Origin of the sequence: Bradyrhizobium tropiciagri, from assembly GCF_018130505.1 — a bacterium.
Lineage (GTDB): Bacteria > Pseudomonadota > Alphaproteobacteria > Rhizobiales > Xanthobacteraceae > Bradyrhizobium > Bradyrhizobium tropiciagri_B.
Map to the genome: position 1 here is coordinate 287206 of NZ_JAFCKH010000006.1, position 56863 is coordinate 344068.

52 protein-coding genes (2 of these 52 running past the window's edge) are annotated in these 56863 nt (G+C 65.6%); 32 read left to right on the forward strand and 20 right to left on the reverse strand.

What is annotated here, in order from left to right; genetic code table 11:
* Positions 1–209 carry the 5' end (the start) of a nitronate monooxygenase gene (locus tag JQ633_RS17580; protein WP_211986310.1) on the reverse strand. Its footprint begins 925 nt before the window's first position, so only the first 209 of its 1134 coding nucleotides appear in the window; the start codon lies at positions 207–209; its stop codon lies beyond the left edge, outside the window.
* Positions 210–518: 309 nt separating this feature from the next.
* Here JQ633_RS17580 and yghU point away from each other — a divergent pair, with 309 nt between their 5' ends.
* Both yghU and JQ633_RS17590 read left to right on the forward strand, forming a co-directional pair.
* A complete protein-coding gene (yghU, locus tag JQ633_RS17585) occupies positions 519–1397 on the forward strand; it encodes a glutathione-dependent disulfide-bond oxidoreductase (protein ID WP_211986311.1) in 879 nt (292 codons plus the stop codon).
* A gap of 45 nt (positions 1398–1442) precedes the next feature.
* Positions 1443–2201, forward strand: a complete 759-nt coding sequence (locus JQ633_RS17590) for an alpha/beta fold hydrolase (protein ID WP_211986312.1) — start codon at positions 1443–1445, stop codon at positions 2199–2201.
* A 51-nt stretch (positions 2202–2252) separates the two neighbouring features.
* On the opposite strand, the gene JQ633_RS17595 is transcribed toward JQ633_RS17590, so the two are convergent.
* The 5 genes from JQ633_RS17595 to JQ633_RS17615 form a co-directional block, all read right to left on the reverse strand.
* Positions 2253–2528: a GNAT family N-acetyltransferase gene (locus tag JQ633_RS17595; RefSeq protein WP_211986313.1), complete on the reverse strand. Its 276-nt coding sequence runs from the start codon at positions 2526–2528 to the stop codon at positions 2253–2255.
* A gap of 14 nt (positions 2529–2542) precedes the next feature.
* Entirely contained in the window at positions 2543–3160 is a 618-nt protein-coding gene (locus tag JQ633_RS17600; RefSeq protein WP_211986314.1) for a flavin reductase family protein, read from the reverse strand.
* Positions 3161–3447: 287 nt separating this feature from the next.
* Complete coding sequence (locus tag JQ633_RS17605) at positions 3448–4722, reverse strand: acyl-CoA dehydrogenase family protein (RefSeq protein WP_211986315.1); 1275 nt, start codon at positions 4720–4722, stop codon at positions 3448–3450.
* A 173-nt stretch (positions 4723–4895) separates the two neighbouring features.
* Positions 4896–5273 (reverse strand): VOC family protein, encoded by a 378-nt coding sequence (locus JQ633_RS17610; RefSeq protein ID WP_211986316.1) that lies wholly within the window; start codon positions 5271–5273, stop codon positions 4896–4898.
* A 313-nt stretch (positions 5274–5586) separates the two neighbouring features.
* Positions 5587–6369: an SDR family NAD(P)-dependent oxidoreductase gene (locus JQ633_RS17615; protein ID WP_211986317.1), complete on the reverse strand. Its 783-nt coding sequence runs from the start codon at positions 6367–6369 to the stop codon at positions 5587–5589.
* 155 nt (positions 6370–6524) lie between these two features.
* Between JQ633_RS17615 and JQ633_RS17620 the strand changes: the two genes are divergently transcribed.
* Genes JQ633_RS17620 through JQ633_RS17630 form a run of 3 tightly spaced genes read left to right on the forward strand, consistent with a single transcriptional unit; the run spans position 6525 to position 8669 of the window.
* The gene (locus tag JQ633_RS17620) at positions 6525–7319 is read left to right on the forward strand and encodes an enoyl-CoA hydratase/isomerase (RefSeq protein WP_211986318.1); all 795 of its coding nucleotides are present in this window, start codon (positions 6525–6527) and stop codon (positions 7317–7319) included.
* Positions 7316–8299 carry a phosphotransferase family protein gene (locus JQ633_RS17625; protein WP_211986319.1) on the forward strand — a complete coding sequence of 328 codons (984 nt, stop codon included), beginning with the start codon at positions 7316–7318 and terminating at the stop codon, positions 8297–8299. The genes JQ633_RS17620 and JQ633_RS17625 overlap by 4 nt, the downstream gene beginning before the upstream one ends.
* A 1-nt stretch (position 8300) precedes the next feature.
* Positions 8301–8669 carry a DUF6285 domain-containing protein gene (locus JQ633_RS17630; protein ID WP_211986320.1) on the forward strand — a complete coding sequence of 123 codons (369 nt, stop codon included), beginning with the start codon at positions 8301–8303 and terminating at the stop codon, positions 8667–8669.
* A gap of 142 nt (positions 8670–8811) precedes the next feature.
* On the opposite strand, the gene JQ633_RS17635 is transcribed toward JQ633_RS17630, so the two are convergent.
* Complete coding sequence (locus JQ633_RS17635; protein ID WP_211986321.1) at positions 8812–9591, reverse strand: enoyl-CoA hydratase-related protein; 780 nt, start codon at positions 9589–9591, stop codon at positions 8812–8814.
* Positions 9592–9811: 220 nt separating this feature from the next.
* Here JQ633_RS17635 and JQ633_RS17640 point away from each other — a divergent pair, with 220 nt between their 5' ends.
* Both JQ633_RS17640 and JQ633_RS17645 read left to right on the forward strand, forming a co-directional pair.
* The gene (locus tag JQ633_RS17640; protein WP_211986322.1) at positions 9812–11086 is read left to right on the forward strand and encodes an acyl-CoA dehydrogenase family protein; all 1275 of its coding nucleotides are present in this window, start codon (positions 9812–9814) and stop codon (positions 11084–11086) included.
* Positions 11087–11105: 19 nt separating this feature from the next.
* A complete protein-coding gene (locus JQ633_RS17645) occupies positions 11106–11585 on the forward strand; it encodes a GFA family protein (protein ID WP_211986323.1) in 480 nt (159 codons plus the stop codon).
* A 44-nt stretch (positions 11586–11629) separates the two neighbouring features.
* On the opposite strand, the gene JQ633_RS17650 is transcribed toward JQ633_RS17645, so the two are convergent.
* Both JQ633_RS17650 and JQ633_RS17655 read right to left on the reverse strand, forming a co-directional pair.
* The gene (locus JQ633_RS17650; RefSeq protein WP_211986324.1) at positions 11630–13210 is read right to left on the reverse strand and encodes a fatty acid--CoA ligase; all 1581 of its coding nucleotides are present in this window, start codon (positions 13208–13210) and stop codon (positions 11630–11632) included.
* Between the two features lie 243 nt (positions 13211–13453).
* Positions 13454–14329, reverse strand: a complete 876-nt coding sequence (locus JQ633_RS17655; RefSeq protein WP_211986325.1) for an SDR family oxidoreductase — start codon at positions 14327–14329, stop codon at positions 13454–13456.
* A gap of 100 nt (positions 14330–14429) precedes the next feature.
* On the opposite strand from JQ633_RS17655, the gene JQ633_RS17660 reads away from it, so the two are divergent.
* From JQ633_RS17660 to ppc, 3 genes are all read left to right on the forward strand, one after another.
* Positions 14430–15245 (forward strand): crotonase/enoyl-CoA hydratase family protein, encoded by an 816-nt coding sequence (locus JQ633_RS17660; protein WP_211986326.1) that lies wholly within the window; start codon positions 14430–14432, stop codon positions 15243–15245.
* Positions 15246–15368: 123 nt separating this feature from the next.
* Positions 15369–16913, forward strand: a complete 1545-nt coding sequence (locus tag JQ633_RS17665; RefSeq protein WP_211986327.1) for an acyl-CoA synthetase — start codon at positions 15369–15371, stop codon at positions 16911–16913.
* Between the two features lie 102 nt (positions 16914–17015).
* Positions 17016–19823 carry a phosphoenolpyruvate carboxylase gene (ppc, locus tag JQ633_RS17670; protein ID WP_211986328.1) on the forward strand — a complete coding sequence of 936 codons (2808 nt, stop codon included), beginning with the start codon at positions 17016–17018 and terminating at the stop codon, positions 19821–19823.
* A gap of 58 nt (positions 19824–19881) precedes the next feature.
* Here ppc and JQ633_RS17675 read toward each other — a convergent pair whose 3' ends face one another.
* From JQ633_RS17675 to JQ633_RS17690, 4 genes are all read right to left on the reverse strand, one after another.
* Entirely contained in the window at positions 19882–20994 is a 1113-nt protein-coding gene (locus JQ633_RS17675) for an SMP-30/gluconolactonase/LRE family protein (protein ID WP_211986329.1), read from the reverse strand.
* Positions 20995–21133: 139 nt separating this feature from the next.
* On the reverse strand, positions 21134–22048 hold the full coding sequence (locus JQ633_RS17680; protein ID WP_211986330.1) for an SDR family oxidoreductase: 915 nt from the start codon (positions 22046–22048) through the stop codon (positions 21134–21136).
* A gap of 121 nt (positions 22049–22169) precedes the next feature.
* Positions 22170–23309, reverse strand: a complete 1140-nt coding sequence (locus tag JQ633_RS17685) for a thiolase C-terminal domain-containing protein (RefSeq protein ID WP_211986331.1) — start codon at positions 23307–23309, stop codon at positions 22170–22172.
* A gap of 4 nt (positions 23310–23313) precedes the next feature.
* Positions 23314–23727: a Zn-ribbon domain-containing OB-fold protein gene (locus tag JQ633_RS17690; RefSeq protein ID WP_211986332.1), complete on the reverse strand. Its 414-nt coding sequence runs from the start codon at positions 23725–23727 to the stop codon at positions 23314–23316.
* 212 nt (positions 23728–23939) lie between these two features.
* On the opposite strand from JQ633_RS17690, the gene JQ633_RS17695 reads away from it, so the two are divergent.
* From JQ633_RS17695 to alkB, 11 genes are all read left to right on the forward strand, one after another.
* The gene (locus JQ633_RS17695) at positions 23940–25187 is read left to right on the forward strand and encodes an amino acid ABC transporter substrate-binding protein (protein WP_211986333.1); all 1248 of its coding nucleotides are present in this window, start codon (positions 23940–23942) and stop codon (positions 25185–25187) included.
* A gap of 43 nt (positions 25188–25230) precedes the next feature.
* Positions 25231–26154: a branched-chain amino acid ABC transporter permease gene (locus tag JQ633_RS17700; RefSeq protein ID WP_211986334.1), complete on the forward strand. Its 924-nt coding sequence runs from the start codon at positions 25231–25233 to the stop codon at positions 26152–26154.
* Positions 26147–27070, forward strand: a complete 924-nt coding sequence (locus tag JQ633_RS17705) for a branched-chain amino acid ABC transporter permease (protein ID WP_211986335.1) — start codon at positions 26147–26149, stop codon at positions 27068–27070. Before JQ633_RS17700 ends, JQ633_RS17705 begins: the two co-directional genes overlap by 8 nt.
* Positions 27060–27791 carry an ABC transporter ATP-binding protein gene (locus JQ633_RS17710; protein ID WP_211986336.1) on the forward strand — a complete coding sequence of 244 codons (732 nt, stop codon included), beginning with the start codon at positions 27060–27062 and terminating at the stop codon, positions 27789–27791. Before JQ633_RS17705 ends, JQ633_RS17710 begins: the two co-directional genes overlap by 11 nt.
* On the forward strand, positions 27781–28500 hold the full coding sequence (locus tag JQ633_RS17715; RefSeq protein WP_211986337.1) for an ABC transporter ATP-binding protein: 720 nt from the start codon (positions 27781–27783) through the stop codon (positions 28498–28500). Before JQ633_RS17710 ends, JQ633_RS17715 begins: the two co-directional genes overlap by 11 nt.
* Positions 28500–29840 carry an acyclic terpene utilization AtuA family protein gene (locus JQ633_RS17720; RefSeq protein ID WP_211986338.1) on the forward strand — a complete coding sequence of 447 codons (1341 nt, stop codon included), beginning with the start codon at positions 28500–28502 and terminating at the stop codon, positions 29838–29840. Before JQ633_RS17715 ends, JQ633_RS17720 begins: the two co-directional genes overlap by 1 nt.
* 1 nt (position 29841) lies before the next feature.
* Positions 29842–30168 (forward strand): AtuA-related protein, encoded by a 327-nt coding sequence (locus JQ633_RS17725; protein ID WP_211986339.1) that lies wholly within the window; start codon positions 29842–29844, stop codon positions 30166–30168.
* Between the two features lie 17 nt (positions 30169–30185).
* Complete coding sequence (locus JQ633_RS17730; protein ID WP_211986340.1) at positions 30186–31532, forward strand: amidase; 1347 nt, start codon at positions 30186–30188, stop codon at positions 31530–31532.
* Positions 31525–32211 carry a DUF2848 domain-containing protein gene (locus JQ633_RS17735; protein ID WP_211986341.1) on the forward strand — a complete coding sequence of 229 codons (687 nt, stop codon included), beginning with the start codon at positions 31525–31527 and terminating at the stop codon, positions 32209–32211. The genes JQ633_RS17730 and JQ633_RS17735 overlap by 8 nt, the downstream gene beginning before the upstream one ends.
* A gap of 158 nt (positions 32212–32369) precedes the next feature.
* Positions 32370–33113, forward strand: coding sequence for a 2OG-Fe(II) oxygenase (locus JQ633_RS17740; RefSeq protein WP_211986342.1), 744 nt, complete (start codon positions 32370–32372; stop codon positions 33111–33113).
* A 12-nt stretch (positions 33114–33125) separates the two neighbouring features.
* Positions 33126–33779 (forward strand): DNA oxidative demethylase AlkB, encoded by a 654-nt coding sequence (alkB, locus tag JQ633_RS17745; RefSeq protein WP_211986343.1) that lies wholly within the window; start codon positions 33126–33128, stop codon positions 33777–33779.
* Between the two features lie 6 nt (positions 33780–33785).
* On the opposite strand, the gene JQ633_RS17750 is transcribed toward alkB, so the two are convergent.
* From JQ633_RS17750 to hpaH, 6 genes are all read right to left on the reverse strand, one after another.
* The gene (locus JQ633_RS17750) at positions 33786–35417 is read right to left on the reverse strand and encodes a thiamine pyrophosphate-dependent enzyme (protein WP_211986344.1); all 1632 of its coding nucleotides are present in this window, start codon (positions 35415–35417) and stop codon (positions 33786–33788) included.
* Positions 35418–35440: 23 nt separating this feature from the next.
* Positions 35441–36313 (reverse strand): fumarylacetoacetate hydrolase family protein, encoded by an 873-nt coding sequence (locus JQ633_RS17755; RefSeq protein ID WP_211986345.1) that lies wholly within the window; start codon positions 36311–36313, stop codon positions 35441–35443.
* Between the two features lie 63 nt (positions 36314–36376).
* A complete protein-coding gene (hpaD, locus tag JQ633_RS17760) occupies positions 36377–37360 on the reverse strand; it encodes a 3,4-dihydroxyphenylacetate 2,3-dioxygenase (RefSeq protein WP_211986346.1) in 984 nt (327 codons plus the stop codon).
* 127 nt (positions 37361–37487) lie between these two features.
* Positions 37488–39029, reverse strand: a complete 1542-nt coding sequence (gene hpaE, locus JQ633_RS17765; RefSeq protein WP_211986347.1) for a 5-carboxymethyl-2-hydroxymuconate semialdehyde dehydrogenase — start codon at positions 39027–39029, stop codon at positions 37488–37490.
* Positions 39022–39420, reverse strand: a complete 399-nt coding sequence (locus JQ633_RS17770; RefSeq protein WP_211986348.1) for a 5-carboxymethyl-2-hydroxymuconate Delta-isomerase — start codon at positions 39418–39420, stop codon at positions 39022–39024. Before JQ633_RS17770 ends, hpaE begins: the two co-directional genes overlap by 8 nt.
* Positions 39421–39446: 26 nt before the next feature.
* On the reverse strand, positions 39447–40253 hold the full coding sequence (gene hpaH / locus JQ633_RS17775; protein WP_211986349.1) for a 2-oxo-hept-4-ene-1,7-dioate hydratase: 807 nt from the start codon (positions 40251–40253) through the stop codon (positions 39447–39449).
* 111 nt (positions 40254–40364) lie between these two features.
* Between hpaH and hpaR the strand changes: the two genes are divergently transcribed.
* Complete coding sequence (hpaR, locus tag JQ633_RS17780) at positions 40365–40895, forward strand: homoprotocatechuate degradation operon regulator HpaR (RefSeq protein ID WP_211986350.1); 531 nt, start codon at positions 40365–40367, stop codon at positions 40893–40895.
* A gap of 31 nt (positions 40896–40926) precedes the next feature.
* On the opposite strand, the gene JQ633_RS17785 is transcribed toward hpaR, so the two are convergent.
* Positions 40927–41922 (reverse strand): GntR family transcriptional regulator, encoded by a 996-nt coding sequence (locus tag JQ633_RS17785; RefSeq protein ID WP_211986351.1) that lies wholly within the window; start codon positions 41920–41922, stop codon positions 40927–40929.
* 244 nt (positions 41923–42166) lie between these two features.
* Here JQ633_RS17785 and JQ633_RS17790 point away from each other — a divergent pair, with 244 nt between their 5' ends.
* The 10 genes from JQ633_RS17790 to JQ633_RS17835 all read left to right on the forward strand — a co-directional run.
* Positions 42167–43312 (forward strand): ABC transporter substrate-binding protein, encoded by a 1146-nt coding sequence (locus JQ633_RS17790; protein WP_211986352.1) that lies wholly within the window; start codon positions 42167–42169, stop codon positions 43310–43312.
* An 89-nt stretch (positions 43313–43401) separates the two neighbouring features.
* A complete protein-coding gene (locus JQ633_RS17795) occupies positions 43402–44277 on the forward strand; it encodes a branched-chain amino acid ABC transporter permease (RefSeq protein WP_211986353.1) in 876 nt (291 codons plus the stop codon).
* Positions 44274–46046 carry a branched-chain amino acid ABC transporter ATP-binding protein/permease gene (locus tag JQ633_RS17800; protein WP_211986354.1) on the forward strand — a complete coding sequence of 591 codons (1773 nt, stop codon included), beginning with the start codon at positions 44274–44276 and terminating at the stop codon, positions 46044–46046. Before JQ633_RS17795 ends, JQ633_RS17800 begins: the two co-directional genes overlap by 4 nt.
* Positions 46046–46774, forward strand: coding sequence for an ABC transporter ATP-binding protein (locus JQ633_RS17805; RefSeq protein ID WP_211986452.1), 729 nt, complete (start codon positions 46046–46048; stop codon positions 46772–46774). The genes JQ633_RS17800 and JQ633_RS17805 overlap by 1 nt, the downstream gene beginning before the upstream one ends.
* Positions 46775–46809: 35 nt before the next feature.
* A complete protein-coding gene (locus JQ633_RS17810) occupies positions 46810–47895 on the forward strand; it encodes a malate/lactate/ureidoglycolate dehydrogenase (protein WP_211986355.1) in 1086 nt (361 codons plus the stop codon).
* Between the two features lie 50 nt (positions 47896–47945).
* Positions 47946–48722, forward strand: coding sequence for an HpcH/HpaI aldolase family protein (locus JQ633_RS17815; protein ID WP_139481981.1), 777 nt, complete (start codon positions 47946–47948; stop codon positions 48720–48722).
* Positions 48723–48920: 198 nt separating this feature from the next.
* Positions 48921–50444 carry a UxaA family hydrolase gene (locus JQ633_RS17820; RefSeq protein ID WP_211986356.1) on the forward strand — a complete coding sequence of 508 codons (1524 nt, stop codon included), beginning with the start codon at positions 48921–48923 and terminating at the stop codon, positions 50442–50444.
* Positions 50445–50644: 200 nt separating this feature from the next.
* Positions 50645–53905 (forward strand): DUF2126 domain-containing protein, encoded by a 3261-nt coding sequence (locus JQ633_RS17825; protein ID WP_211986357.1) that lies wholly within the window; start codon positions 50645–50647, stop codon positions 53903–53905.
* An 18-nt stretch (positions 53906–53923) separates the two neighbouring features.
* Complete coding sequence (locus JQ633_RS17830) at positions 53924–56455, forward strand: circularly permuted type 2 ATP-grasp protein (protein WP_211986358.1); 2532 nt, start codon at positions 53924–53926, stop codon at positions 56453–56455.
* Positions 56452–56863, forward strand: partial view of a transglutaminase family protein gene (locus JQ633_RS17835; protein ID WP_211986359.1) — the 5' end (the start) only. It continues 467 nt past the right edge of the window; only the first 412 of its 879 coding nucleotides appear in the window; its start codon is at positions 56452–56454; its stop codon lies off the right edge, out of view. The genes JQ633_RS17830 and JQ633_RS17835 overlap by 4 nt, the downstream gene beginning before the upstream one ends.

Genomic DNA, 56863 nt, shown 5'->3' on the forward strand with positions numbered 1-56863 from the left:
GGGATCAGCACGTCGACGCCATAGGGCTTGCCGTCGACATGGGCGTCGATCCATTTCAACTCCTGCTCCAGCGTCTCCGGCGTGTGCGCGGTGGCGCCGAGCACGCCGAAGCCGCCCGCGCGGCTGACAGCGGCGACCACATCGCGGCAATGGCTGAAGGCGAGCAGGGGGAATTCGATTCCCAGCATGTCGCAGATCGGTGATTTCATGGATTCGTTTTCTCCCGGCGGCCGCGTCTTGTGCGTCTCGGCATCTGCCTGTTCGCGACGCTAGCCCATCAGATGCGGCCAAGCCAAGCGGGTTTCGGCCGCGCCGATCTTGCGTGCAGGCGCTGCCGCGTGGCGGCATTCCGCTCGGTAGAAAATAAGCCGCGATGTCATTCCGGGGCGCCCGACGGGCGAACGAGTTCGATGCTTCGCATAGCCCCGGAATGACGATGGGCCGGTCGCCTGCACCCTTGCCAACGATTATTTGAACGCTAGCTAACCCTCACGCATTTCCGCACCGGAGCCAATTGCATGACCGATGACCCCGTCTACGAGCCGCCGAAAGTCTGGACCTGGAACAAGGAGAGTGGCGGGCGCTTCGCCAGCATCAACCGGCCGGTCGCCGGCGCCACCCATGACAAGGAACTGCCGGTCGGCCGCCATCCGATGCAGCTCTACTCCCTGGCGACGCCGAACGGTGTCAAGGTCACCGTGATGCTGGAAGAGCTGCTGGCGGCGGGCCACAAGGGGGCGGAATACGACGCCTGGCTGATCAAGATCGACGGCAACCAGTTCGGCAGCGGCTTCGTCGCCGTCAATCCGAACTCGAAGATCCCGGCGCTGATGGACCGCAGCGGGCCGGAGCCGATCCGGGTGTTCGAGTCGGGCGCGATCCTGATGCATCTCGCCGAGAAATTCGGCGCCTTCCTGCCGACCGACGTCAAGACCCGTGCGGAAACCTTGTCCTGGCTGTTCTGGCAGATGGGCTCGGCGCCGTTCCTCGGCGGCGGCTTCGGCCACTTCTACGCCTACGCGCCGAGCAAGATCGAATACGCGATCGACCGCTACGCGATGGAGGTGAAGCGTCAGCTCGACGTGCTCGACCGCCGCCTCGCCGACAACGAATTTCTCGCCGGCAGCGTCTACACCATCGCCGACATGGCGGTGTGGCCGTGGTACGGCGGCCTCGCCAAGGGCCTGCTCTACGGCGCCGGCGAATTCCTCTCGGTGCAGGACTACAAGAACGTGCAGCGCTGGACCGACGCGATCGCGTCAAGGCCGGCCGTGAAGCGCGGCCGCATGGTCAACCGCACCTGGGGCGAGCCGTCGAGCCAGCTCCACGAACGGCACGAGGCCAGCGATTTCGACACCGGGACGCAAGACAAGATCGGCGAGGGCGGGGCGTCGTAACGCGCCGCAAGAGCGATAGGCCAAACGCAATCGGGGAGGTCAGCCGTGAGCTACTACGAGAAAGGCGCCGTGCGCATCCATTTCGAGGAGGCGGGCTCCGGCTTTCCGCTTCTCTTGATCGCCGGCGGCGGGTTGAACTCGACCATCGCGGGCCTCACCGGCAGCTACCCGCCCTTCAACGCGATCGAGGAGTTCAAGGGCGAGTATCGCTGCGTCGCGGCCGATCTGCGTAACGCCAACGCCGGGCAATCATCGGGGCCGCTCGAGATTGACCGGCCCTGGGATTCCCATACCGACGATCATCTCGGACTGATGGATCATCTCGGCATCGGCAAGTTCATGGTGCTGGGCTTCTGCATCGGTGGCCCCTTGATATGGAATTTGCTGAAGCGGGCGCCCGACCGCATCGTGGCGGCCGTGCTGGTGCAGCCCAGCGGATCGCGCCCCGAGATGCGCGATCTGTTCTACGACAACAACATGAAGGGTTGGATGCCCGAGCTCGTCAGGCGCCGGCCCGAGATCAGCGCCGCGCAGGCCGAACAATTCCTGACGCGGATGTATCGCACCGACCCCGACTTCGTGTTCACCGTCACGCGCGACTTCGTGCGTCAGTGCAAGACCCCATTGCTGGTCCTGCCCGACGATATTCCGGCGCATCCCTATGCGGTGGCGATGGAGACAGCGATGCTGGCGCCGAACGCCGAAGTGAGTATGTTTCCGTGGAAGGAGCCCAAGGAGCGGATTCCTCTGGCTGTACGCCAGATTCGTTCCTTCCTGCGCGCACATCGGCCGGGCGTGGCCTAGATCGCGGCATCGCCAAAATGGCGCGGGCCGATCGGCTCCATTCTCCGAGCGCTATCCGAGCAGATCGTCATACTCCGGGTGCTTCTTCATGAAGCCCTGGAGGAATTCGCATTTTACGACGAGCTTGATGCCGAGCGCTCGCACCGCATCCAGCGTGGCACGCGCCAGCTTCGAGCCGACGCCGCGGCCGCCGAGCTCCGGCGGCACCTCGGTGTGAACCAGCGTGATCGTGTCGGGCGTCTTGCGGTAGACTACGAAGGCGGTTGCGCCCTCGATATCGAGCTCGAACCGGCTCTGCGCTTCGTTGTTGCGGAAAGTTTCGCTCATCGTCTCGTCCTCGGCTATTTCGCCTGCGCGCCCTCGGCCGGCGGAAAAACCACGCGGTCGTCGGTGCGGCAATAGCGATCGGCGAACATGCGGCCGATCGGGTGATAGCGCTCCATGTGCACGCGCATCGTCTCGCGATCCCACAGTTCGTCGCGGATGTGAAAGTGGATGCCTTCGCCCATGATCAGCTGGCGGTCGCCGTTGACGTCGATCAGCTTCCAGGTCTTGCACTCCATCGCGAAGGGCGCGTCCGCGAGGCGCGGCACCGCGATCTTGCGCGACGGCGCGAGCTTCAGCCCGAGATAATCGGGCTCGCCGATCTCGGGCGGGAAATCGCCGCTCGAGTCATGCATCGCGCGCGCGAGCGGCTCGTCGGTGAGGTGGACCACGAACTCGGGCGTGGCGCGGATGTTGACCAGCGTGTCCTTCTCGCGGCCGTCAGGGCGCCGGTTGGCTGCGAACATGCAGAGCGGCGGATCCTCGCAGAACACGTTGAAGAACGAGAACGGCGCCGCATTGACCACGCCGTCGGCGCCGATGCTTGTCACCCAGGCGATCGGCCGCGGCAGCACGAAGGAGGTCAGCACCTTGTAGCGTTCGCGCTGGCTGAGGTCGCTGGGAGCGTATTCCATGGGGATCCTGATCGCCTGCCGTAGGGTGGGCAAAGCGTAGCGTGCCCACCATCACAAGCAAAGCGCTTGATGGTGGGCACGCGCACGCGCGCCTTTACCCACCCTACGAAGCGACGAACTGGCTTATCTTCGCCTCGCCCCGCTTGCGGGGAGAGGCCGGAACGCATCGAAGATGCGATCCGGGTGAGGGGGAGTCTCCGCAAATTCGATTCTCACCGTCCTCGCGGAAGCAGCCCCTCACCCCGACCCTCTTCCCGCGAAGAGCGGGGAGAGGGGGAGGAGAGATCTTACGGCATGCTCAGTTCGTGGCGGCCGACCACCATCCAGTGCACCTCGTCCGGACCGTCGGCGAAGCGGAGGTGGCGGACGTCCTGGTACATTTCGGCGAGCGGGGTCCAGTGCGAGATGCCGGTGGCGCCGTGCATCTGGATCGCCTGGTCGATCACCTTGCAGGCGCGCTCGGGCACCATCGCCTTGACCATCGAGACCCAGACGCGCGCTTCCTTGTTGCCGAGCACGTCCATCGCCTTGGCGGCCTTCAGCACCATCAGCCGCATCGCCTCGATCTCGCAACGCGCCTGCGCGATAATCTGGGTGTTGCCGCCGAGATGGGCGATCTTCTTGCCGAACGCTTCGCGGGTCAGGCCGCGCTGCACCATCATGTCGAGCGCCTTTTCGGCCTTGCCGATGGTGCGCATGCAGTGATGGATGCGGCCCGGGCCGAGGCGGACCTGCGAGATCTCGAAGCCGCGGCCTTCGCCGAGCAGCATGTTCTCCTTCGGCACCCGGCAATTGTTGAAGCGCAGATGCATGTGGCCGCGCGGCGCGTGGTCATGGCCGAACACGTGCATCGGCCCCAGGATCTCCACGCCGGGCGTGTCGATCGGCACCAGGATCTGCGACTGCTGCTTGCTCGGGGGCGCATCGGGATTGGTCTTCACCATCACGATCATGATCTTGCAGCGCGGATCGCCGGCGCCCGAGATGTAGTACTTCTCGCCGTTGATTACCCACTCGTCGCCAACCAGCTTTGCGGTGGTCGAGATGTTCTTGGCATCCGACGAAGCGACATTCGGCTCGGTCATCGCATAGGCCGAGCGGATCTCGCCGTTGAGCAGCGGCTTCAGCCACTTCTCCTTCTGCTCCTTGGTGCCGACGCGCTCCAGCACTTCCATGTTGCCGGTGTCGGGCGCCGAGCAGTTCATCGTCTCGGAGGCCAGCGGGCTCTTGCCGAGTTCGGCGGCGATATAGGCGTAGTCGAGGTTCTTCAGGCCTTCGCCGGTCTCGGCGTCGGGCAGGAAGAAGTTCCAAAGGCCGACCTCCTTGGCCTTGTCCTTGGCCTTCTGCAGGATCGCCAGCTGTTCGTCGGTGAAGCTCCAGCGGTTGGTCTTCTTCTCGCCGGCGCGATAGAACTCGATCGACATCGGCTCGACCGTGTCGCGGATGAACTGCTTCACATGATCGTAGAGCGGCCGCACGTTATCCGCCATGCGCAGGTCGTTGAGCTCGTCGCCCGGGCTGAGCGTGTAGTTGGTGGTGCGCGGCACGTAGGCGTGTTTCATTGTCGTTTCTCCCATCGGCGAAGGCCTTTGTTGCGGCGGACAATAGACGGGGCAGACGCCGAGCGCGAGCGCCGATTTCGCGACGCTGCGTACCGCATCGCGGAATTTCGCGGCGGCGTTTCAAACGTTGTTTGAACGCCGCCGCTGACCGCGTGGAAGAGAACGCGAGGGCGTCAGGCCAGCCGGTGCATCGCGCAGAGCTTGTTGCCGTCGAGGTCACGCAGATAGGCGAGATAGAGCTTGCCGGCCGAGCCTTCGCGGATGCCGGGCGGGTTCTCGCACGGCTTGCCGCCATTGGCGACGCCGGCCGCATGCCAGGCCTCGACCTGCTCCGGAGAGTCACAGGCAAAGCCGATCGTGCCGCCATTGGCGTGCGTCGCCGGTTCGCCGTTGATCGGGGCGCCCACCCCGAACACTCCGGTCTTGGTGATGTAGAACATGCGGTGACCGTCGACCCGCGCCGGCCGGACGTTGAGGGTGGCCAGCAGCGCGTCATAGAACGCCTTGGCCTTGTCGAGGTCGTTGGTGCCGATCATCACGTGCGAGAACATCGCAAATCCCCCTGTTTTGTTTTGAGTAGATGCAAACGGTAGCAGCAGTTCCCGCGCAACGGAAGCGAGGCGGTCCCTCTCGGAGTGGAGCAACGGCGGAAGGAGTGCAAGACTCGGACAAATCACCCCGCGAGAGCAGCAAAGCTGCGTCCCCACCCACCGCTGTCATCGCCCGGCTTGACCGGGCGATCCAGTACGCCGGGGCCTATCGTTCAACCACTGCTGTCTCTGGAATACTGGATCACGGTCCCTGCCTAGTGCGCAATTGCGCACTAGGCAGGGACGACAGCGGCAGGTGTGAGAGTGCAGCGCGCTAAAACGCCGTATACCCGCCGTCGATCACGAAGCAATCGGCCGTGTGATACGACGACGCCTTGCTCATGATGTAGACGGCGATGCCGCCGAAATCGCTTGGCTCGCCGAAGCGGCGGACCGGGATGCGGGGCATCACGTTGGCGACGAACTTGTCGTTGGCCATGATGCCGGCGGTCATGTCGCTCTTGATCCAGCCGGGCAGGATCGCATTGGCGGTGACGCCGTGGCGGGCGAGCTCGACGCCGAGTGCGCGGCACAGCGCGTTCAGCGCCGCCTTGGTGCCGGCATAATGCTCGTTGCGCGCGGTGCCGAACAGCGAGGCGAGGCTTGATGTCGCAACCAGCCGGCCGAACTTGTCGCCGCCCTCGGCGCGCTCGGTCATGTGGCGCGCCGCGACCTGGAAGACGTGGAAGACGCCGTCGAGATTAGTCGCGAACATTCGTCGCCACTCCTCCTCGGTGCGGTCGATGAAGGCGCGCCGTCCGCCGCCGCCGATGCCGGCATTGGCGAAGCAGCCGTCGACGCGGCCGAACCTGTCGAGCGTCGCCTTCATCGCGGTCTTGACCGAGCCGGGATCGCTGACGTCGCAGAATTGCGTGTCGACCTTGCCGGGACCGGCCGCCATCGAGGCCGCGGCGTTCGCGTTCTTCTCCGCGTTGCGGCCCCAGATCGAGACGTTGCAGCCGGCGGCGTTGAGCGCCTGCGCGATGCCGAGGCCGATGCCGCCATTGCCGCCGGTGATGACGGCGACGCGGCCGGTGAGATCGAAGATGCCACTCATTGGGGTTTCCATTTGCTGTGGCGCGCGCTAATCACGCGTCCGAGGGATGGGCCTGGGCCAACCATGGACAAGCCCGCTGCAAAAATCAAATATGGGTCGACACATCGAATTCGACCTACCGCGGTATCCGCCGCCGCAACGACAGAGAGGAAACCATGCAGTTCAAGCACGTCACGCTCGACTTCGACGGATCGGTTGCGATCCTCAAGCTCGACCATCAGGAGGTCATGAACGCGGTCTCGATGGACATGCTGGGCGGCCTCGCCGAGGCGCTCGATGCGATCGAGGACAAGCGCGACGAGGTGCGGTGCCTGGTCATCACCGGCGCCGGCCGCGCCTTCTGCACCGGCGCCAATCTGCAGGGCCGCAACGCGCAGGCGAAGCCGGGCCGCAGCAATGCGGGTGCCTCGCTCGAGATCGGCTTTCACCCCTTCCTGCGCCGTTTGCGTAAGCTGCACTGTCCGATCGTAACAGCGGTGAACGGCCCGGCGGCTGGCGCCGGGATGAGCTTCGCCCTCATGGGCGACATGATCCTGTGCGCGCGCTCGTCCTATTTCCTGCAGGCGTTCCGCCGCATCGGCCTGGTGCCGGATTGCGGCTCCACCTGGCTGCTGCCGCGGCTGATCGGCAAGGTGCGTTCGGTCGAGCTGTCGCTGCTCGGCGAAAAGCTGCCGGCCGAGAAGGCGCTGGAATGGGGCCTCGTCAACCGCGTCCACGACGACGGCGTGCTGATGGAGGAGGCGATGAAACTCGCGCATGACCTCGCCAGCGGCCCGACGGTCGCGCTGTCGCTGATCCGCAAGATGTATTGGGACAGCCCGGAAAACTCCTTCGAAGAGCAGCTCAACCTCGAATTCGAGTCGCAGCGCATCGCGGGGAGCACGGCCGATTTCAAGGAAGGCGTCACCGCGTTCCTCGAGAAGCGCCCGGCGCAGTTCAAGGGCAAATGATCGAAGCCGAGCTCGGGCGCTGCGTCGCCTCGTTTTATCCAGGCGCAAACAGCGTCACCGGCGCCGCAAAGCTCTCCGGTGGCGCCAGCCAGGAGACCTGGACGTTCGACATCGTGCATCCGGACGGCAATGTCGGTGCGATCCTGCGCCGCGCGCCGCCCGGCTATGGTGCCGCACCAGGCCGCGCCGCGGGCCTCGACGCCGAGGCCACCTTGATGCAGCTCGCGCACGATGCGGGGCTGCCGTCGCCGAAGGTGATGCACGTGCTGACGCCGGACGACGGCCTCGGCCGCGGCTTCATCATGGCGCGGATCGAGGGCGAAACCATCGCGCGCAAGATTTTGCGCGACGAGGAATTTGCTACCGCGCGGCCGCTGCTCGCCCGCCAACTCGGCCGCGTCATCGCCGGCATTCACGGCCTCCCGCGGGACAAGCTGCCGCAGCTACGCAGCATGACGGCGACCAAGGAGATCGAGGATCTCGCCCGCGAGTATCACAGCTTTGGCTGGCCGCGGCCGGTGTTCGAGCTGGCGCTGCGCTGGCTGCGCGATCACGATCCCGGGCCGTCGTCCGAGGTGACGCTGGTGCACGGCGATTTTCGCCACGGCAACCTCATCATCGGTCCCGACGGCGTGCGCGCGGTGCTCGACTGGGAGCTCGCGCATTTCGGCGATCCGATGGAGGATCTCGGCTGGATCTGCGTCAACTCCTGGCGCTTCGGCGAGATCGACAAGCCGGTCGGCGGCTTCGGCACCCGCGAAGACCTGTTCGCAGGATACGCGGAAGCGGGCCGCAAGGCCGATCCGGACCGCGTGATGTTCTGGGAGGTGATGGGCACCTTGCGCTGGGGCGTGATGTGCTGCGGCATGATGCAGCGTTTCCGCGCGGGCCCGGATCATTCGATGGAGCGCGCGATGATCGGCCGCCGCGCGTCGGAAACCGAGATCGATTTGTTGCGGCTGCTTGCTCCGCGAGGATGAGATGCAGGACGAACCGACCACCACCGAGCTGATCAAGGCCGTCGCCGATTTCCTGCGCAGCGAGATCGCGCCTGCGATCAAGGGCCACAACGCCTTCAAGCTCCGCGTCGGCATCAATGCGCTCGACCTGGTGACGCGGCAGCTCGCGCTCGCCGAGGCAGCCGACGCGACCGAGGCCGCGCGTCTCAAGCAATTGCTCGGCGCCGACGGCACGTTGATGGAGCTCAACCGGGCGCTGTCGGAGAAGATCGCAAGCGGAGAGGTGGATCTGAATACGCCCGGCCTGCCGGAGCATCTCTGGCAAACTACGCTCGACAAGCTGGCCGTCGATCAGCCGAACTACGCGTCCTACAAGAGGGAGCTCAAGTAGGATGGGTGGAGCGCAGCGATACCCATCGCGGCGCGGGCACAAGGTCGATGGGTATCGCTGCGCTCCACCCATCCTACTTCGTTATCGCGGAGGCATTGTCATTCCGGGTTCGCTTCGCGCCCCGGAATGACGGTGGACGTCCCTACCGCCCCAGCCATTTCGGCGGCCGCTTCTCCGAGAACGCCTTCGGCCCCTCGATGTAATCCTGCGAAGCGGCCATCGCCTTCACCGCGGGATATTCGCGCTGCTCGGTCATCGCCTGCTCGAGCGAGACCTCGAGGCCCTTCTGGATCGCCTGCTTGGAGGCGCGGATCGACATCGGCGAGTTCTTGGCGATGGTCTCGGCCCAGCGTTCGGCGGCGGCGAGCGCCTCGCCCTGCGGCACCACCTCGTTGACGAAGCCGAGCTCGAGGCCTTCCTTGGCGCTGACATGGCGGGCGGTGAGGATCATGCCCATCGCGCGCTTCAGCCCGATCTGTCGCGGCAGCCGCTGCAGGCCGCCTGCGAGCGCGGCGAGGCCGACGCGCGGCTCGGGCAGCGCGAAGGTGGCATTCTCGGAGGCGATGATCAGGTCGCAGGCCAGCGCGATCTCGAAGCCCCCGCCCATCGCGACGCCATTGACGGCGGCGATGATCGGCTTGTCGCAGTCGAAGCGCGTGGTGAGCCCGGCGAAGCCGCCTTTGCCCCAGCCGCGTTTGCCGCCGGCAGCCTGCCACTTCAGATCGTTACCGGCGCAGAACGCCTTGTCGCCGGCGCCGGTGACGATCGCGACCCACTGCTCGGGATCGGCGGCGAACTCGTCGAACACCTTGTCGAGCTCGAAATGCGCGTCGATATGCAGCGCGTTGTAAACCTCGGGCCGCGACAGCGTCACGATGGTGATGGGACCCTTGCGCGTCACCTTGGAGAATTTCAGATCCATGTTGGCTCCCGTCGATTTTCTGTGGCGAAGAATATGGCGCGCATCCTAGCGCCGGTGCGCCGCCCCGTGCCATCCAATTACGCAATGCGACCGCGCGCGCAAGCGTCATCCGCCTGCTTGACTTGGACCTCTGCATCTCACCTTAATCGATCCGAACGCGTGCGCGCGATAGCGCCTAAACGCAAAACCGGAATCAACGATTTCTTCGGGAGAGACCGCCTTGGATTTCAACCTGCCGGCTGACCTGACCGCCTATCTCGCCGAGCTCGATCGCTTCATCGAACGCGAGATCAAGCCGCTCGAAGCGGCGGACGACAACATCCGTTTCTTCGATCATCGCCGCGAATGGGCGCGCACCGATTTCGACAATGGTGGCCTGCCGCGCCATGAGTGGGAGGCGCTGCTGCGCAAGGCGAAGAACCTCGCCGATGCGGCCGGCCATTTGCGCTTCGCGATCCCGAAGCGCTATGGCGGCAAGGACGGCTCCAATCTCTGGATGGCCGTGATCCGCGAGCATTTCGCGTCAAAAGGTCTCGGCCTGCACAACGATCTGCAGAACGAGCATTCGATCGTCGGCAACCTGCCGATCGTGACGATGCTCGACCGCTACGGAACCGACGAGCAGAAGGCGATGATCGACGGCTCGATCACCGGCAAGTACCGCATCACCTTTGGTCTGACGGAGCCCGAGCATGGCTCGGACGCCACTCACATGGAGACCAAGGCGGCCCCGGCGACGCGCGACAACGTCAAGGGCTGGGTCATCAACGGCGAGAAGATGTGGACGACCGGCATGCATGTCGCGACGCACTGCGCGCTGTTCGCCCGCACCTCCGGCAATGACGGCGACGCACGCGGCATCACCTGCTTCCTGGTGCCGGCCAAATCGCCGGGCGTGAAGGTCGAGCAGTATATGTGGACCTTCAACATGCCGACCGACCATCCGCGCGTCAGCTTCACCGATGTGTTCGTGCCGGAGGATGCGCTGTTCGGCGAGGTCGGCCGCGGCCTGTCGCTGGCGCAGTGCTTCGTCCACGAGAACCGCATCCGGCAGGCGGCAAGCTCGCTCGGCGCCGCGGTCTACTGCATCAACGAGAGCGTGAAATACGCGCGCGAACGAAAGCCGTTCGGCAAGGCGCTGGCCGAGAACCAGGCGATCCAGTGGCCGCTGGTCGAGCTCGCGACCCAGGCCGAGATGCTCCGCCTGCTGATCCGCAAGACCGCGTGGGAAATGGACCAGCTCACCCAGGCGCAGGTCGAGCACACGCTGTCGGACCGGGTGTCGATGTGCAACTTCTGGGCAAATCGTCTCTGCTGCGAGGCCGCCGACCGCGCCATGCAGGTGCATGGCGGCATGGGCTATTCGCGTCACAAGCCGTTCGAGCACATCTACCGCCACCATCGCCGCTACCGCATCACCGAGGGCAGCGAGGAGATCCAGAAGCGCAAGGTGGCGGGCTTCCTGTTCGGCTACATGGGGGCGGGGAAGCACTGAGGCGTTCGCAGGAGGCGGCATGAGCATGGAAGGCGGATGCACCTGCAGGAACGTCCGCTATCGCCTCAATGGCGGGCCGTTGATCGTGCATGCCTGCCACTGCACCTGGTGCCAGCGCGAGACCGGCACCGCGCACGCGCTCAACGCGATGTACGAGGCCGAGCGGGTCGTGCACATCGCGGCCGAGCCCGAGATCGTCGATACGCCGTCGGCGAGCGGCAAGGGCCAGAAGATCGCGCGCTGCCCGGTGTGCAGGGTCGCGGTCTGGAGCAATTATCCGGGATCGGGACCGGCGGTGCGGTTTGTCCGCGTGGGCTCGCTGGATGATCCGAACCAGTGCCCGCCCGACGTTCACATTTTTACGTCGTCGAAGCAGCCGTGGGTGACGTTCCCGCCCGGGGCGAAGGTGTTCGCGGAGTATTACGACCGCAGACAGGTTTGGCCACGGGAGGCGCAGGAGCGCTGGCGCGTGTTGCGAGAGAAGATGAAGAAGCCGTGACCTCTCCACCGTCGTCCCGGCGAAAGCAGGGACGACAGCGGGGCTTAATTCACCTGCCGGTCTTTCCCCGCCCAGTACGGCTCCCGCAGGCTCCGCCGCAGGATCTTGCCTGACGGGTTGCGCGGCAGCGCGGTAATGAAGTCGACTGATTTCGGCGTTTTGTAGCCGGCGATCCGCTCGCGGGTGAAGTTGATGATGTCGGTCGCATCAGCGCTCTTGCCCGGCTTCATCACCACCACCGCCTTCACCGCTTCGCCCCATTTGTCGTCGGGGATGCCGATTACGGCAGCTTCCGCCACATCCGGATGATCGCATAGCGCGCTCTCGACTTCGGCGGGGTAGATGTTCTCGCCGCCGGATATGATCATGTCCTTGATGCGGTCATGAATGTAGAGATAGCCGTCACTGTCCATGTAGCCGGCATCGCCGGTGCGCAGCCAGCCGTCGCTGTCGATGGTGCGCGCGGTCGCCTCGGGCAGGTTCCAGTAGCCCGCCATGTTGGAGCCGGAGCGGGTGGCGATCTCGCCGACTTCGCCCGGCGGCAGCGGTTTGCCGTCAGCATCGAGGATCGCAAGCTCGATACCGGGCAGCGCCTTGCCGGCCGAGCGCATGCGGTCGAGGCCCTCGATGTGATCCTCCGGCGGCAGCGCGACGATGGTGCCGGTGGTCTCGGTCATGCCGTACATCTGCACGAAACCGCATTTGAACACTTCGATGCATTCCTTCAGCAGCGCCGCCGGGATCGGCGAGGCGCCGTAGAGCATGTATTTCAGGCGGGAGAAGTCGACCTGCCGCGCCCGCGGCTGCCGCACCACGAACTGCATCGCGGCCGGCACCATGAAAAGCTTGGTGATCCCGGACTGCTCGAAGAAATCCAGCACCTTGGTCGGATCGAACTCGCGCGCGATCACGCCGCGGGCGCCGTGATAGAGGCCCATCACGCCCCAGCCGGAGCCGCCGATGTGGAAGATCGGCATCGCCACCAGCGAGACGTCGTCGGTGGTCCACCGGTTCCATTCCGGCTTCTCGTTTTCATTGCCGCTCTGCACCAGGTTGAGGAAGTTGGCGTGCGACAGCATCGCACCCTTCGGCTTGCCGGTGGTGCCCGAAGTGTAGAGCTGGATAGCGATGTCCTTCGGCTCGATCGGAACGCGCGGGTCATCGCCGCTCTGCGCGTCGCGCCACGCGAGGTAGTCCGGCCATTCCGGCGCGCCGCCCTCGGTGGTGATGATCGTGCGCACGCTGGGCAGCTTGTCCCTGATGTTGCGCACCTGTGTGATGAATTCAGGACCCACGAACAGGACGGGCGCCTTGCAGTCGTCGACGATGAAGGCGACCTCGGGTCCGGCGAGGCGCCAGTTCACCGGCGCCATCACCACGCCGGCCTTCATCGCGCCCATCAAGAGCTCGAAATAGAAGTCGCTGTTCTTGCCGAGATAGGCGATGCGCTCGCCCTTCTTCACGCCCATCGCGATCAGCGCATTGGCGACGCGGTTGGTCTTGATATCGAATTCGGCGAAACTGGTTGCCCGTCCCTCGAACTCATAGGCCAGCGCATTGCCGAGCGTGGCCGCGCGGTCGCGCACCATGTCGGCAAGGTTGGTCAGTTTCGGCGCAGCGGACATGTTTCCCCCGTGACGTCTTGTTTTGGTTGCGCGGAGTGTGGCGGCATCCGGCAGCAAAGACAATACGGGGAGGGGAGCTGCGCTATATCAACCCCGTCGTCCCGGCGAAGGCCGGGACCCATAACCACGAATGCAAGTGTGGCAGAACGCTGTAGCCACAGCATGCGCGATTACGCACGGCGGTGGTTATGGGTCCCGGCCTTCGCCGGGACGACAGCGGTGGACGAGGCGCGCGCGGCGGCTTCAGCCCCTTGCCGCGCGGTCCTTCTCATTCTGCGCCTTGATCGACTCGCGGGCGTTGGTCCAGTCTTGGTCACTCCAGTCGCGCAGCTGATAGAAGTTGCCGCCCATCGCCAGCGCCTGCGCGCCGTCCATGGCAATCGTCTCGCCGTTGATCCAGTCGCAGCCGCCGGAGATCAGGAACACCGCGAGGTTCTGCAATTCCTCCATGGTGCCGACGCGGCCCATCGGGTTCATCGCCTTGGTGCGCGCGCCGGCCTCGTCGCCGGGCTTGATGCGCTTGCTCATGCCCTCGGTCGGGATCTCGCCGGGCGCGATGGTGTTGAGGCGGATGCCGTGGCGGCCCCATTCGACCGCGAGCGACATCGTCATGGCGTGGATCGCCGACTTGCTCATCGCCGACGGCACCACATAGGGCGAGCCGTTGCGCACCCAGGTCACCGTGATCGACACCACGTTGCCGCGATTGCCGCCGGCGATCCAGCGCCGGCCGACCGCGTGGGTCACATAGAAGGTGCCGTGCATCACGATGTTGGCGACCGCGTCGAAGCCGCGCGCCGACAGTTCTTCCGAGCGCGAGATGAAATTGCCGGCAGCGTTGTTGATCAGGTCGGTGAGGGGACCGCTGGTGGTCCAGATCGCCTCGATCATTTCGTCGACCGCCATGGCGTTGCGGATATCGACGCCGTGGCTGACGACGCGCCCGCCATACTCGGCCATCAGCTCGGTGGCGGTCTCGTCGCAGACGCTCTTGCGGCGGCCGCAGATATGGACCTCGGCGCCGAGCTGCAGGAACCGGGAGGCCATGGCCTTGCCGAGACCTGTGCCGCCGCCGGTTACCAATATGCGCCGCCCGACGAGAAGCTGATCAGAGAACATCGTTTCCTCCACGGGGGTTGTCAGTTAATTGGTCGATTGACTAAAACCGGACAACGGCCTTTCTGTAAAGCGCCAACCAGGGAAAGCGGAGGAGATTTCAATGGAAGATCGCGTTTCGATATCGATTTCGGACGGTATCGCCGATGTCCGCCTGGTGCGGGCCGACAAGATGAATGCGCTCGACGCCGCGATGTTTTCGGCGCTGGTGGCCGCAACCGAGCGGCTTTCCAGGGAAAAAGGCGTGCGGGTGGTGGTGCTGTCGGGCGAGGGCCGGGCGTTCTGCGCCGGGCTCGACATGGGGCGTTTTGCCGCCATGAAAGAGAAGGGCGGTAACGGGGTGCCGGGCGGCGAGAACCGCGACCTCACCGTTCGCACGCACGGCAAGGCCAATTTCGCGCAGCAGGCGGTGTGGGGCTGGCGCCAGCTCCCGGTGCCGGTCATCGCCGCGATTCATGGCGTCGCGTTCGGCGGCGGCTTCCAGCTCGCGCTCGGCGCCGACATGCGCTTCCTTTCGCCTGATACGCGGATGTCGATCATGGAGATCAAATGGGGACTCGTGCCCGACATGGCCGGCACGCCGATCCTCGCGAGCCTCGTGCGCGACGATATCCTGCGCGAGCTCACCTACACCGGCCGCATCTTTTCGGCGCAGGAAGCGCAGGCTTACGGCCTCGCCACCCGGATCTGCGACGACCCGCGCGCCGCGGCGCTCGAAGTCGCGCGCGAGATCGCCGGCAAGAGCCCGGATGCGATCCGCGCCGCGAAGCGGATGCTGAACAATCTCTCGGTCGATCCCGGCCCGGCGCTGCTTGCGGAATCCGTCGAGCAGCAGAAGCTGATCGGCAGCCCGAACCAGACCGAATCCGTGCGCGCCAATCTCGACAAGCGCGCGCCGAAGTTTGCGGATGTGGGATAAGCTCCTGCCGTCATTCCGGGGCGATGCGGAAGCATCGAACCCGGAATCTCGAGATTCCGGGTCTGGTCCTTTCGGACCATCCCGGAATGACGACTTAACCCGACGAAAGATCGGACAACGACAATGGAAACGCCTGCACCCTTCCTCGGTATCATTAGCGGCGAGCGCCGGCGCGATCACGCTGCCGTCGCCGAACGCACTGACCGCATCGCCAGCGGCCTGAACAAGCTCGGCGTCAAGCCAGGCGACAGCGTCTGCATGCTGATGCGCAACGACATCGCGTTCATCGAGGCCGCCTATGCGGCGATGCGGCTCGGCGCCTATGGTGTGCCGATCAACTGGCACTTCAAGCCGGAGGAGATCAACTATGTGCTGACCGATTCCGGCACGCGCGTCCTGATCGGGCATGCCGACATGCTGCATCCGCTGCGCGGCGCGATTCCATCAGGTGTCACCGTGCTCAGCGTGCCGACGCCGCCGGAAATCCTCGCGAACTACAAGATCGATCGCGATCATCTCGCGACGCCGGACTTCGCGATCGATTTCGAATCCTGGCTGGCGCAGCACCCGCGCTATGACGGCCCTGTGGTGCCGCAGCCGCAGAACATGATCTACACCTCGGGCACCACGGGCCATCCGAAGGGCGTACGTCGCTTCGCGCCGACGCCGGCGCAGACCGCCAACGCAGAAGCGATGCGGGCGATGATCTACGGTCTCAAGCCCGGCGCACGCGCGATCCTGCCGGGGCCGCTCTACCATTCCGCGCCGAATTCGTTCGGCCTTCGCTCGGGCAAGCTCGGCGGCGCGCTGGTGCTGATGCCGCGCTTCGACGCGGAGGAATTTTTGAACCTGATCGAGCGCGAGCGGATCGACACCATCTTCATGGTGCCGACCATGTTCATCCGCCTGATGAAGCTGCCGGAAGAGGTGCGCCGCAAGTACGACATGTCCTCGCTGCGCCACATCATCCATGCGGCGGCGCCGTGCCCGCCCGACGTCAAGCGCGCCATGATCGAGTGGTGGGGGCCGGTGATCTACGAATTCTACGGCTCGACGGAGTCGGGTGCCGTGACCTTCGCCAATTCAGAGGACGCGCTGAAGAAGCCCGGCACGGTCGGAAAGATCTCGCCCGGCGCCGAGCTGCGCTTCATCGGCGACGACGGCAAGGAGGTGCCGCAGGGCGAGATCGGCGAAATCTACTCGCGGATCGCGGGCAATCCCGATTTCACCTACCACAACAAGCCGGAGAAGCGGTCCGAGATCGACCGCCAGGGATTCATCACCTCGGGCGACGTCGGCTATATCGATGCGGACGGCTACGTCTTCATCTGCGACCGCAAGCGCGACATGGTGATCTCGGGCGGCGTCAACATCTACCCGGCCGAGATCGAGGCGGTGCTGCATGCGGTGCCAGGCGTGCACGATTGCGCGGTGTTCGGCATTCCCGACGCCGAGTTCGGCGAGGCGCTGATGGCGGTGGTCGAGCCGCAGCCGGGCGTGACGCTCGAGCCGGCCTCGATCCGCGCCCAGCTCAAGGGATCGCTCGCCGACTACAAGGTGCCCAAGCACATCGAGATCCAGAGCAACCTGCCGCGCGAGGATTCCGGAAAGATCTTCAAGCGCCGGCTGCGCGATCCGTATTGGGAGCGGGCGGGACGGAGGATCTAGGGCGACAGAGTTAGTGTGCACCGCCCCCAAGTTCATCTTGCGCTGCGGCAAAAAAAGCGCACACTCGGAGGGAGCCGGGCAGCTTCTGGAGTAGCCAGCCAAATGTCTCCCCAGACCATGCCTTCCGAGACCGAAATCCGCGCCCGGAGTGCCGCCGAAGCCAGCCTGCTTGAGAAAGCTGCGCAGGAGGAGGATGCCCGGCTCCGCAACGACATCCGCCTGCTCGGCCGCGTGCTCGGCGACACCGTGCGCGACCAGGAGGGGGCGGACGTGTTCGACCTGGTCGAGCGCATCCGGCAGACCTCGGTCCGGTTCCATCGCGACGAGGATAGGCTGGCGCGGCAGGAGCTGGAGGGCATCCTCGACGGCATGTCGATCGCCGACACGGTCCGCATCGTCCGCGCCTTCAGCTATTTCTCCCACCTCGCCAACATCGCCGAGGACCAGAACAACATCCGCCAGATGCGCAGAAGCGGCCCGGGCGGGGCGCCGCGGCCGAGCACGCTGGAGCAGACGCTGGTGCACGCCCGCGAGGCCGGGATCAGCCCGGCCGACCTGCGCGACTTCTTCCGGGGTGCGCTGGTCAGCCCGGTGCTGACCGCGCATCCGACCGAGGTCCGCCGCAAGAGCACGATGGACCGCGAGATGGAGATCGCGGATCTGCTCGACCGCCGCGAGCGGCTGCAGATGACGCCCGAGGAGCGCGAGGCCAGCGACGAGCAGCTCCGCCGCGCCGTGGTGACGCTGTGGCAGACCAATCTGCTGCGCCGGACCAAGCTGACCGTGCTCGATGAGGTCGGCAACGGCCTGTCGTTCTACGACTACACCCTGCTGCAGGAGGTGCCGCGGCTGCATTGCGCGCTGGAGGACCGCCTGAACAAGGAGGGTGGCGAGGCCGGCGATCTCGCCTCGTTCCTGCGGATGGGAAGCTGGATCGGCGGCGACCGCGACGGCAATCCCTTCGTCACCGCGGAGGTGATGCGCGGCACGCTGCGGCTGCAGTCGAGCCGAGCGCTCAACTTCTATCTCGAGGAGCTGCATGCGCTCGGCGCCGAGCTGTCGCTGGCGGCGCATCTCGCCGACATCTCGGAGGAACTGCGGACCCTCGCCGAGCGCTCGCCCGACACCTCGCCGCACCGGAGCGGCGAGCCGTATCGTCTAGCCGTGTCGGGGATCTATGCGCGGCTCACGGCGACCGCCGTCAGGCTTGAGGTCGAGACCACGCGGCCGCCGGTCGGCAAGGCCGAGCCGTATGGGAGCGTGAAAGAGTTCCAGGCCGATCTCGACGTGCTGAACCGCTCGCTGATCGCGAACAATTCGGGCGTGATCGCGCGCGGGCGGCTGCGGCTGCTGCGCCGCGCGGTGGATTGCTTCGGCTTCCATCTGGCGCGGCTCGACATCCGCCAGAACTCGGCGGTGCACGAGCGCACCGTCGCCGAGCTGATCGATACCGCAACGCCCGGCATGTCCTATCTGGCACTCGGCGAGGAGGCCCGCGTCAACCTGCTGCTCGGCGAACTGCGCAGCGCGCGGCCGCTGGCGTCACCCTTCGTGAAATATTCCGACGAGACCCTGAGCGAGCTTGCCGTGTTCCGGGCCGCCGCTCAGGCGCATGCGAAGTTCGGCCCCGAGGTGATCTCCCAATGCATCATCTCGATGTGCCAGGGCATGTCCGACATGCTGGAGGTCGCGGTGCTGTTGAAGGAGGTCGGACTGATCAATCCGTCTGGCCGCAGTGCGATCAACATCGTGCCGCTGTTCGAGACCATCGAGGATCTGCAGGCCTCAAGCACCATCATGGACCGCATGCTGGCGCTGCACGACTACCGCAAGCTGGTCGACAGCCTCGGCAGCGTGCAGGAGGTGATGCTCGGCTATTCCGACAGCAACAAGGACGGCGGCTTCGTCACCTCGGGCTGGGAGCTCTACAAGGCCGAGATCGGCCTCGTCGAGGTGTTCGAGCGCCACGGCGTGCGACTGCGGCTGTTCCACGGCCGCGGCGGTTCGGTCGGCCGCGGCGGCGGGCCGAGCTATGACGCGATCATCGCGCAGCCCGGCGGCGCGGTGAACGGCCAGATCCGCATCACCGAGCAGGGCGAGATCATCTCCTCGAAATATTCCAACGCCGAGGTCGGTCGCAGCAATCTCGAAATCCTCGCCGCGGCGACGCTGGAGACCAGCCTGCTGCAGCCGCGGCAGAGCGCGCCGCGCCCGGAATATCTCAAGGCGATGGAGGAAATCTCCGCGCTCGCCTTCAAGGCCTATCGCGGCCTGGTCTACGAGACCGACGGCTTTGCCGATTATTTCTGGGGCTCGACCGTCATCAACGAAATCGCGACGCTGAACATCGGCAGCCGTCCGGCCTCGCGCAAGAAGACCCGCGAGATCGAGGACCTGCGCGCGATCCCCTGGGTGTTCTCCTGGGCGCAGTGCCGGCTGATGCTGCCGGGCTGGTACGGATTTGGCGCGGCGGTCGAAACCTGGATCGCCGAGCATCCGGAGCAGGGCATGCCATTCCTGCAGGAGCTCTACCGGGAATGGCCGTTCTTCCGCACGCTGCTCTCCAACATGGACATGGTGCTGGCAAAGAGCTCGATCGCGATCGCCTCGCGCTATGCCGAGCTGGTGCCCGACGTCGAGCTGCGCGAGAAGATCTTCGGCCGCATCCGTAGGGAATGGCACCTCTCGATCGAGACGCTGCTCGACATCATGGGCCACGACCGTCTGCTGCAGGGCAACCCGCTGCTGGAGCGCGGCATCCGCAACCGCTTCCCCTATATGGATCCGCTCAACCACGTGCAGGTGGAATTGCTCAAGGAGCATCGCGCGCAGAATCCGGACGAGCAGGTACTGCGCGGAATCCAGATCACGATCAATGGGATCTCGGCGGGGCTCAGGAATAGCGGGTAGCCACAGCGTCGTCCCGGCCCCGTGCGCAATTGCGCACCAGGCCGGGACGACGATATCCTCAGCAGATATGCGCGCCGCGGGTCTCGACATAGACCGCATACAGCGACTGGCTCGCGGTCATGAACAGACGGTTGCGCTTCTTGCCGCCGAAGGTGAGGTTGGCGCAGGTCTCCGGCAGCAGGATCTGGCCGATGCGCTGACCATCCGGTGCGAACACCTGCACGCCGTCGTAGCCCGGTCCGACCCAGCCGGCACCGACCCAGACATTGCCGTCGACGTCGACGCGCAGGCCATCCGGGAAGCCCGACTTGCCGTCCAGCGTCATGTCGATCAGCGTGCGCGGGTTGGAGAGTTTGTCGCCGTTGAGGTCGTACTGCCAGACGATGTTCTTGGCGTTCGGGTAGTGCGTGATGCCGGTGTCGCAGACATAGACCTTCTTGTAATCGTGGCTGAAGGCGATGCCGTTTGGCTTGAACGGCTCGTCGGCAACCTTGGTGATCTGGCCGGTCGAGGCATCGATGCGATAGACCGCTTCCTTCTGGTAGGGCTGTTTCGAGCCGGTGTTGGCGAGCTGGCCCTCATAGATCGAGATCGCGCCATAGCCGGGATCGGTGAACCAGATCGACTTGTCGTTCGGATGCACGACCATGTCGTTCGGTCCGTTGAGCTGCTTGTCGTTGGCTTTCTCCGCCAATGTCGTGACGGTTCCGTCATGCTCGTAGCGCACCAGCCGGGTGCGTTCGGCGGTGATTTGGCGGCCTTCGAAATCGAAAGTCGAGCCGTTGGCCTCGTTCGACGGCTTGTGGAACTGCTCGGAGATGTGGCCGTCGTCGTCGAGGTAGCGCAGCTGCCGGTTGGCGGGGATGTCGCTCCACACGAGATATTGGCCCTGCGCGTTCCATGCCGGGCCTTCGGCCCACAGGCAGCCGGTGTAGAGGCGCTTGATCGCGGTGTTGCCGACCTTGGCCTTGAAGCGCTTGTCGTCGATCACGACAATGTCAGGATCGGGGTAACGCTGTGGTTCCGCATTGGGACCGAAGTCACGCGCTGCAGCATCCGATGCTGCGAGTGCGGTCGCGGCGAGCGCGGTTGCGCCGCGCAAGATTGTTCGACGGTCGAACGCCTTCGCGCCGTCGTCCTGGTGGTTCTGAATGTTGTTTGGATTTGTCATGAAAGTCCTCCCAGGTCTTTTTGTTTTCGGGGAGGCAATCATGCGCCCGCAATTCTGGCACAATGCGGGCACGATGTGATGAAACAACCAAAGAGTGTGCCGCTCCGGCGTATTCGCCGGAGCGACGTTCATAAAACCGTCAGATCGGATCCCAGGTGAAGACGTCACCGGAGCGGTCGAGCGGCGAGAACGATGCCTTCAGCGCCGGCATGCCGTGTTCCGCGATGGTCTGCGGCGTCCAGCCTTCGCTGCGGTGGACCGAGCGCACCGGACGGTGCTGACCGAACAGGAAGATCTCGTTCATGCGCGCGCCGAAGATCTGCCCGGTGACGTCCTTGGCGGCGTCGGAGAGCAGGTAGGCGCAGACCGGCGCGATCTTCTCCGGGCCCATCTGCTTGATCTTCTCGACTCGCGCCTTCTCGGCGTCGGTCTGGGTCGGGATGGTGCCGATCATGCGGGTCCAGGCGAACGGCGAGACGCAGTTCGAGCGCACGTTGAAGCGGCCCATGTCGAGCGCGATCGACTTCGACAGGCCGACGATGCCGAGCTTGGCGGCAGCGTAATTGGCCTGGCCGTAATTGCCGATCAGGCCGGAGGTCGAGGTGAAGTGCACGAACGAGCCAGACTCCTGCTCGCGGTAGATGCGCGCTGCGGCGTGGCTGACATAGAACGAGCCCATCAGATGCACCTTGATGACGGCCTCGAAGGCTTCCACGCTCATCTTGTGGAAGATCATGTCGCGCAGGATGCCGGCATTGTTGACGACGCCGTCGAGCCGGCCGAAATGATCGGTCGCGGTCTTCACGATCTTGCTGGCCGGGATGGCTTCTGCCACCGACTCGAAATTGGCCACGGCGGTGCCGCCGCGCTTCTTGATTTCCTCGACCACCTCTTCGGCCGGTGCTGCGCTCGTGCCGGCACCGTCGGCCGCGCCGCCGGGATCGTTGACGACGACCTTGGCGCCTTCGGCCGCGCAGAGCAGCGCGATCTCGCGGCCGATGCCGCGGCCCGCGCCGGTGACGATGATGACTTTGTCCTGCAGTGATTTTGACATGTGGGTGCTCCGCTTTCGTTTGCTGCTTCCGCCGTCTTTCCGGGGCGATGCGTCAGCATCGAACCCGGAATCTCGAGATTCCGGGTCTGGTCCTTCGGACCATCCCGAAATGACGGGCTGGTTACTTCTCGTTCGTAAAGATGATCGTGCCTGACGCCGCGAACATGCCGCCGACGCCGTGGCAGACCGAGATCTTCGCATTCGGCACCTGCGCCGGCGCGATGCCGCGCATCTGCCGCACGCTCTCCTGCAGCGCGTACATGCCGTACATGCCGGAGTGCATGTAGCTGAGGCCGCCGCCATTGGTGTTGAGCGGCAGCTTGCCCCCGGGCCGGGTGTTGCCGTCGGCGATGAACTTGCCGGTTTCCTCATGGGGCATAAAGCCGAGGTCGCCGAGGCCGTACAGCGGCAGATGCGCGAAGGCGTCGTAGATCATCAGGTGATCGACGTCCTTGTGGGCGATGCCGGCCTCCTTGAAGGCGAGCGGGCCCGCAACCTTGAAGGCGCGCGACGAGTCGAACGTTTGCATCTGGCTGACCATCGGCGTTTCCACGCTCTCGCCGGTGCCGAGAATGTACACCGGCTTCCTCGGAAAATCCTTGGCGCGATCGGCCGAGGTGAGGATCAGCGCGCCGCCGCCGTCGGTGACGAGGCAGCACTGCAGCAGGCGGAACGGATAGGCGATCATCCGCGAGTTCAACACGTCGGCGACCGTGATCGGGTCCTTCATCGTGGCGCGCGGATTCTTCGCCGCCCATTCGCGCTGCACGACGGCGACCATCGCGAGCTGCTCATGGGTGATGCCGTGCGTCTTCATGAAGCGCAGCACGGGGATCGGGAACATGCTCGGCGGGCCATAGACGCCGTAGGGCGCCTCGAACTGGCCGTTGAGGCTGTCGGCCGGCGTCGAGCGCGGCAGCTTGCCGATCATCGACTTGCCGCTCTCGGCGTGGGTGATCAGCACGGTCTTGCAGAGGCCGGCCTCGATTGCCGCGGCGGCGTGGCGGACGTGCAGCATGAAGGAGCAGCCGCCGACCGAGGTGCCGTCGACCCAGGTCGGCGTGATGCCGAGATAGTGCGCGATCTGCTGCGGGGTCTCGACCGCGGTGGCGATGCCGTCGATGTCCGACAGCTTCAGCCCGGCATCGGCGATCGCATTCAGCGCCGCATCGGCATGCAGCTGTATCTGCGACATGTTCGGGATGACGCCGAGCTCGGTGGTTTCGGCCGCACCGACGACGGCAACCTGGTTCCTGCGCATCGCCTTACCCCTTTGCCGGACGGAACACGGGAAGGGTGATCTTGTCGTCGAGCTGCTGGAAGGCGACCTCGAGCTTCATGTCGAGCTCGAGCGCCTCCGGCGTCTGCGGACAATCGATGATGTTGCTCATCATGCGCGGGCCCTCGTCGAGCTCGACCACGGCGATCGCGTAAGGCGGCGTGAAGCCGGGTGCGGCGGGACGATGGTTGATGACGTAGCTGTAGAGCTTGCCCTTGCCGCTGGCCTTGAACACGGAGACCTTGCGCGAGGCGCAGGAAGGGCAGAACGGCCGCGGCGGGAAATAGACATTGGCGCAGGCATCGCAGCGCTGCAGGCGCAATTCGCCGGCCTTGGCGCCGTCCCAGAAATGCTGGGTTTCCGGTGTCGGTTTTGGTTTCGCGCGCGCGGGCTCGGCCATGTCTGTTCGCTCCTCCCGAAATTGTTACAGTACTGATGCGACATTGGACTAATGGACGTCAACGGTCTATCCGCGCCCACGCATGCCGCCTGTGCCCAGCGCATGCCGCATATTCCGTCGCTCGCACAATTGCCGAGCCCGCAATGCTTGTGTCCCTCGGTTGCGGCGCGTAGAAGGGCCGCGATCCAAGATACCCCGGGAGGAATAATATCATGCTGAGGATGACCGGCGCAGCACTCGCTGCAAGCCTCGCACTCGCGACACATGCCATGGCTGCGGATGCGCCGTCGGAGATCAAGATCGGCACGCTCTATGCGTCCTCGGGGCGCTACGCCTCGATCTCGATGCCGGTCTACAGCTCGCTGAAATTGTGGGTCGAGCAGAAGAATGCCGAGGGCGGCGTCTTCGTGAAGGCGTTCGACAAGAAGATCCCGATCAAGCTTGTATCGTATGACGATCAAAGCAACACGGCGACCGCCTCGACGCTCTATAACCAGCTCATCACCCAGGATAAGGTCGACCTGCTGGTCGCCGATTCCGGATCGGTGCTGACCGCGCCCGCGGTTGCGATCGCGCGCGACCACAAGATGTTCCTGTTCGATCAGACCGGCACCGGCGCGAGCTTCTTCTCCAAGGACAATCCCTACATCGCGCTGATGGCCGACCCGGTGTCGACCGTGTGGCCGAAGCCGGTGGCCGACTTCATCAGCCATGACGGCCCGGGCCTCGGCATCAAGAAGATCGCGATCCTCTACGCCACCAACGAATTCACCGGCACGCAGGCCAACGCGTTCCGCAAATTCGTCAAGGAGTCCGGCGCGCCGATCGAGATCGTCTACGACCAGGGCGTCCCGACCGAGACCACCAACTACAACGTGATCATCAACAACATCAGCAAGACCAATCCTGACGCGGTGATCCATTTCGGCTATGCGCCGAACGACATCGCCTTCCTGCGCAACGTCCAGGACGTCGGCACCAACTTCAAGATGCTGTTCGCGATCTATGCCGGTCTCGAGACCGAGTTGTTGGAGAAGAACGTCGGCGCCAAGGGCCTCGAGCACATCTGGACCTACGTGCCGCCGTCCGAGCTGGATTATCCCGTCAATTTCGGGATGAACATGAAGGATTTCCGCGCTGCCTGGCAGAAGAAGTACAACGACGGCAAGATGGAATTCGGCTTCAACGCGGTGGCCGGCTACACCACCGCTCTGGTGATCGAGAAGACGCTGTCGGTTGCGACCAGCCTCGACCAGATGGAGCTGCGCAAGGCGGTGTTCTCGCTCAGCGGTCAGCTCAAGACGCTCGATGGCACCTTCGCGCTGGACGAGACGGGCGGCCAGATCGGCGAGCTGACGCCGCTCGGCCAGCTCACGCTCGACGAGCACGATCACATCAAGTTCGTCTCGATCTATCCGCATGAGACCGCCACCGGCAAGCCGGTCTATCCGGCGCCGTGATGCGTTCTGGCGGCAAGTATGAAGCTCGGCGGCGGGCGATAGCATGATCTATGCGCTCGTTGCCGGCGTGCTGTTCGGGCTGTATTTCAGCCTGGTCGGTATCGGTCTCAATCTCGTGTTCGGCGTCATGCGCATCGTCAATCTTGCGCATGGCGACATGCTGATGCTCGGCGCCTTCATCGCGCTCGGCGTGGTCGGCATCGCCGGCGTCGATCCGCTGTTCGCGGTGCCGCTGGCCTTCGTGGTCTTCGTGCTCGCAGGCCTGTTGCTGTACTGGGTGCTGGTGCCGCGGCTGCAGGGCTCGGCCAATCCGGAGATGCTGTCGATCATCCTGTTCTTCGGCCTGTCGCAGGTGATCGAGGCCGTCACCACGATCTTCGCCGGGACCAGCGAGCGTTCGATCCAGAGCCGGCTGCTCGGCAGCGTGTTCACGACGATCAAAGTCAAGTGGTTCGGCAGCAAGGCCGGCAGGGCAGGGCCGATCGAGATCTTCGGCCAAAGCTTTCCTGCACCCTGGGTGATCGCGGCCGTCACCAGCCTGATCGTGATCGCGCTGGTCTACCTCTATCTCTATCACACCCGGCTCGGCACGCTGACGCGCGCGGTGATGTCTCGGCGCGACGAGGCGCTGGCGACCGGCATCGACGTCGACCGTGTCTCCGCCGCGGCGTTCGGCATCGGGCTCGGCATCGCGGCGGTCGCCGGCGTGTTCGCCCCGTTCATGTTCGGCTCGATCACGCCCGCCTTTGGCGCGGACGCCACGGTGACGTCGTTCGCGATCGTGGTGCTCGGCTCGCTCGGCAATCCGCTCGGCACCGCGCTCGGCGGCATCGTCTATGGCCTCTGCTACATGCTGGTGCAGACCTATCTCAGTTCCTGGGCTGATCTCTTGCCTTATGTGTTGTTGATCGTGATCCTGTTGTTGCGCCCGAGCGGCCTGCTCGGAAGGCGGGTGCGCGTTGCCTAGTGCTGCATCCAAACACCTGCTGTTCATCCTGGCGCCGCTGGTCGTGGTGTTTGCACTGCTGCCCGGCGTCTATCAAAACCATCTCCTGCTGTTCAACTTCGTGATCTTCCTGATCCTCGCGCAGGGCGTGAACATCATCTACGGGTTCACCGGCTATCTGCCGTTCGGCTATGTCGGCTTCTTCGGCGCCGGCGCCTACGGCTTCGCCATCATGGTGATGCACCTGCAGTGGCCTGCGGTGCTCGCCGTGCTGGTCGGCGGCGTGGTCGCGGTGCTGCTCGGGCTGTTGCTGACGCCGCTGCTGCGGCTGTCGGGGGCGTATTTTGCGATCGCCAATCTCGCGGCCTCGCTCGCGGTGCTGCATTTCGTCGCCAACCCGGCGCTGGAGGGCATCACCAAGGGGCCCTACGGCGTGTCGCTGACCGGCACGTTCAACCCGACCCACGCCTATTATGCCGCCGTCGTGGTGATGGGGCTGACCGTCGGCGCCGTGGTTTATCTCAAGAACTCCGCCTTCGGCCTTGCGCTGCAGGCAGTGCGCGAGGACGCGGTCTCGGCCTCGATGGCCGGCGTCAATATCGTCAAGATGCGGGTGATCGCCTGGCTCGCTTCGGCGCTGATCGCCGGCCTCGCCGGCGGTATCTACGCCTGGTACGTCTCGGTGTTCTACCCCGACAACGTGTTCTCCGGCGAGTTCAGCATCTTTGCGATCGTGTTCGCGCTGTTCGGCGGCGTTGCCACCATCACCGGGCCGATCGTCGGCGTGATCATCCTCTACGGCATCTACAATCTGATCGGCTTCACCACACCGCAATATTTCCAGCTGATCTATGGCCTGCTGATCATGGGCCTCGTGCTGTTCCTGCCCGCAGGGCTCGTCTCGCTTGCAACGCGCAGGGGGTGGAATGTCCCCTGAGCAAACCCCGATCCTCAAGGTCTCCAGGCTGGTCAAGCGCTTCGGCGGCTTCCATGCGCTCGACGGCCTGAGTTTCCATGTCACCCCGGGCGAGATTCTCGGCCTGGTCGGCCCGAACGGCTCCGGCAAGACCACGGCGATCAATGTTATCTCCGGCCTCTATGCGCCCGATGGCGGTGAGGTCACCTTCGACGGCGCCTCCGCCGGCGGGGCCGCATCCCACAGACTGGTTCACCGCGGCATCAACCGCACCTTTCAGGTGCCAAAGCCGTTCCTGTCGCTGACCGTGCGCCAGAACATCCAGGTCGCGCTGGCCTATGGCGGCGCCACGGCTACGCCGCCGTCGATTGCCGAACTGCTCGACGAATACCGGCTGAAGGAGGTCGCCGATCGCCCGGCGGCCGACCTCAACAGCGCGCAGCAGAAGATGCTCGATCTCACCCGCGCGCTCGCCACGCGGCCGCGGCTGTTGCTGCTCGATGAACTCGCCGCCGGCCTCAACCCGGCCGAGCTCGACTGGATCGCCGGCCGGATCAAGGCGCTGGCCTCGACCGGCATGGCGATCATCGTGGTCGAGCATCTGATGGGCTTCATCGAGCAGATCACCGACCGCGTCATCGTGCTCAACGCCGGCAAGGAAATCTTCGAAGGCACGCTGGCGACCGCGGTGCGCGAGCCGCAGGTGATCGAGGTGTTTCTGGGAGGCGAGCATGCCCACTGATACGGCACCGCTTCTCGACGCCCGGGGCGTCGACGCCGGCTACGGCACCATGCAGGTGTTGTGGGGCGTCGACCTCGACGTCCGCGCCGGGGAGACCGTGCTGCTGCTCGGCGCCAACGGCGCCGGCAAGACCACCTTCCTGAAGTCGCTGGTCGGCCTGATCGATGCGCGCAGCGGAAAGATCAGGCTCGGCGGCGACGACATCACCAAAATGCGCTCGTCGGACCGGATGAAGCGCGGCATGACCTACATGTCGGAGCTGGCGGTGTTTCCCGATCTGTCGATCGAGGAGAACATCCGCGTTGGCGCGCAGGCGCTGGGCCATGCCAATCCGAGCGCGCGCGTCGACGAACTCTATGGTTTGTTTCCGGTGCTGCGCGACAAGCGCCGCGATCCGGCCTCAAGTCTGTCCGGCGGCCAGCGCAAGATGCTCGGCATCGCCAAGGCGCTGTCGGCGGAGCCGAAGCTGCTGGTGATGGACGAGCCCTCGGCCGGACTGTCGCCGCTGTTCGTCAAGGAGGTGCTTCGCGCCCTGTCGAGCCTGCAGGGCCGCGGCCTTTCGCTGCTGATCGCCGAGCAAAATATCGGTTTCCTTGAGATCGCTACCCGCGTATTCGTGCTGGAGGGCGGCCGCATCCGCTTCTCCGGCACGGTTGCCGAGATGAGCGGCAATGAAGAGCTGCACCGCGCCTATTTCGGACTGAAGTGATGCGGACGATCAGGATCGGATCTGGCGCAGGCTATTCGGGCGACCGGATCGAGCCTGCGGTCGAACTCGCCGAAAAGGGCGGGATCGACTATCTCGTGTTCGAGTGCCTCGGTGAGCGCACGGTGGCGCTGGCGCAGCAGGCCCGGATGAAGAATCCGGAGAGCGGCTACGACCCGCTGCTCGAGGAGCGGATGCGCGCCGTGCTGCCGCTCTGCGCGAGCAAAGGCATCAAGATCGTCACCAACATGGGTGCGGCTAATCCGGAGGCCGCGGCGCGCAAGACGGCCGAGATCGCAAAGTCGCTCGGGCTTTCGTCGCTGAGGATCGCTGCGGTGGTGGGCGACGACGTGCTCGATGCCTGCAAGGCCGGCGATCTCTCGATCATGGAGTTCGACAGCTCGATCAAGCAGCTCGGCAACCGGCTGTTATCGGCCAATGCCTATCTCGGCGCCGAGCCGATGGCGGACGCGCTTAAAGCCGGCGCCGATGTCGTGATCACCGGGCGGGCCTCCGATCCGGCGTTGTTCCTGGCGCCGATGATCCATGCGTTCGGCTGGCGGATGGACGACTGGAATCTGTTGGGGCAGGGCACCGTCGCCGGGCATTTGCTGGAATGCGCGGGCCAGATCACAGGCGGCTATTTCGCAGATCCTGGCTACAAGGATATCGCCGGTCTTGCGCGGCTCGGCTTCCCGATCGGCGAGGTCGGGGAAGACGGCTCGCTGGTCGTGACCAAGGTGGCCGGTAGCGGCGGTGCGGTGACCGCGCAGACTTGCAAGGAGCAATTGCTCTATGAGGTCCATGATCCGGCCAGGTACCTCCAGCCCGACGTGGTTGCGGATTTCTCCGACGTCACCGTCGAGGAGATCGGTCCGGACCGGGTGCGCGTCAGCGGCGGCCGCGGCACGCAGCGCACGGATACGCTGAAGGTCTCCGTCGGTTACGTCGACAGCTATATCGGCGAGGGCCAGATTTCCTACGCCGGCCCGGGCGCCTTGACGCGGGGCCGGCTGGCGCTCGAGATCGTCCGCGAGCGGCTGAAGCTGACCGGCGTCGCCACCAGCGAGTTGCGGTTCGACCTGATCGGCGTCGATGCCTTGCACGGTCCCGAGGTCTCGGCCCACGCAAGCGAACCCTACGAAGTGCGCGTGCGCGTCACCGGCCGCACCGACAGTCTCCGCGAGGCGGTTCGCATCGGCAACGAGGTCGAGACGCTCTACACCAACGGTCCGGCGGCCGGTGGCGGCGCCTGGAAATCGGCGCGCGATGTCGTCGCGGTCGCCTCGGTGCTGCTGCCGCGCGCGCTGGCGAAGCCGCAGATCCGCTTCGTGGGAGGGTGATGTGAAGCTGCGCGAGATCGCCCACTCCCGCACCGGCGACAAGGGCAACACGTCGAATATCTCGGTGATCGCCTATGACGCGCGGCACTACCCGCTGCTGGTCGCGCAGGTCACCAGCGACCGGGTCAAGGCGCATTTTGCCGGCGTCGTCGAGGGCGACGTCACCCGCTACGAGCTGCCGAAAATCGCGGCGCTCAACTTCGTGATGACCGGAACGCTCGGCGGCGGGGTGACGCGGTCACTGGCGCTCGATGCGCACGGCAAATCGCTGAGTTCGGCGCTGCTCGATCTGGAAATCGACGACGATCCGGGCCACAATCGGCCGTAAGCCACCAAGTGAGACCCATGCCGAACAAGACACTCGCCTCCCTTGCCGCCGACCTCGCCAGCGGCGCAACCACCGCCCGCAAGCTCGTCGAACAGTGCATCGCCAGGATCGCCGATCCCGCCGGCGAGGGCCAGCGCACCTTCATCCATGTCGACAAGGAGGCTGCGCTCGAGGCCGCCGACGCGATGGACCGGCTGCGCAAGGCAGGCGCCGCGCCGTCGCCGTTTGCCGGCATCCCGGTCTCGATCAAGGACCTGTTCGACATCAAGGGGCAGGTAACGCGCGCCGGCTCCCGGGCGCTGGAGGATTCCGCAACCGCAGAGGCCGATGCGCCGGTCGTGGCGCGGCTCAAGCGTGCCGGCTTCGTCGTGATCGGCCGCACCAACATGACCGAGTTCGCGTTTTCCGGCATCGGCATCAATCCGCATTACGGTACGCCGAAGAGCGCCTGGAACCGGAGCGTTGGTCACGTGCCTGGCGGCTCGTCCTCTGGCGCCGCGGTCTCGATCGCCGACGGCATGGCCTTTGGTGCGCTCGGCACCGACACCGGCGGCTCCTGCCGCATTCCCGCGGCGTTCAACGGCATCGTCGGCTACAAGCCGACGCAGCGCCGGATCCCGCTCGACGGCGGCGTGCCGCTGTCGTTCACACTGGACAGCTATGGGCCGCTGGCCAATTCGGTGGCCTGCTGCGCCGCGCTCGACGCCGTGCTTGCCGACGAGCCGGTGCGCGCGCTGACGCCGCGGCCGGTCAAGGGCATGCGTCTCGCGCTGCCGACCACCGTCGTGCTCGACGATCTCGATGACGCGGTGGCCAAGACGTTCGAGCGCGCGCTGGCATCGCTGTCGCGCGCCGGCGCCCTGATCGAGCGCATCGAGGTGCCGGAACTGCTTGACGTCGGCGTGATGAACGCCAAGGGCGGCTTTGCCGCAGCCGAGAGCTATGCCTGGCATCGCTTCCTGCTCGCCAGCAAGGGCGACATCTACGATCCGCGCGTCTCGTCACGCATCCAGCGCGGCGAGGGCTTTCTTGCCGCCGACTACATCGACCTGCTCAACGCGCGCCGCTCCTTCATCGCGCGCACCGAGCAGCGCATCGCGCCCTATGATGCGCTGGTACTGCCGACCACGGCGAACCTGCCGCCCAGCATTGCCGAACTCGCCGACGACAAGGCGTTCACGGTGCAGAACCTGCGCGCGCTGCGCAACTGCACCCTGATCAACGTGCTCGACGGCTGCGCCATCTCGCTGCCCGCGCATCACGAGGGCGAAGCACCGGTCGGCCTGATGCTCGCCGCCGCCGGCGGTTCGGATCGCCGCATCTTCGAGCTTGCGGCCGGAATGGAGACCGTCATCCGTGTTTGATCTCACCTTCACCGTCGACGACAAGGGCGCGGCCACCCCGCTGACGATGGAAATCCGCCAGGCCGTGATCGCCGGCTGGACCGGCCGCGACCCGGTAGCGCGCGACAAGCACATCGCCGAGCTCGAGGCGATCGGCATCGCGCGGCCGGCGACCACACCGATCTATTACCGCTGCTCGGCGCGCCGACTGACCTTCGCCGACACGATCGAGGTGTGCGGCGAGGACTCCAGCGGCGAGGTCGAGTTCGTGCTGATCGGCTGGCAAGGCCGCATCTTCGTCGGCTGCGGCTCGGACCACACCGACCGCAAGGTCGAGAGCTACAGCGTCACTGTCTCCAAGCAGATGTGCGACAAGCCGATGGCTTCCGAACTCTGGGAGCTCGAGGACGTGATCGGCCACTGGGACCAGCTGGTGCTGCGCGCCTGGGCCACGATCGGCGGCGAGCGCGTGCTCTACCAGGAAGGCACGCTCGATCATATGCTGCCGGCAAATGACTTGATCGCGCGCGGCTTCGACGGTGGCGGCTTGCCTGACGGCTGCGCCATGTTCGGCGGCACCTTTGCCGCCAAGGGCGGCATCCGCCCGGCCAGCCGCTTCGAGTTCGAGCTCGAAGACCCGGTGCTGAAGCGCAAGATCAGCCACGGCTACGACGTGGTCACGCTGCCGGTCAGGGGCTGATTGCTTTCTACGAGTCGTCCTCCGCGATTGGGCCAGCGCACTCTCGAGGCGTCGTCCCGGCCTTCGCCGGGACGACGGTGAATTTTTGGCGCTGTTCCGGGCAGTTTATGCCGGAAATCGGGTGGCGCTGGCGGCCATCATGGGCCAGATTCACCTCCATGACCGCCACAGCCAAGACCATCGCCCGCTTGCCCACTACCATCCCGGCCCGCGTCGACACATTTGGCTGGGACCAGATCACCGCCGATCTCGACGCGCAGGGCTGCGCCGTCCTTCCCGAACTGCTGACGCCGGAGGAATGCGATGACATCGCCGCGCGCTATTCCGACGACAGCCAGTTCCGCAGCCGGATCGTGATGGGCCGCCACGGCTTCGGCCGCGGCGAGTACAAGTATTTCTCCTATCCGTTGCCGGACCTGATCGCGGAACTGCGGCCGGCGCTCTACGCGCGCCTCATCGCGACGGCCAACCGTTGGAACCGGACGATGGGCATCGACATCAGCTACCCGGCCTCGCATGCGGCGTTCCTGAAGCGCTGCCATGATGCCGGCCAGACCCGGCCGACGCCGCTGCTGCTGCAATATGGCGAGGGCGACTACAACTGCCTGCACCAGGACCTTTATGGCGAGCACGTGTTCCCGATCCAGGTCGCGATCCTGCTGTCGCAGCCGGGCCGCGACTTCACCGGCGGCGAGTTCGTGCTGACCGAGCAGCGGCCGCGGATGCAGTCGCGGCCCGAGGTGGTGCCGTTGACGAAGGGCGACGCGGTGGCCTTTGCCGTGCATCATCGCCCGGTGCAGGGGACGCGCGGGGCGTATCGTGTCAATCTGCGGCACGGCGTCAGCCGGATTCGCTGTGGCCATCGCCACACCGTCGGCGTGATCTTTCACGACGCAAAGTGAGTGCCCTCAAGCGTGGCTGCTGATCTGTTCGAGACCGTTGGCGATGCACGCCCTTCGCGCGAGACGATCGCGGAAGGGGCCGCGTTGCTGCGCGGCTTTGCCAGGCCGTTCGAGGCGGAGCTGATCCCGGCATTGCGCACGATCGTGAAGCAGGCGCCGTTCCGCCATCTGATCACGCCGGGCGGCCACAGGATGTCGGTCGCGATGACCAATTGCGGCAGCCTCGGCTGGGTCTCCGACCCCAGCGGCTATCGCTATGACCCGATCGATCCCGACACCGCAAAACCCTGGCCGCCGCTCCCTGACGTATTGCGCAAGCTTGCGGCGAGCGCAGCCGCGGACGGCGGCTTCCACGGCTTCGCGCCGGAGGCCTGCCTGATCAACCGCTACGTCCCCGGCGCAAAACTGTCGCTGCATCAGGACAAGGACGAGCTCGATTACGGCGCGCCGATCGTCTCGGTGTCGCTCGGGCTGCCCGCGATCTTCCTGTTCGGCGGCCTGAAGCGCAGCGACACGCCGCGTCGCTACCGGCTCGAGCATGGCGATGTCGCGGTGTGGGGCGGGTCGTCAAGGTTGTTCTATCACGGCGTCGCGCCGCTCGCGGACGGCGAGCACGGCGTGCTCGGCCGCCAGCGTATCAATCTGACGTTTCGCAAGGTCCGCTGAAGGCGCCTAGTTATTCTTGGCCGGGTGAATGAACGCCCACGGCGAGACTTCCGAACCCGTCGGCACTTCCACCGAGATCACATAGGGCCCGCCGTCGGCGAGCGCCTTCTCCAGCGCGGTGCGGAAATGATCCGGCGAGCTGACGCGCGCAGCGCCGACGCCGAAGGATTCCGCCAGCTTGACGAAGTCGGGATTGACGAGGTCGGAGGCGACGACGCGGCCGTCGAAGCGCTCCTGCTGGTCGCGGCGGACGTTGCCGTAGGCGTTGTTGTTGAACACCAGCGTCACCACGCCGATCTTGAACTGCACCGCAGTGGCGAGCTCCTGCACGTCGAACATGAAGCCGCCGTCGCCGGTGATCGCGACCACTGGCTTGTCGGGATTGGCCACCTTGGCGCCGAGCGCGGTCGGGAAGCCGGAGCCGAGCGTTCCCTGATAGCCCGAGGTGACGAAGGTGCGCGGCTGGTAGACCGGAAAGCCGTACCACGAAGCGAAGCCGACCTGCGACAGCTCGTCGGTGACGATCGCGTTCGCCGGCAGCACCTCGCGCAGGATCTTCAAATAGGCCATCTGCGGCTGGATGCGCTGGATCTCCTGCTCGGCGGTGGCCGTGGCTTCGCGGATCGTGCCACGCCGACCTGATGTCCTGGCGAAGCCGGCCTTCTTCACGGCCGCGACGAGATCGGCGGTGCCCGCCTTGGCATCGGCGACGATTGCGGCATCACAAACCATCCGGCGCATCTCGACGGGATCGATATCGATGCGAACCGACTTCAAACCGAGCGGCTGGTAAGGCCAGCGGAATCCCGATGCCGGCAATTCCATGCGCGTACCGATGCCGATCATCAGGTCCGTCTTCGGCCAGAGCTTGTAGGCGGCGGCCATCGTGAGCCCGAGCTCATGCGCATTGGAGACGATGCCGCGGCCGCTACGGAACGCGACCACCGGCGCATCGATCATCTCGGCAAGCTCGAGGATCTCCTCGCTCGCCTCGATCGCGCCGCCGCCGACGAAGATCATCGGCGCCTTGCTGGCCTTGATGAGATCGGCCGCCGCCTTGACCCGGTCCGGATCGGGCTGCGGCGCCGGCAACAGCTCGAACGGCTTTGCAGCCGCGACCTGGGCGCGCTGCGTGAACACATCCCACGGCATCTCCAGCGACGCCGGGCCGCGACGGCCCGACAGCATTTCCTGGAACGCGCGCGACACCAGCGCCGGCGCGTTGTCGGGATACTCGATCCGGTCGGCCCATTTCACGAACGTCCGCAGCGTCGCGAGCTGGTTCGGCATTTCGTGCAGATGGCCGCGGCCCTTGCCGAGGAATTGCGTCGGCACCTGGCCGGTCAGGCACAGCACCGGCTCGTTGCAGCCGAATGCGGTGAGCAGCGCCGCCGAGGCGTTGAGCACGCCGGGGCCGGGCACAACGCTGAACACGCCGGGCTTGCCGCTGGAGCGCGCATAGCCGAACGCCATGTAGCCGCACGCCTGCTCGTGCCGTGCGCCGATCACCTTGAGTTGGGCCTGGTGGAACGCATCGAACAGGCCGTAGATCTGCGCGCCGGGCAGGCCGAACACGGTGTCGACGCCGTGGGCGACGAGGCCGTTGACGATCGCTTCGCCGCCGGATGTTGAGGTCATGGCACTGTCCACTCGCTTGCGGGTTAGGTGGTTTCGTCGACGACGCCGTTGCGCAGGATGCCGACGCCTTCGGCCTCGACCTCGACGACATCGCCCGGCTTCAGATAGCGCGGCGGATCGAACCGCGCACCTGCGCCGGTCGGCGTGCCCGTCACGATGACGTCACCGGGAACCAGCGTCGTGAAGGTCGAGATGTAGTTGATGAGATAGCGGAAGCCGAAGATCAGCCGCGATGTGCGGTCATCCTGCCGCGTCTCGCCATTGACGCGGGTGGTCAGGCGGATATCGGCGATCTGCGCCTCATCGGTGTAGGGAACGATCCACGGGCCGAGGCTGCCGGTGGAATCGAAATTCTTGCCCTGGGTGACGTTGAATTTGGCGTGACGCACCCAGTCGCGGATGGTGCCTTCATTGCAGAGCGTGATCGCGGCGATGTGATCGAACGCGGCGCTTTCCGGAATGTGCCGGCCGGCCTTGCCGATCACCAGCACGAGCTCGCCCTCATAGTCGAGCTGCGTCGAGATGCGCGGCCGCACCACCGGCGTGTTGTGGCCGACGAAGGAGCGCGGCACGCGCAGGAACATGCTGGGGTATTTCGGCGCGTCCGATCCGTCCTTGTATTCGGCATTGCGGTCCGGATAGTTGACGCCGATGCAGATGATCTTGTCCGGCGAGGGGATCGGCGGCTGCCAGGCGACCGCATCGAGCGCGTGGTCGGGCGCGCGCTTGGCAGCGTCGTCCGCAAGCTTCATCAGCGCGCCGGCGGCGATCGCTTCGCGCAAGGTCGGATAGTCCTTGGCGAAACGCGCGGAGAGATCGACGATGCCTGCATCGGTGACGGCGCCGTATTTCGTGGCGCCGTCGACGGAGTAGGTAGCAAGGCGAGGGGCGGACATTGGCAATCCAGTTGTTGTTGTCGTCCCTGCTTTCGCCGGGACGACCGGTGCAAGGAGTTCGAGTTAATCCGCAACCAGCACGTCGGCGACGAAGCGCGGCTCGCGTACGGTCTGGCCGGCGAAGGGCGAGCCTTCCTCGAACCAGGAGCGCGGCGCCGGTGCGCCCCACAGTGTCTGGCGGCGCGGATCGCGCAGCGACCAGCGCAGCGGCTCGTGGTCGTGGTCGCCGGTGAAATAGTCGCTGGTGTAGAGCTCGATGCGATGGCCGTCGGGGTCGCGGATGTAGAGGAAGAACGCGTTGGAGATGCCGTGCCGGCCGGGGCCGCGCTCGATGTTCTTGAGGAAGCCGCTTGAAGCCATCACGTCGCAGAGATGCACGATGTTCATCGCGGTCGGCACCCAATAGGCGATGTGGTGCAGCCGCGGGCCACGGCCGTTGGTGATGGCGAAGTCGTGGACGTTGCCCTTGCGGTGCATCCAGGCCGCGGCGATGCGGCCATTGTCGCCGTCCTCCTCGGCATATTCGGTGAGGCGGAAGCCGAGCCTCGCGTAGAAGTCGACGGTGTCCTGCACCTCGGCGGCGAACACGTTGAAATGGTCGAGCCGCTGCGGGTGGCAGCCCTTGTAGAGGTCATAGCGCCGGAGCAGATGCGGGCGCTTCTCCATCGTGGCGTAGAGCTCGATCTGGAAGCCGAACGGATCGGTGAATTGCAGCGTGCGGCCCTGGAACGGCTGCTCGACGAAGGCGTAGGTGATGCCGTGCTCAGAGAAGAACGACGCGGCCTTGTCGAGGTCGCCGTCATTGCCGACCTTGAAGCCGAGCCGGTTGCAGGCGGCCTTCGCCGCCTTGCGCAGCACCACCGAGTGATGCTGGTGCTCCTCGCTGGCGCGGAGATACACCGATTTGTCGTCGCGGTCCTCGATATGGAGGCCGACGGTCTTCTCGTAAAACGCGGCGCTCTTGTCGAGATCCGTGACGTCGAGCACGGCGTGGCTGCAGCGGATGATGTTGAACGGCGGATCGAAGATGTGCTTCGGAACGGGCATCGGTGTTTCCCCTCGGTTCGGTCCGTCATTCCGGGATGCGCTACTTCGCGCAGGCCCGGAATCCATACTCACGATCGTGGTTATGGATTCCGGGCTCGTCGCTGCGCGCCGCCCCGGAATGACGCGGTTACATTCCCAGCTTCTGGATCTTGTGCGTCCCGCGCGCGAGCGAGACGTGCTTGGTTTCCATGTAGAAGTCGAACGAGTAATCGCCGCCATCACGGCCGATGCCGGAGGCCTTCATGCCGCCGAACGGGGTCGGCAGGTGGCGGACGTTTTCCGAGTTGAGCCAGATCATGCCGGCCTCCAGTGCGTCCGCAACGCGCAGCGCGCGGCCCATGTCGCCGGTCCAGACATAGCCGGTCAGTCCGTAATTGACGCCGTTGGCGATCTCGATCGCGTCAACCTCGTCGCGGAACGGGATCACGGTCAGGAATGGGCCGAACACCTCCTCCTGCGCGACGCGCATTGTTGCGTTGGCGCCGGTGACCAGCGTCGGCTGCACATAATGGCCGCCGCCGGGGCCGTCATGCGGCTTGCCGCCAACCGCGATGGTGGCGCCGTCCTGCTTTGCGACATCGAAATAGCTGCACACCTTGGCGAGGTGCCGTTCATGGATCAGCGGCCCGATCTCGGTCGCGGGATCGAGCGGATGGCCGACCTTGAGCGCCTTCACCCGCGCGGTCAGCTTCGCGATGAAGCTGTCGGCGATGCTCTGCTGGACCAGCAGGCGGCTCGACGAGGTGCAGCGTTCGCCGTTGAGCGAGTAGATCATGAACACGACGGCATCGAGCGCGCGGTCGAGATCGGCGTCGTCGAACACGATCACCGGGTTCTTGCCGCCGAGCTCGAAATGCACGCGCTTCAGCGTCGGCGCGCCCTGTGCCATGATCGCGGATCCCGTCGCGCTCTCGCCGACGAAGCCGATCGCCTTGATGGCGGGATGCTGGGTCAGCGCCTTGCCGGCGTCCTCGCCGAAGCCGTGCACCGTGTTGAACACGCCGTCGGGAATACCGGCCTGCTTTGCCAGCTTGACGAGGAGGTCGGCCGTGACCGGCGACCATTCCGCCGGCTTGTGCACGACGGTGCAGCCCGCGGCGAGGGCAGGGGCGATCTTCCAGGTCGACAGCATGAACGGCGTGTTCCACGGCGTGATCACGCCGACCGGGCCGATCGGCACCCGGGTCGAGATGTTCCAGTGCTCTTCGCTCGGGGTGTTGAGGCCGTCGCGGGCTTCCGCGCATTTGTCGGCGAAGAAGCGGAAATTCTCGGCGGCGCGGATCGCGGCCTTGGCCATGAAGCGGTGCGCCTGCCCGGTGTCGATGCATTCGAGCACGGCGATGTCGTCGGCGTGATCCTCGATCGCATCCGCAACGCGATGCAGCAGCTTGCGGCGTGCCGCAGCCGGCATGTCGCGCCAGCCCTTGAAGGCGCGCCCGGCCGCGATCGCCGCACGATCGATGTCTTCCGCATTGCCGCGCGCCACCGTCGCCAGCAGGGCGCCGTCGATCGGTGACTTCGTCTCGAAGGTTTCGCCGGAGGCCGACGCCACCACCTTGCCATCGATGAATTGGCCGATGCCTTCCGCCTTCAGCTTGGCGAGCAGCGGGCCCGCGCGGTCGCGGTTGGCCTGGAACACGTCGACGGATTTCGCGGCGGCTTTATCCATTGACCGTCTCCACCTTCAATGCGTCGTGGATGTTGTTGCGTTTCCAGCTCGTCTCCTTGTCGTTGATCTGCATGTCGAACGACAGGGCGAATTTGCTCTTGGCAAATGCCGGATCGAGATGCGCGGAGAGCTTCCTGAAGATGTGCTCGCCGGCCGTTTTGCGGGTGGCAAGATCGCGACCCTCGCCGAGCCGCAGCACCATGTCGAGGAAGCCGTAATTGCCGCGGCCGTCGGCGATCGCGTAATGCTCGCATCTGACGGCGCGGACGCGGATGCCACCGAGCGGGAAGATGCCGGTCTCGACCGCGGCCTTGCGCACCACCTCGACGGTCTCGCCCATGTCGAGGATGCCGTCGAGATTTGCGGAATATTCGAGCGTGAAGTGCGGCATGCAGCTCTCCTGCTGATATCGATGCGTCAGGCGAAATAGCAGCTCACGGAACCATAAGGTCCGTAGTCGGCCTGGATCGTGTCGCCCTTGCGGGTCTCGATCGGGCGGATGAAGGAGCCCGCCAGCACGACCTGGCCAGCCTCCAGCGCCAGCCCGTTTGGCGCGATCTTGTTGGCGAGCCACGCCACCGCGGTTGCCGGATGATTCAACACGCCGGCGGCCAATCCGGTTTCCTCGAGCTGGCCGTTGCGGAAACACAGCGCGCCGATCCAGCGCAGGTCGGCGTCCAGCGGGCGGATCGGCCGGCCGCCGAGCACGATGCCGGCATTGGCAGCGTTGTCGGCGATGGTGTCGAAGATCTTTCGCGTCGCCTTGGTTTCGGGATCGACGCGCTCGACCCTCGTATCCAGGATCTCCAGCGCCGGCACCACGAAGTCGGTGGCGTTGAGCACGTCGAACAGCGTGCAGTCGGGCCCCGCAAGGCGGTGCTTCATCACGAAGGCGAGCTCGGCCTCGACGCGGGTCGCAATGAAGCGATCGGTTGGCACCAGTCCGCCATCGGCAAAGAACATGTCGTCGAGCAGGATGCCGGAATCCGGCTCGTCGATGTTGAGCGCGCTCTGCATCGCCTTCGAGGTCAGGCCGATCTTGTGGCCCTTGACGATGCGGCCCTGCGCCACCTTCATCTCGACCCAGGCCTTCTGAATCGCGTAGGCATCGTCCAGCGTGATGCCGGGATGCTGCAGCGAGAGCTGGCGGATCTGCTTGCGGGTCTTTTCCGCATTGTCGAGCCTGGCTGCGGCAGCGCGGATATCGTCCGGAGTGAGGGCCATGCGTGATACACAATAATTGGGTGCTGGGAGATGATTAACATGTTAAGTAGATTTCCGCAAACTGAATCGCCGCATGCTGCAGCGCAAAAGTTTGCCGCATTGGACTGAAGCATGGCGCGCAAGAAGTCGTCGAACGAGTCGGGACAGACGGAGGCGGGGCCGCTCCGCCGCGCGCCGATGCGCGAGTTCTCGCGCTCGCTGCCGATGTCGCTGCTGCGCGCCCGCGAAGCCGTCATGCGGCAGTTTCGTCCCTCGCTGCGCAATCACGGGCTGACCGAGCAGCAGTGGCGGATCCTGCGTGCGCTGTCGGCCGTCGACGAGATCGAAGTTACCGAACTCGCGCATGTGGCGTTCCTGCTCGGGCCCAGCCTGTCGCGGATCCTGCGCGATCTCGAGGCTCGTCAGTTGATCGAGCGCAAGGCGGCGGAGACCGACGCGCGCCGCGCCGTGGTGTCGATCTCCGCGAAGGGGTTGAAGCTGATCGAGGCGGTGGCGCCGACATCGGAAGCGATCTATGCCGAGATCACGCGGCGCTACGGCGCACGCAAGCTTGCCGAATTGCAGGAGATGCTGGGGGCACTGGAGGCAGGTCTTGCCGGAATGAATTCGGCCGATGAAGCCGAACTTGAGGCCGACGAGTAGACGGGAATGTGCGCCGTACGCGGCAAGCCGGTCAGGCCATGTAGGGAACGCGCGAGATCACATTGATGGCGCGGAATTCGGCGATCCAGCCGGCGACCTTCGAATGCGACCACTCGATATGCCGGCGCAAGGTCGCGGCCGCCGCCTCGCCGTCGCGCGCGCGCAGCGCTTCGATGATCACGAGGTGCTCGTCCATGAAGGAATCGATCTGCGGCGCCGTCAGCGCCACCTGAATGTGCTTGCCGATCACGAAAGCGCAGTGCGTGCGCTTGAGGGCTTCGATCATCTCGCGATTGACGCCGTAGCCGAGGCAGTGGACGTGGAGGTCGCCCTCGATCTCGTCGAGCTCGGCGACGCCGATGCGGTCGCGGCACTGGATCCCCTCGCGCAATCGCTCCGCCATCCGGTCCAGCAGCTCCGCCGGAATCTTCGTGGCGGCGGATTTCAGCAGCAGCGGCTCGAGGGTCGCCCGCACCTCGAAGATGTCGCGCAGACGGTCCTCGTCGAGTGGCACCACGTACCAGTGGGCCTTGGCGCCCTTCTCGAGGATCCCGAGCGCCTGTGCGCGCAGCAGCAGATTGCGTGCAACCGTGCGTCCGACCCGGAAATGCCGCGCCAGCGCCAGCTCGCTGACGCGGAAGCGGCCGAACAGCGACCGGTAGATGATCTCGCGTTCGAGCTTGTAATAAAGGGTGTCCCAGGCGTCGCTCCTGACCGCCTCGACCGGTCCGTTGGTCAGCCCCAGCATTTGCGGCGTGATCGGGACTCGCCGCGGTTCGACCTGGCGCTTGCCGGCGATGACGCCGCGGCCGTCGAACCGGCGCACCAGGCCGATGTGCTCGAGCTGCTCGAAGGCCTGCCGCACCGGGGAGCGGCTGGAGCCGAACAGGGTCGCAATTGCGGATTCGGAGAGAACGGTGCCGGGCGGCACGTCGCCGGCGCGGATGCGCTTGGCCAATGCGGCCTTGATCAGCGCATAGGCCGGCTGTTTCCGTCTGGTCTGCGATTTCGCTCTCGGAATCGACATTCGTGGCTGCCCGGTGACCACACTAACACGTGATCTTGCCGAGGTCGCCCGCAACAGGCATTTACGCACCGCTCATGGTGAATTTTTGGCCATTGCGTGCAATGTCCAATCATGATTAGCTGATCGGACGATTGAATTGACGATCGCCGCTGTGCGTCGCGTGCGCTGCAGCGGCTTCAGCGTTTGCGTTGAGCTCATCTCAGAACAGCCGGCATGTAAGTCGGCGCGATACAGGGAGGATTGAATGAAACTGACGAGACGTGAGTTTTCCGCCGGTTTGGCGGCAGGTCTCGCTGCTCCTGCTTTGATGCGGAGCGCGTGGGCGCAGGGCGCGACCATCAAGATCGGCATGTGCGTGCCCGTGACCGGGCCGGCGGCGGAGCAGGGGCTCTGGGCCCAGAACGGCGCCAAGCTGGCGCTGGCCGCGGTCAACAAGGCCGGCGGCGTGCTCGGCAAGCAGGTCGAACTGGTGATCGAGGACGACCAGACCACCAATCCGGGGATCGTGCTGGCGTTCTCCAAGCTCGCCGCGCAATCCGACATCGTGGCCTTCCTCGGCTCGATCCGTTCGACCCAGGTGCAGGCGATGGCGCCCGACGTGATCAAGGTCGGCAAGCCGGTGATGATCGGCGGCACCAATCCCGATCTCACCCATTCCGGCAATCCGTGGCTGTTCCGCTTCCGCCCGAACGACAATTACTCCGGGCGCGTGATCGCCGACTTCGGCGTCAACACGCTGGGCAAGAAGAAGTGGGCGATCGTCCACTCCACCGACGCCTTCGGCACCGCGGGCGGCAAGGCGCTCACCGAAGCGCTGACCAAGATGGGCGCGCCGCCGGTGCTCGACCAGGGCTATGCCAACCAGAGCCAGGACTTCACCCCGGTCGTGCTGGCGGTGAAGCAGTCCGGCGCTGACGTGCTCGGCACCTACTTCACCTTCGAGAACGATCTCGGCATCTTTGCCCGGCAGCTCCGCCAGCTCGGCGTCAACATCCCCTGGGTCGGCTCGCCCTCGGTGGTGGCGGTGTCCTCGACCAAGCTCGCCGGCCCGGCGTTGTTCGGCACCTACGGCGTCGCCGACTTCGCAGAGGATTCCAGCGATGCCGCGAAGACCTTCAGCAAGTCCTATCGCGATGCCTACAAGACCGCGCCCGACAACCAGAGCGCCTGGCCTTATGATGCGATCACCATCCTGTCGGCGGCGATCAACAAGGCGGGCTCGACCGATCCGAACAAGATCCGCGACGCCATCCTGGCGACGCAGAAGTTCGCCGGTGCCGAAGGCGAATACAATTTCGACAAGAACGGCGACGGTCTGCACGGCTACAACGTCGTGAAGAACGACAAGGGCAAGATCATCTACGACAAGCACATCGACTTCAACGATTGATCGCGGCCCGGCCTCGCCGCCGCGTGCGGCGAGGCCGATCGTCTGCGCAGGATGTTCGCCTGCGCGCAAAGTTCTGATCGGGCGCTGTCATGGATCTGGTCCTCCAACTTCTGTTCACGGGCATTGGCATCGGCGCGGTCTACGCGCTGGTCGCGCTCGGTTTCGTGCTGATCTTCCGCGCCACCAATGTCGTGAACTTCGCGCAAGGCGAATTCTCGATGGTGGCCGCCTACCTGATGGTGGTGTTCTCGGTCGATCTCGGCTGGCCTTACTGGCTGTCGTTCCTGCTTGCGCTCGCCGGAATGGCGCTGTTCGGCGTCATCTTCAATCTCGGCGTCTACTATCCGCTGCGCAACCGCACCTACCTGCCGGTGATCATCGCCACCATCGGCGCATCGATCCTGCTGTCGAACTCGGTGCTGGCGATCTACGGCCCGCAGCCGCAGGTGCTGCAGGGCTGGTTCGATACGCCCGGTATCCAGCTCGGCCCGGTCTATCTCGACAGCCAGTACCTGCTGATCATCGCGGTGACGATCCTGCTGGTGCTGTTCAATTTCTGGTTCTTCGAGAAGACCCTGCTCGGCAAGAAGCTGCAGGCGACCTCGCAGGACAAGGAGATGGCCTCGCTGCTCGGCATTTCCGTCTCCACCATGATCATGATCACCTTCATTTATTCGGCCGTGCTCGGCGGGCTCGCCGGCATCCTGGTGGCGCCGGTGCTGTTCGTCTCGATCCAGATGGGCTCGACCATCGCGCTGAAGGCGTTTGCCGCGACCATCATCGGCGGCTTCGGTGATGTCGCCGGCGCCATCGTCGGCGGCTTGGCGCTCGGCGTGATCGAGACGTTCGGCGCCGCCTACATTTCGGTGCCGTACAAGGACGGCTTCGCCTTCCTGGTGCTGATCGCCTTCCTGGTGTTCCGGCCGCAGGGCATCTTCGGCGAACGCGTCGCGGAGAAAGCATGAGCGCCAGCGACAACATGATCCCGGCGCCCGCGGTGCGCTCCAGGCCGCTGATCGTCCGTCACCTGCCGTACTTCATCGGCGCCGCCGTGCTGGTGACGCTGGCAGCCGGCATGCGGTTCGACGGCTACATCCTCAACATCCTGCTGCAGGCCACGACGTTCTCGATCGCCGTGTTCGGGCTTTCGGTCGTGCTCGGCCTGTGCGGCCAAATCAACCTGGCGCAAGCCGCGTTCTTCGGCTTCGGCGCCTATGTGGTCGGCCTCGGCACCGCCGACCTGCATCTGAACTTCTGGCTTTGCCTGGTTGGCGCCTGCGCGATCACGCTGGTCGCCGGTGCGTTCCTCGGCATGTCGACGCTCAGGCTGGGCGGGCATTACCTTGCCATGGTGACGATCTCGTTCCAGCAGATCGTGACGCTGGTGATGATCAACGCGATCGGCATCACCCACGGGCCGGATGGCGTTGCCAATATCCGCCGGCCGGAGCTGTTCCAGAACTCGCAAAGCTATCTGGCTTTCTGCGTCGCGATGCTCGCGATCGTCGGCTATCTGGTCTGGCATCTGCCCGATACCAAGCTCGGCCGCGCCATGCGCGCGGTGCGCGACAATGAGCTCGCGGCCGGTGTCAACGGCATCGACGTGTTCCGCACCAAGATCTACGCCTTCGGCATCTGCGCGCTGCTCGGCGGTCTGGCCGGCGGCCTGTTCGCCGGCGGCTTTGCCTATGTCAGCCCGGACCAGTTCTCGTTCGCCGAATCGATCGTATTCCTGACCATGTCGCTGCTCGGCGGCGTGGCCTCGCCGATCGGCTCGGTGATCGGCACGGGTCTGTTGATCCTGATCCCGGAATGGCTGCGCTTCCTGAAGAGCGTGCCGGGGCTCTATCTGGCCATTTACGGCCTGTTCGTGATCCTGATCATCCGCTTCATGCCCGACGGCATCTGGGGTTTCGTCGCCGACGCCTTCACGCGCTGGCGCGCGCACACCAAGGCGCCGCCCGCCGCGGCTGCGTTGCAACTCAAACCTGCGACCACCGGCGGCGACATCGTGCTCGAAGTTACCGGGCTGTCGAAGCACTTCGGCGGCCTCAAGGCGGTCGATGGCGTCGACATCGCGGTGAAGCGCGGCGGCGTGCATGCGCTGATCGGTCCGAACGGCTCTGGCAAGACCACGACGCTGAACGTTCTCTCCGGCCTCTACAAGGCGACATCGGGCAGGATCGTGCTCGACGGCACCGACATCACCACGATGGCGCCGCATCAGCGCACGGCCGCCGGGCTTGGGCGCACCTTCCAGAACATCCGCCTGTTCCGCTCGATGACGGCACTTGAAAACGTCGAGATCGGCGCCGAGCGGCGCGGCAACACCATGGTCGGGAAGGGCGATGACGCACTGACCGAGCGGGCGATGGAGGCGTTGACCTTTGTCGGTCTCGGTAGCCGCGCCAATGAGCTGATCTCGAGCTTCTCCTACGGCCACCAGCGCCTGATAGAGATCGCCCGCGCGCTGGCATCGAATCCGACGCTGCTGCTGCTCGACGAGCCCGCGGCCGGCCTCAACTCGACCGAGAAGCTCGAACTGCACGAGCTGCTCAAGCGCATCGCCGCGCAAGGCCTCACCATCCTGATCATCGATCACGACATGACGCTGGTCTCGGAAGCTGCCCAGCACATCACCGTGCTGAACTTCGGACGCCGCATCGCGGACGGCGAGTCGATGGCGGTGTTGCGCCATCCCGACGTCGTCTCCGCCTATCTCGGGAGCGAATGATGCCGCTGCTCGAAATCCGCAATCTCGTGGTCCGCTACGGCGAGATCGAGGCCCTGCGCGGCATCACCATCGCCGTGGAGCAGGGCCAGGTGGTCACGCTGCTCGGGGCCAACGGCGCCGGCAAATCGACCACGCTGCGCGCGATCTCCGGTCTAGAGAAGCCTGCATCCGGCGACATCATGTTCGACGGACACTCGATCGCGGGCCTCGGGCCGGAAGCGATCGTGCGGCTCGGCATCTCGCATGTACCGGAAGGCCGCCGCGTGTTCCCGGGCCTCACCGTCAAAGAGAACATCATGCTCGGCGCATCGAACCGCAAGGTCTCGACGTCGCAGATCTCGCGCGAGGCGGATGCGATGTTCGATCTGTTTCCGGACATCCGCAAGTTCTCCAACGCGCTGGGCTGGACGCTGTCCGGCGGCCAGCTGCAGATGGTTGCAGTCGCCCGCGGGCTGATGGCCAAGCCGCGGCTGTTGCTGCTGGACGAGCCCTCGCTCGGCCTCGCGCCGGTGATCGTCCAGGCCGTGTTCCGCATCATTTCGCAGATCAGGAAGGACACCACGGTCTTGCTCGTCGAGCAAAATGCGCGCATGGGACTCTCAGTCGCCGATCACGGGTTCGTCCTGGAAACCGGGCGGATCGTGCTGGGCGGCAAGCCCGACGAATTGTGGGGCAACGAAGCCATTGCCGCGGCCTATCTCGGCGGCCACGCCAAAGCCCACGCGTAACAACGCCCTGTGCCTTATCAAGCGAGCTAGTCTTCATGGTCACCATCAAGGTCGATAACCTCATCAACTTCGTCTCCGAGGTGTTTTCCCATTCGGAGTCCTCGCCGGAAGAAGCGAAGCGCATCGCGACCTATCTGACGACCGCGAACCTCACCGGGCATGACAGCCACGGCGTGATCCGCGTGCCGGTCTATGTGCGGTGGAAGAAGATGGGCTCGATCGTTCCGAACCAGACCCCGGAGGTCGTGGTCGACACGGCCTCGCTCGCGGTGGTCGACGGCAAATATGGCTACGGCCAGACCGTCACGCCGATCGCGGTGAGGCTCGGCATCGAGAAGTGCAAGAAGGCAGGACTTGCCGCGGTCGCGCTGCGCAACTCCGGCCATCTCGGCCGGGTCGGCGACTGGGCCGAAATGGCTGCGGCGGAAGGTCTCGTCTCGATCCACTTCGTGACCGCGGCGGGCTCGCTGCTGGTCGCGCCCTACGGCGGCGTCGAGAAGCGGCTGTCAACCGCGCCATACTGCGTCGGCATTCCGCGCCAGGGCCAGGACCCGATCGTGCTCGATTTCGCGACCTCGGTCGTCGCCGAGGGCAAGTGCCTCGTGGCGAGCCGCGGCGGCAAGAAGCTGCCGCCGGGCGCGCTGGTCGATGCCGACGGCACGCTGAGCGAGGATCCGCACGTGCTCTATGGCCCGTATACGCCGGACGGGCCGCGCGACCACACCAAGGGAACCGGCGCGATCCGCGCCTTCGGCGATCACAAGGGCTCGGGCCTCGCCTTCATCTGCGAATTGCTCGGCGGCGCGCTGACCGGCACCGGCGCGACGTCATCGGACCGTCGCTTCGCCAACGGCATGATGGCGTTCTACATCGATCCCAAGGTGATCGACACCAGCAACTTCTTCGATGAGGAAATCACCCGCTACAGCGATTTCATCCGCGCCACCAAGCCGATTGCAGGCACCGATACCGTACTGATTCCGGGCGATCCCGAGCGCAAAACCCGGGCCGAGCGCACCCAAAACGGCATCCCCTTGCCTGACGACACCTGGGCGGCGATAGTGAATACCGCGCGCGAAGTCGGCGTCAGCGAAGTCTCCATCCAGCGGGCGACCAGCTAGGACTCGTCCTCCAAGAAACGAAAAACGGAACACAAAAGGAAACGCGATCAATGGCAAACAAGGTCAAGCAGGTCTGGGCGTCGGGCAAGGCGGTGGTCAACGCGTGGCTCGCAATCCCGTCAGGGTTTTCCGCCGAAGTGATCGCGCAATGCGGCTTCGACAGCGTCACCGTCGACATGCAGCATGGTGTGCAGGACTATCTGTCGATGGTGCAGTGCTTCCAGTCGATGCACGCCCATCCGGTGACGCCGATGGTTCGCGTGCCGTGGAACGAGCCGGGCATCATCGGCAAGGTGCTCGACGGCGGCGCCTATGGCGTGATCTGCCCGATGGTCAACACGCCGCAGGAAGCCAAGAACCTCGTCTCCTACGCCAAGTATCCGCCGAAGGGCGTGCGCTCCAACGGTCCGATCCGCGCCGGCATGTACGGCTCGGCCGGCACCTACCAGCAGACCGCCAATGACGAGATCGTGCTGCTGCCGATGATGGAGACCAAGACCGCGGTCGAGAACATGGAAGCGATCCTCGACGTCGAGGGCATCGACGGCGTCTATATCGGCCCGTCCGATCTCGGCTTCTCCTATGGCCTCGTGCCGAAGCTCGATCGCGATGAGCCGGAGATCCTCAAGATCTACGAGAAGATCATCAAGGAATGCGGCAAGCGCGGCCTCAACCCGGGCATCCACTGCTCCGGCGCCGACGGTGCGGTGCGGGCGATCAACATGGGCTTCAAGCTCGTCACGCTGTCGAACGAAGTCGGCCTGATGCAGACCTATGCGAAGATGCAGGTCAACGCGACCCGCGAGAAGTCCGGCGGCAAGGCGTAAGCTAAGCGTAACTCTGTCCACTCCCTCGCCCCGCTCTTCGCGGGGAGAGGGTTGGGGTGAGGGGCCTCCATCCGGCGAGCATCATCTTTGTAGCTCGCATTGCGCATCGCCCCTCACCCGAATTCTCGCGATGCGAGAATTCGACCTCTCCCCGCAAAGGGCGGGGAGAGGTGAAGAACTCCAACAGGAGAAATTCCCATGGCCCCGACGCAAGTGATCCGCCTGCATCCCGACGACAGCGTCCTGATTGCGCGCGCGAGCCTGCCGCCGGGGCTCGAGGTTGCCGATGGCGTCACCACGGTCGATCGCATTCCGGCCGGCCACAAGGTCGCGATCAAGCCGATCGCGCAGGGCGAGCCGATCCGGCGCTACGGCCAGATCATCGGTTTTGCGACGCAGGCGATCGCGCCCGGCCAGCACGTGCACGTGCAGAACTGCGGCATGGGCGATTTCGCCAAGGACTATGCCTATGGCGTCGACGTCAAGCCGGTGCCGAACTTCGATCTGCCGGCGACCTTCGAGGGCATCCGCCGCGGTGACGGCCGCGTCGCGACGCGCAACTATATCGGCATCCTCACCTCGGTGAATTGCAGCGCCCATGTCGCCGGCATCGTCGCCGACATGTTCAAGAAGAATCCATTCACCGGCGAGAACCCGCTCGCCGACTTCCCCAATGTCGACGGCGTCGTCGCGCTGACCCACAAGACCGGCTGCGGCATGACCCAGGACGAGCCGCTGGCGCTGCTGCGCCGTACGCTCGGCGGTTATGCGCGGCATGTGAACTTCTCCAACGTCATCGTGCTCGGCCTCGGCTGCGAGGTGAACCAGATCGGCGGCCTGATGCAGGAGCAGAAGCTCGCCGGTCGGCTGCGCGCAATGGACATCCAGGAGGTCGGCGGCACCCGCAAGACGGTGGAGGCGGGCGTCGCCTTCGTGAAGGAAGCGCTCACCGATGCCAACAAGGTCAAGCGCGAGGCTGTGCCGGCGAGCGAGCTGACGGTGGCGCTGCAATGCGGCGGCTCCGATGGCTATTCCGGGGTGTCGGCCAATCCCGCGCTCGGCGCGGCGAGCGATCTGCTGGTGCGTCACGGCGGCACGGTCATTCTCTCGGAGACGCCGGAAACCTACGGCGCCGAGCATCTCTTGACCCGTCGCGCCGTCAGCCGTGAGGTCGGCGAAAAGCTGGTCGGCCTGATGCGCTGGTGGGAGGAATACACCCATCGCGAGGGTGCCGAGATGAACGCCAATCCGAGCCCCGGCAACAAGGCCGGCGGCCTTACCACGATCCTCGAGAAGTCACTGGGCGCGATGGCCAAGGCCGGCAGCACCAACCTCGTCGACGTGCTGCACTACGCCGAGCCCGTCACCAAGAAGGGTTTCGTGTTCATGGACACGCCCGGCTACGACCCGGTCGCGGCGACCGGGCAGGTCGCGGGCGGCGCCAACCTCGTCTGCTTCACCACCGGCCGCGGCAGCGTGTTCGGCTGCAAGCCCGCACCGTCGATCAAGCTCGCCACCAACACGCCGATGTACAAGCGGATGGAAGACGACATGGACGTCAATTGCGGCACCATCCTCGACGGCGAGGAGAGCGTGCAGCAATGCGGCCAGCGCATCTTCGACCTGATCCTCAAGACAGCGTCGGGCCAGCCGACCAAGAGTGAGAGCTTCGATTTTGGTGGCGCGGAATTCGCGCCCTGGGTGCTCGGCGCGACGATGTAAGTGACTGCGTAGCCCGGATGGAGCGCAGCGAAATCCGGGATTCTCACCGCGGATAGAGACCCCGGATTGCGCTTCGCTTCATCCGGGCTACGGGGCACGGGCTCTCCGCCCGTCGCGTGGGCACGGCGTGCCCGTTGTTAGTGCTTGATGTCGACCGGTTGCGGTGTTCTGCTCAAAAAAGCCGCTGGAGTCTCCGGTCCGTGTCGATATCAGTCGCACTGCATCACGTCACGCACTACAAATACGACCGGCCGATCGATCTCGGGCCCCAGACCATTCGGCTCCGGCCCGCGCCGCATACGCGCACGCCGGTGCTGAGCTATTCGCTCAAGGTGACGCCGGCCAATCACTTCGTGAACTGGCAGCAGGATCCGCAAGGCAACTGGCTGGCGCGCTACGTCTTCCCGGAGAAGGCGACCGAGCTGAAGATCGAGGTCGACTTCACCGCCGAGATGACGGTGGTCAATCCGTTCGACTTCTTCGTCGAACCCTATGCCAACAGCTTTCCGTTCGACTACGCCGGCGATCTGAAGGTTGAGCTCGCGCCGTATCTGGAGACGGAGGAGCCAGGGCCGCAGCTCGCCGCCTTGCTGAAGGAGATTCCGCGCACCGCCGATTCGACCGTCAATTTCCTGGTCGAGCTGAACGCGCAGCTTCAGAAGAAGATCAGCTATTTGATCCGCATGGAGACCGGCGTGCAGACGCCCGAGCAGACGCTGACCGCGGGCTCCGGCTCCTGCCGCGACTCGGCGTGGCTGCTGATCCAGACGCTGCGCCATCTCGGACTCGCTGCGCGCTTCGTCTCCGGCTATTTGATCCAGGTCCGGCCCGACATCGATCCGCTCGAAGGGCCGCGTGAGGTCGAGAGCGATTTCACCGATCTGCATGCATGGGCCGAGGTCTATCTGCCGGGCGCAGGCTGGATCGGCTTCGACGTCACCTCGGGCATGCTCACTGGTGAGGGGCACATTCCCGTCTGCGCCACGCCGCATTATCGCTCGGCCGCGCCGGTCACCGGCAGCGCCGGTGCCGCCAATGTCGAGTTCGGCTTCGAGATGAGCGTCAAGCGCATCCGCGAGGCGCCGCGGATCACGCGGCCGTTTTCGGATCAGGCATGGGCGAGGCTCGATCGGCTCGGCGAACAGGTCGATGCCGACCTGACGAAGGACGACGTGCGGCTTACGATGGGCGGCGAGCCGACCTTCGTCTCGATAGACGACCCGGAATCGCCGGAGTGGAACATCGCTGCGGTCGGTCCGACCAAGCGCGCGCTCGCCGACGACTTGATCCGCAAGCTGCGCACGCGCTTCGCGCCAGGCGGCTTGCTGCATTACGGCCAGGGCAAATGGTATCCCGGCGAAAGCCTGCCGCGCTGGGCATTCGGCCTCTATTGGCGCAAGGACGGGCAGCCGATCTGGAAAAATGCCGAGCTGATCGCGAGCATCGGTACGGCGAGCAAGGCGGAGATCGCCGACGCCAAGCGCTTCGCCGAGGACACGGCCAAGCGCCTCGGCCTCGGCGCCACGCATGTCATGCCCGCCTACGAGGATCCGTTGTTTTGGCTGCAGCGCGAAGCCAGCCTGCCGGCCAACGTCAGCCCCGCCAATTCAGGACTGACCGATCCGGAGGAGCGCGCGCGGCTGGCGCGCGTGTTCGACGAGGGGCTGACCACGCCCAAGGGTTACGTGCTGCCGATCCAGCGCTGGACGCCGCTCGGCGATCGCCTGCCGGCGCGCTGGCGCAGCGAACACTGGAAGATCCGGCGCAGCCATCTGTTCCTCGCACCCGGCGATTCACCGCTCGGCTTGCGGCTTCCGATCGCCTCGCTCGAATATGTCCCGCCGGAGGATTATCCCTACATCGTCGAGCAGGATCCGATGGCGCCGCGCGATGCTCTGGCGGACGCCGAGCTGCGGCAGGCGCTGCAGGAGATCCCCGAGCCGCTGCCGGTTCGCACCGCGATGTCGATCGAGGTGCGCGACGGCGTGCTGTGCGCCTTCATGCCGCCGGTCGAGAAGGTCGACGACTATCTGGATTTGATCGCCGCGATCGAGGCGACCGCCGAAGCGCTGCAATTGCAGGTGCATGTCGAAGGCTACGCACCGCCGTTCGATCCGCGCATCGAGGTGATCAAGGTGACGCCCGATCCGGGCGTGATCGAGATCAACGTGCAGCCGGCGCAAAGCTGGCGCGAGGCCGTCGACATCACCCTCGGCCTCTTCGAGGACGCCGCGAAGACGCGGCTCGGGGCCAACCGTTTCCTGATCGACGGCCGCCACACCGGCACCGGCGGCGGCAACCACATCGTGGTCGGCGGCAGCAGGCCGGAGGACTCGCCGTTCCTGCGCCGGCCCGACCTGTTGAAGAGCCTCGTGCTGTATTGGCAGCGCCATCCGTCGCTGTCCTATCTGTTCTCAGGCATGTTCATCGGCCCAACCAGCCAGGCGCCGCGGATCGACGAGGCGCGGCATGACGGGCTCTATGAGCTCGAGATCGCGCTGTCGCATGTGCCGCCGCCGGACATGGAGGCGCCGCTGTGGCTGGTCGATCGCCTGTTCCGCCACATCCTGGTCGACATCACCGGCAATACCCATCGCGCCGAGATCTGCATCGACAAGCTCTATTCGCCTGACGGTCCGACCGGCCGGCTCGGCCTCGTCGAATTCCGCGCGCTCGAAATGCCGCCCGACCCGCGGATGTCGCTGGCACAGCAGCTTCTGATCCGAGCGCTGATCGCAAAACTGTGGCGCGAGCCGCAGCAGGGCAAGTTCGTGCGCTGGGGCACCACGCTGCATGATCGCTTCATGCTGCCGCATTTCCTCTGGGAGGATTTCCTCGGCGTGCTCGCCGAGCTCAGGCAATCCGGCTACGAGGTCGAGCCGGAATGGTATCAGGCGCAACTCGAATTCCGCTTTCCCGCGTTCGGCCGCGTCCATCACGGCGGTGTCGGCCTCGAGCTGCGCCAGGCGCTCGAGCCGTGGCATGTGCTGGGCGAGGAGGGGACGGCAGGCGGCACCGTGCGCTATGTCGATTCCTCGGTCGAGCGGCTGCAGGTCAAGGCGACCGGCTTCGTGGAGGGCCGCCATGTCGTGACCTGCAACGGACGGCGGATGCCGATGACCGCGACCGGGCGGGGCGGCGAGGCGGTGGCGGGCGTCCGCTTCAAGGCCTGGCAGCCCGCCTTGGGCCTGCATCCGACCATCCCGGTGCATGCGCCGCTGACGTTTGATTTGATCGACAGCTGGAACGGCCGCTCGCTCGGCGGCTGCGTCTACCACGTCGCCCATCCCGGCGGCCGCAATTACGAGACCAAGCCGGTGAATTCCTACGAGGCCGAGGCGCGGCGGCTGGCGCGCTTCCAGGACCATGGCCACACCCCCGGCAGGATCGAACCGCCGCCGGAGGAACGCACAAATGAGTTTCCACTGACCCTCGACTTGCGCACGCCGCTGCTGCTTTAATCGGTCCGAGGAAGAGGAATGACCGGATCGGGCGGGCAGGGTAGCAGTCAGGAGAGCAGGGCCCGTCCCGGTCAGCGCCGGATGGCGCAGTGGACGCGCGACTATGCCCGGCTGCCCGGCATTCCCGACGAGTACATTGCGCAGGACGGCGCGCCGCGTCCGGCCTGGAGCCGCTTCTTCGACGCCTTCGCTGCGCTGTCGCCGGCCGATATCGAGCGGCGCTTCGCCTCCGCCGACCGCCATCTGCACGAGGCCGGCGTCACCTATCGGGCGCCGGGCGATACCGCCGACCGAATCTGGCCGCTCAGCCATCTGCCGCTGATCATCGATGCCGCCGACTGGCGGCAGCTCGCGGCCGGCATCGCGCAGCGCGCGCAGCTGCTCGAAATGGTGCTGGCCGATCTGTACGGCGAGGGCCGTCTGGTCGCGAGCGGCGCCATCCCCGCCGCCGCGATCGCCGGCAGCAGCGAGTATCTGCGCGCGGTCAGTAGCATCAAGCCGCCGGGCGGCCGCTATCTGCATCTCTATGCCGCCGACATCGGCCGCGGACCCGACGGCCGCTGGTGGGTGCTCGGCGACCGCACGCAGGCGCCGTCGGGCGCGGGCTATGCGCTGGAGAACCGTCTGGTGCTGTCGCGCGCGTTCTCCAATCTCTACAAGTCGATGAACGTCGAGCGCGTCGCGCCGTTCTTCGAGGCCTTCCGCGACAGCCTGCGGGCAAGTGCCGATCGTGACGAGCCGCGGATCGGCCTCTTGACGCCGGGCGCCTTCAGCGAGACCTATTTCGAGCATGCGACGCTCGCCCGCTATCTCGGCTTCCTGCTGGTCGAGGGCGATGATCTCGCGGTGTCCGGCGACCGCGTCCACATCCGCACCGTCGCGGGGCTGAAGCGGCTCGATGTGTTGCTGCGCCGGGTCGATTCCAACATGCTCGACCCGCTCGAGCTCGATGCGTCGTCCTATCTTGGCGTGCCCGGCCTCGTCGAGGTGCTGCGCAAGCAGGGCGTCGTGGTCGCCAACATGCCGGGCTCGGGCGTGCTCGAGGCGCGGGCGCTGCTCGGCTTCCTGCCGAATCTTTGCCGCCGCCTGCTCTCGGAAGATCTGATGGTGCCGCATATCGCGACCTGGTGGTGCGGTCAGAAGTCCGCCCGCGAGGCGGTGCTGTCGCGGCTCGACGAGTTCGCCATCGAGGGCGCCTATGGCCGCGGCGTGCCGGGCTTCCCCGGCAACGGCCCGGTGCTTCCGGCCGAACTTTCGGCGGCCGACCGCGACCGCCTGAAGGACGCGATCAGCCATCGCGGCATCGATTATGTCGGGCAGGAATTGGTGCGGCTCTCGACCACGCCGGTGTGGGAGAACGGCCGTATCGCGCCGCGGCCCTTCGTGCTGCGGGTGTTCGCGGCCGCGACCCCGAACGGCTGGACCGTGCTGCCCGGCGGCTTCTGCCGGATCGCCGACCGCGCCGATGCGCGTGCCGTGTCGATGGGCGACGGCGTCAGCTCCGCCGACGTCTGGGTGGTGTCCGACAAGCAGGTCTCGACCGCGACGCTGCTGCCGGCGGTCGACACCGTGCGTATCCGCCGCATCGCCGGCGTGCTGCCGAGCCGCGCGGCCGACAATTTGTTCTGGCTCGGCCGCTATCTGGAGCGGGCCGAGGCCACCATCCGGCTGATACGCGCGCTGTCGACGCCGCTGCGCGATCCGGCGCGAGCCAATTCGAATGGCGCCACGCCGCCGCTGCATTCAACCGAACGCATCCAGCGCCTGCTGGTGGCCTGGGGTGCGATCTCGCAGACCGCGCGCGCCAACCCTGCGCGGATTGCGCTGGAGGCGTTGCAGAGCGATAAGAAATTCGGCTCCGCGCTGTCGCTTGTGCGCGCCGCGCAGCGCACTGCGACCGGCATGCGCGAGCGGCTGTCGCCGGACGCCTGGCAGGTCATCACCGAGATGGCCGACCGGCTCGCGATCGAGGTCCATGACGATGACGGCGTGATCAGCGCCGCCGAGCTGACCTTGCAGGAGCTGGCAAGCTTCGCCGGCCTCGCGCAGGAGAACATGAACCGCGCCGCCGGCTGGCGCTTCCTCGACATGGGCCGCCGCGCTGAGCGCGCCATCAACACCGCACGGCTGACCCGCCAGTTCGCCTATGACGAGGCCGGCGACGAGGATCTCGACGTCCTGCTCACACTGGTCGACTGCCAGATCACCTATCGCTCGCGCTATCTGGTGCAGCCGCTGCTCGCGCCGGTGCGCGATCTCGCGGTGCTCGATCCGTACAATCCGCGCTCGGTCGCGTTCCAGGTCGCCGGCCTCAATGAGCACATCGCCGCGCTGCCGAGCTTGAAGGAGCACGGCCTGATCGAGCGGCCGCAGCGGCTCGCCGTCGCGGTCGAAGCGATGCTGACGACGGCGGAGGCGGCCAGCCTCGACGTCAAGACGCTGTTCGCGCTGGAGCAGGACCTGCTCAGCCTCGCCGATGCCATCGGGCTGCATTACTTCCCGCATGGACCGAATGCGAGCCGGCCGGAGAAGCTCACGGGGCTGGCGTGATCTACGACATCCGTCACGTCACGACCTACAGCTATGAGGCCCAGGTCAGCTTCGCGCGCTGCGCGCTGCGGCTGGAGCCGATGATCGGGGACGGCCAGGAGCTGATCTCGCATACCATCGAGATCCGACCGAAGCCCGCCGAGCGCACCGCGCGCCGCGACTTCTTCGGCACGCTGACTGAAAATGTCCTGATCGAGACCGCGCACCGCAATCTCCGCATCGACTCGCGCTCGCGGGTGTCCTTGAGGCGGCAGGCGCCGGCGCGCGATGCCGCGAGCCCGTCATGGGAGGACGTGCGCGACATCGCCTTCGAGGCGACGAGCCTCGGTCCGCGCTCGCCGGTCGGTTATGTCTTTGCCAGCGCGCTGGCGCCGGTGCTCAGGCCGGTGACCGAATATGCCGCCGCGA

Coding starts and splice junctions, on each gene's coding strand:
- JQ633_RS17625 (WP_211986319.1), top strand. CDS start 7,316: ATGATCGAAGCCGAGCTCGGGCGCTGCGTCGCCTCGTTTTATCCAGGC.
- JQ633_RS17815 (WP_139481981.1), top strand. CDS start 47,946: ATGGCAAACAAGGTCAAGCAGGTCTGGGCGTCGGGCAAGGCGGTGGTC.
- JQ633_RS17700 (WP_211986334.1), top strand. CDS start 25,231: ATGATCTATGCGCTCGTTGCCGGCGTGCTGTTCGGGCTGTATTTCAGC.
- JQ633_RS17660 (WP_211986326.1), top strand. CDS start 14,430: ATGGAAGATCGCGTTTCGATATCGATTTCGGACGGTATCGCCGATGTC.
- JQ633_RS17720 (WP_211986338.1), top strand. CDS start 28,500: ATGCGGACGATCAGGATCGGATCTGGCGCAGGCTATTCGGGCGACCGG.
- JQ633_RS17645 (WP_211986323.1), top strand. CDS start 11,106: ATGAGCATGGAAGGCGGATGCACCTGCAGGAACGTCCGCTATCGCCTC.
- hpaE (WP_211986347.1), bottom strand. CDS start 39,029: ATGGATAAAGCCGCCGCGAAATCCGTCGACGTGTTCCAGGCCAACCGC.
- yghU (WP_211986311.1), top strand. CDS start 519: ATGACCGATGACCCCGTCTACGAGCCGCCGAAAGTCTGGACCTGGAAC.
- JQ633_RS17830 (WP_211986358.1), top strand. CDS start 53,924: ATGACCGGATCGGGCGGGCAGGGTAGCAGTCAGGAGAGCAGGGCCCGT.
- JQ633_RS17615 (WP_211986317.1), bottom strand. CDS start 6,369: ATGAGTGGCATCTTCGATCTCACCGGCCGCGTCGCCGTCATCACCGGC.
- JQ633_RS17730 (WP_211986340.1), top strand. CDS start 30,186: ATGCCGAACAAGACACTCGCCTCCCTTGCCGCCGACCTCGCCAGCGGC.
- JQ633_RS17620 (WP_211986318.1), top strand. CDS start 6,525: ATGCAGTTCAAGCACGTCACGCTCGACTTCGACGGATCGGTTGCGATC.
- JQ633_RS17740 (WP_211986342.1), top strand. CDS start 32,370: ATGACCGCCACAGCCAAGACCATCGCCCGCTTGCCCACTACCATCCCG.
- JQ633_RS17750 (WP_211986344.1), bottom strand. CDS start 35,417: ATGACCTCAACATCCGGCGGCGAAGCGATCGTCAACGGCCTCGTCGCC.
- JQ633_RS17630 (WP_211986320.1), top strand. CDS start 8,301: ATGCAGGACGAACCGACCACCACCGAGCTGATCAAGGCCGTCGCCGAT.
- JQ633_RS17605 (WP_211986315.1), bottom strand. CDS start 4,722: ATGAAACACGCCTACGTGCCGCGCACCACCAACTACACGCTCAGCCCG.
- JQ633_RS17655 (WP_211986325.1), bottom strand. CDS start 14,329: ATGTTCTCTGATCAGCTTCTCGTCGGGCGGCGCATATTGGTAACCGGC.
- JQ633_RS17770 (WP_211986348.1), bottom strand. CDS start 39,420: ATGCCGCACTTCACGCTCGAATATTCCGCAAATCTCGACGGCATCCTC.
- JQ633_RS17690 (WP_211986332.1), bottom strand. CDS start 23,727: ATGGCCGAGCCCGCGCGCGCGAAACCAAAACCGACACCGGAAACCCAG.
- JQ633_RS17685 (WP_211986331.1), bottom strand. CDS start 23,309: ATGCGCAGGAACCAGGTTGCCGTCGTCGGTGCGGCCGAAACCACCGAG.
- JQ633_RS17650 (WP_211986324.1), bottom strand. CDS start 13,210: ATGTCCGCTGCGCCGAAACTGACCAACCTTGCCGACATGGTGCGCGAC.
- JQ633_RS17795 (WP_211986353.1), top strand. CDS start 43,402: ATGGATCTGGTCCTCCAACTTCTGTTCACGGGCATTGGCATCGGCGCG.
- JQ633_RS17600 (WP_211986314.1), bottom strand. CDS start 3,160: ATGGAATACGCTCCCAGCGACCTCAGCCAGCGCGAACGCTACAAGGTG.
- JQ633_RS17820 (WP_211986356.1), top strand. CDS start 48,921: ATGGCCCCGACGCAAGTGATCCGCCTGCATCCCGACGACAGCGTCCTG.
- ppc (WP_211986328.1), top strand. CDS start 17,016: ATGTCTCCCCAGACCATGCCTTCCGAGACCGAAATCCGCGCCCGGAGT.
- JQ633_RS17800 (WP_211986354.1), top strand. CDS start 44,274: ATGAGCGCCAGCGACAACATGATCCCGGCGCCCGCGGTGCGCTCCAGG.
- JQ633_RS17595 (WP_211986313.1), bottom strand. CDS start 2,528: ATGAGCGAAACTTTCCGCAACAACGAAGCGCAGAGCCGGTTCGAGCTC.
- hpaH (WP_211986349.1), bottom strand. CDS start 40,253: ATGGCCCTCACTCCGGACGATATCCGCGCTGCCGCAGCCAGGCTCGAC.
- JQ633_RS17785 (WP_211986351.1), bottom strand. CDS start 41,922: ATGTCGATTCCGAGAGCGAAATCGCAGACCAGACGGAAACAGCCGGCC.
- JQ633_RS17695 (WP_211986333.1), top strand. CDS start 23,940: ATGCTGAGGATGACCGGCGCAGCACTCGCTGCAAGCCTCGCACTCGCG.
- JQ633_RS17710 (WP_211986336.1), top strand. CDS start 27,060: ATGTCCCCTGAGCAAACCCCGATCCTCAAGGTCTCCAGGCTGGTCAAG.
- JQ633_RS17810 (WP_211986355.1), top strand. CDS start 46,810: ATGGTCACCATCAAGGTCGATAACCTCATCAACTTCGTCTCCGAGGTG.
- hpaR (WP_211986350.1), top strand. CDS start 40,365: ATGGCGCGCAAGAAGTCGTCGAACGAGTCGGGACAGACGGAGGCGGGG.
- JQ633_RS17715 (WP_211986337.1), top strand. CDS start 27,781: ATGCCCACTGATACGGCACCGCTTCTCGACGCCCGGGGCGTCGACGCC.
- JQ633_RS17790 (WP_211986352.1), top strand. CDS start 42,167: ATGAAACTGACGAGACGTGAGTTTTCCGCCGGTTTGGCGGCAGGTCTC.
- JQ633_RS17805 (WP_211986452.1), top strand. CDS start 46,046: ATGCCGCTGCTCGAAATCCGCAATCTCGTGGTCCGCTACGGCGAGATC.
- JQ633_RS17665 (WP_211986327.1), top strand. CDS start 15,369: ATGGAAACGCCTGCACCCTTCCTCGGTATCATTAGCGGCGAGCGCCGG.
- JQ633_RS17680 (WP_211986330.1), bottom strand. CDS start 22,048: ATGTCAAAATCACTGCAGGACAAAGTCATCATCGTCACCGGCGCGGGC.
- JQ633_RS17610 (WP_211986316.1), bottom strand. CDS start 5,273: ATGTTCTCGCACGTGATGATCGGCACCAACGACCTCGACAAGGCCAAG.
- hpaD (WP_211986346.1), bottom strand. CDS start 37,360: ATGCCCGTTCCGAAGCACATCTTCGATCCGCCGTTCAACATCATCCGC.
- JQ633_RS17755 (WP_211986345.1), bottom strand. CDS start 36,313: ATGTCCGCCCCTCGCCTTGCTACCTACTCCGTCGACGGCGCCACGAAA.
- JQ633_RS17675 (WP_211986329.1), bottom strand. CDS start 20,994: ATGACAAATCCAAACAACATTCAGAACCACCAGGACGACGGCGCGAAG.
- JQ633_RS17635 (WP_211986321.1), bottom strand. CDS start 9,591: ATGGATCTGAAATTCTCCAAGGTGACGCGCAAGGGTCCCATCACCATC.